This window comes from Enterobacter cloacae complex sp. SHL012 (assembly GCF_049237505.1).
Classification (GTDB): Bacteria; Pseudomonadota; Gammaproteobacteria; order Enterobacterales; family Enterobacteriaceae; genus Enterobacter; species Enterobacter kobei.
Genome location: NZ_JBMKIZ010000009.1, coordinates 57,479 through 115,149, shown reverse-complemented (window position 1 = coordinate 115,149; position 57,671 = coordinate 57,479). Strand labels below are relative to the sequence as shown.

The window sequence follows — 57,671 nt, the reverse complement described above, 5'->3', positions numbered from 1 at the left end:
TCGTTCAGCAGTATGCTGACACCGTGAAATACCTGGTTGAGAAAAAGTAAGTTCTTAGAGATGAAAACGCCGGTCACTGACCGGCGTTTTTGTATGAAGATTTAATGCTGTCTATCTGCTCGTCTTTTTCTTTCCAGAGTGTATTAAGCCACTGCTGGAAACGACGTTTGAAATTTTTATCGTTAACGTAGTCGCCATGCAGTTCGGCATCGACGGGAACTAAATTCACCCGCACAACAATGTGTGTCAGCTTGCCGCTGAGCATATCGAAGAACGGGGTGTTATCGTTCTTCGGGTAGCAGAGCGTGACGTTGAGTAACTTATCGAACTGAGCACCCAGTACATTAAGCGCCATCGCAATGCCCGCCGCCTTTGGCGGCAGCAGGTTTTGATACGGGGAGCGTGTTTGCTGACGTTTCTCTTCCGTAAACCGGGAGCCTTCCACAAAGTTCACAATGGTTGTTGGATGCGCGCGAAACTTTTCGCAGGAACGGCGGGTGGTCTCTACATCCTTACCACGACGCTCCGGATGACGAAGCAAATAGCTGCGCGAATAGCGTTTCATAAACGGCATATCGAGCGCCCAGCAGGCCAGCCCAATAAAAGGTACCCAGGCAAGTTGTTGCTTGAGGAAGTATTTATTCATCGGGATGTGTTTGCGGAAAAGCACGCATAACACCACGATGTCGGCCCAGCTGTGATGATTACAAATCAGCAGATACCAGTTCTTTTTATTGAGGTTCTCCAGTCCTTCGACATCCCACTTCAGATGCGGGTTCAGACACAACAGGATCGCCAGCCCTTCACACCAACAGTACATCATGAAGTTACAAAACGCTGACACGGCTCGCCACACCGAGGGCACAGGCAGCAGCAGTTTAATGATCCCGGCGATGATGATCGGCACGGAACAGGCGATCGTCACCAGAATAGTTAAAATGATGCTTAACAGTAAGGTTATTGCAGCGAGCAATCTCGACATGATGAGTTTTTTCAGGTGGTTAGCGGTAAGAGCGCGGCCGACACGTCGGCGCTGGGCGCTGATTTTACCAGAAAAACGACAAAGTATTGGCGCTTTCACGCCGTCATTTGACCGCTTTTACCCTGACGCAGAAGATTTCTCTAATATTGCGCACTAATCAGGACTTATATCCACATAGACTAAATTGCCATCAGTAAGCTGTTTTTATGTGATGCGCTTAATTAACAATATGATATTTAATGATTTATTATCAGTCTTGATCTGCTGTGGCTGTCTGTTTTTCATTTGAAGTGAAAATATTCACAAACTTATCCACAGTTTGATTTTTGCGAGCGATCCTCACGATCGCAAAATCTTTTTCTGTATTGGGACTGAATAACTGATGTTTTCATCCTTATGTGGCATCCTTTACGCATAAATTGATTAAAGGCACGGACATTATGGTTCAGATCCCAGAAAACCCACTTATTCTCGTCGATGGCTCATCTTACCTGTATCGGGCATACCATGCGTTTCCTCCTCTGACCAATAGCGCAGGGGAACCTACCGGCGCAATGTACGGCGTGCTGAATATGCTGCGCAGCCTGATCCTTCAGTATCAGCCAACCCATGCGGCAGTCGTTTTTGATGCGAAAGGCAAAACCTTCCGCGATGAGTTGTTCGAGCATTACAAATCCCACCGTCCGCCTATGCCTGACGATCTACGTGCGCAAATTGAGCCGCTGCACGCCATGGTGAAAGCGATGGGCCTGCCGCTGCTGGCTGTCTCTGGCGTGGAAGCCGACGACGTCATCGGTACGCTGGCGCGAGAAGCAGAAAAAATGGGTCGTCCGGTACTGATCAGCACCGGTGATAAAGATATGGCACAGTTGGTGACGCCAGGCATCACCCTGATTAACACTATGACCAATACCATTCTGGGGCCAGAAGAGGTGGTCACTAAGTATGGTGTGCCGCCGGAACTGATTATCGACTTCCTTGCCTTGATGGGCGACTCCTCGGATAACATTCCTGGTGTGCCCGGCGTCGGTGAAAAAACCGCGCAGGCGTTGCTTCAGGGTCTGGGTGGGTTGGATACGCTTTACGCCGAATCAGACAAAATTGCAGGCCTCTCCTTCCGTGGCGCAAAAACCATGGCCGGCAAACTGGAAGAGAACAAAGAGGTGGCTTATCTCTCTTATAAGCTGGCAACAATTAAAACCGATGTCGAACTGGAACTGGGCTGTGAGCAGCTGGAAGTGCAACAGCCTTCTGCTGACGAATTGCTGAACCTGTTTAAGAAATACGAATTCAAGCGCTGGACCACTGACGTGGAAGCGGGTAAATGGCTGCAGGCGAAAGGGGCCAAACCTGCTGCAAAGCCAAAAGAGACGATTGTCGTTGATGCCGAAGAGCAGGCAGAAGAAGAAGCCACAGTCCTCTCCTTCGATAACTACGAAACCATTCTTGAAGAGTCGCAGCTGATCGCCTGGATCGAGAAACTGAAAAAGGCACCGGTGTTTGCCTTTGATACCGAAACTGACAGCCTCGATAATATCTCTGCCAACATGGTGGGTCTGTCCTTTGCAACAGAGCCGGGTATGGCAGCCTATGTGCCTGTGGCGCACGATTATCTGGATGCACCAGAGCAGATCTCTCGCGAACGCGTGCTTGAGCTGCTGAAGCCGATTCTGGAAGACGAAAAGGCGCTGAAGGTCGGGCAAAACCTCAAGTATGACCGCGGTATTCTGCAAAACTACGGCATTGAACTGCGCGGGATTGCCTTCGACACCATGCTCGAATCCTATATTCTGGACAGCGTCGCGGGTCGTCATGATATGGATTCCTTATCTGACCGCTGGCTCAAGCACAAAACCATCACCTTTGAAGAGATTGCCGGTAAAGGAAAAAATCAGCTCACCTTTAACCAGATAGCGCTCGAAGAAGCTGGGCGCTATGCGGCGGAAGATGCCGACGTCACGCTGCAGCTGCATCTGAAAATGTGGCCGAAACTGCAGAAGCATGAAGGTCCGCTCAACGTGTTCCAGCATATCGAAATGCCGCTGGTTCCCGTGTTGTCGCGTATTGAACGCAACGGCGTAAAAATCGACCCTACGGTGCTGCATAACCACTCCGGAGAGTTGGCACAGCGTCTGACCGAGCTTGAGCAGAAAGCCCATGAGCTTGCAGGCGAACCGTTTAACCTCTCTTCACCGAAACAGTTGCAAACCATCCTGTTTGAAAAACAGGGCATCAAGCCGCTGAAGAAAACCCCTGGCGGTGCGCCATCCACCTCTGAAGAGGTGCTGGAAGAACTGGCACTGGATTACCCGCTGCCAAAAGTGATCCTGCAGTACCGTGGTCTCGCGAAGCTGAAGTCTACTTATACCGACAAGCTCCCGCTGATGATCAACCCGAAAACGGGCCGGGTGCATACGTCATATCATCAGGCGGTTGCGGCAACTGGTCGACTCTCGTCAACCGATCCAAACCTGCAGAACATCCCGGTGCGTAATGAAGAGGGGCGTCGCATTCGCCAGGCCTTTATTGCACCTGATGACTACCTGATTGTCTCGGCTGACTACTCGCAAATTGAGTTGCGCATTATGGCGCACCTGTCCCGTGACAAAGGCCTGCTGACGGCATTTGCGGAAGGGAAAGATATTCACCGGGCGACCGCAGCGGAAGTGTTCGGTTTGCCGCTGGACAGCGTGACAAACGAGCAGCGCCGCAGCGCAAAAGCGATCAACTTCGGTCTGATCTACGGTATGAGCGCTTTCGGCCTTTCACGCCAGCTCAATATCCCGCGTAAAGAGTCGCAGAAGTATATGGATCTCTACTTCGAACGTTACCCGGGCGTGCTGGAGTACATGGAACGCACTCGCGCTCAGGCGAAAGAGAAAGGTTACGTTGAAACCCTGGATGGCCGCCGTCTTTATCTTCCGGACATCAAATCCAGCAACGCGGCGCGCCGCGCTGGCGCAGAACGTGCCGCGATCAACGCCCCGATGCAGGGAACTGCAGCAGACATCATCAAGCGTGCAATGATTGCCGTGGATGCCTGGCTGGAGAAAGAGAAGCCGCGCGTGAAAATGATCATGCAGGTACACGATGAACTGGTGTTTGAAGTGCATAAAGACGATCTCGACACCGTGTCGAAAAAGATCCACGAACTGATGGAAAGCAGCATGACGCTTGACGTGCCGTTGCTGGTGGAAGTGGGGAGTGGTGAAAACTGGGATCAGGCTCACTAACGGTTCTGTGAATAACGCGCTTTTTATGTAAGTTAGCAACATAACCACGTGCGTTTTGTGACGATCATTAGAATTCCCTATGTAAAGAATGAAAAAAAACTACAAAAAGTGCTTTTTCTGCAGCAAAAAAAGGGGTAGAGTTATAGACGTAGGGTACAGAGGTAAGATGTTCTATCTTTCAGACCTTTTACTTCACGTAATCGGATTTGGCTGAATATTTTAGCCGCCCCAGTCAGTAATGACTGGGGCGTTTTTTATTGTGGCAAAGAAAAGTTCAGGTAAAAAAAAGCGCGGGCATTGCCGCGCTCAGTATTACTCTTCTTCCGCTTCTGTCGCGGGTTCCAGCTCGTTAAACCAGCTATCAAGTTTCTGGCGCAGCTTGTCTACACCCTGTTTTTTCAGCGAAGAGAAAGGCTCCACCTGTACATCGCCATTGAAGGCCAGTACCGCTTCGCGAACCATATTCACCTGCGCTTTACGCGCACCGCTTGCCAGCTTATCGGCTTTTGTCAGCAGCACCAGCACGGCAATATCGCTTGCGACGGCCCAGTCGATCATCTGCTGATCGAGATCTTTCAGCGGATGGCGAATGTCCATCAGCACCACCAGACCTTTCAGGCACATGCGTTTTTCCAGGTATTCGCCCAGCGCACGTTGCCATTTTATCTTCATCTCTTCTGGCACCTGCGCATAACCATATCCCGGCAAGTCGACCAGGCGTTTGCCTTCAGCCACTTCAAAGAGGTTGATCAGCTGGGTACGGCCAGGCGTTTTTGAGGTGCGCGCCAGGTTCTTCTGATTGGTCAGCGTATTCAGGGCGCTGGATTTCCCCGCATTGGAGCGGCCAGCAAAAGCCACTTCAATACCGGTATCAGATGGCAGGTGGCGAATATCGGGCGCACTGGTGACAAAATGCGTCTGTTGGTAGTTCCAGGTAGTCACGTGGTCGTCTCCAAAATCGTAATCTGGGGGGGATTATACCCGAATGCCAACAAAAGGCTTTTCTCATTACACAGAGCTTGCAGGGGAAAGCCCGCACTTGTGTGAGAGATCGGCTCGTCATGCTATGGGAGATTTAAGAGAATTCGCAGGTGTCAAAAAAGTCAAACTGTTTTAAATCATAAGCTTATTTCCGGGTAATTGTCTGAAAATCTCTTTTGCACCGTTTCGTTGCTTGTTAGTTTAAGCGAACAAGGTAAAGTATGCGTCAGGGCGAGGAAGCCAACAGGAATTCGACTTAAGGATTAGGGTCAGGAGCGCCAGGAGGCGAAGACGCAGGACAGTCAGGACGACCGGCGCCTGGAGGCGTTTTAAAAGGAAAGGGAACCGTACACGGACGGTATCAGCCAAGGGATAAACAGGGTTTGTTGTTGGTAAACATGGAATGTCTGACCCGCTAAGGGTTGTGAGTCAGGAAAAAAGGCGACAGATTGCTCTGTCGCCTTTTTTCTTTGCTTGCTTTCTGCTAGATTTCGCCGCAATTCTATACTGAAGAAAACGACTTAAAGACAAAACATCATGAAAAAACCAACCTCCGCAGCGGGTGCTAAACGCCCTGCGAAAGCACGCCGCAAAACGCGCGAAGAACTGAACCAGGAAGCGCGCGATCGCAAACGCGATAAAAAACATCGTGGCCATGCTGCGGGAAGCCGTGCGAACGGCGGTGGTGCAGCGGGCGCTTCTGCAAAAGGCAAACAGCAGAAAGATCCTCGTATCGGCAGTAAAACTCCCATTCCACTGGGCGTGACAGACACCCCGGTCACTAAGCAGCACAAACCAAAGAGCGAGAAACCTATGCTTTCACCGCAGGCTGAGCTGGATTTGCTGGAGAACGATGAGCGCCTGGACGCGCTGCTGGAACGTCTTGAAGAGGGTGAAACCCTGACCGCTGAAGAGCAATCATGGGTGGATGCCAAACTGGACCGCATTGATGAGCTGATGCAGAAGCTGGGTCTGTCTTATGACGACGAAGACGACGAAGAAGAAGATGAAAAGCAGGAAGATATGATGCGTCTTCTGAAGGGTGGAAACTAACATTTGCACCCGGCAGGTACGATAGTCCTGCTTATAACCCTTCCGGTTATATGTTATCTGGTGTGGTTATTCGTTAAACTACGGCGGTTGTCGCGGCGACAGAAGTGGCTGCGCACCCGAATGATGGCCCGCAACGGGGCCAGAACGGGCCGCCGTATACGAACGCGACACCAACGGAAGGAGTGAGCATGTCAGCACCAACTATCGACTGGGATTTGGCCCTAATCCAGAAATATAACTATTCCGGGCCGCGTTATACGTCATACCCCACTGCGCTGGAGTTCTCCGATGCCTTCGGCGAGGCGGATTTTCAGCAGGCTGTTGCGCGCTATCCTGAGCGCCCGCTGTCGCTCTACGTCCATATTCCGTTCTGCCACAAGCTCTGCTACTTCTGCGGCTGCAATAAAATCGTTACCCGTCAGCAGCATAAAGCCGATCAGTATCTCGATGCGCTCGAACAGGAAATTCTTCACCGCGCACCGCTGTTTAAAGGGCGTCACGTCAGCCAGCTTCACTGGGGCGGCGGCACGCCAACCTACCTGAATAAAGCGCAAATCACGCGTTTGATGACGCTTTTACGCAGCCACTTTAATTTTAACGACGATGCTGAAATCTCGATCGAGGTTGATCCGCGTGAAATTGAGCTGGATGTCCTGGATCACTTACGCGCGGAAGGCTTCAACCGTCTGAGCATGGGCGTGCAGGATTTCAACAAAGAGGTCCAGCGTCTGGTGAACCGCGAGCAGGACGAAGAGTTTATCTTTGCCTTGCTCAATCATGCGCGTGAAATCGGCTTTACGTCGACCAATATTGACCTGATTTACGGCCTGCCAAAACAGACGCCAGAGAGCTTCGCCTTCACGCTGAAGCGTGTGGCCGAGCTTAACCCGGACCGCCTGAGCGTCTTTAACTATGCGCACCTGCCGACGTTGTTTGCCGCCCAGCGTAAAATCAAAGATGCGGATCTCCCTTCTGCTCAGCAGAAACTGGATATCCTGCAGGAAACCATTACTTCGCTGACCGAGACCGGCTATCAGTTTATCGGTATGGATCACTTTGCTCGTCCGGATGACGAACTGGCGATCGCCCAGCGAGAAGGGGTGCTGCACCGCAACTTCCAGGGATACACCACGCAGGGTGATACCGATCTGCTCGGTCTGGGCGTCTCCGCGATAAGCATGATGGGCGACTGCTACGCGCAGAACCAGAAAGAGCTGAAGCTGTATTATCAGCAGGTGGATGAAACCGGCAACGCCCTGTGGCGCGGCATTGCGTTAACCCGTGATGACTGTATCCGTCGCGATGTGATCAAGGCGCTTATCTGCAACTTCCGTCTCGAATTCAGCGATGTTGAGGCGCAGTGGGATCTGCACTTCAGGGATTACTTCGCGGAAGATCTGAAGCTTCTGGCACCGCTGGCGAAAGATGGGCTGGTGGAGGTGTCGGAGAGTGCCGTTGAGGTCACGCCGAAGGGGCGTCTGTTGATTCGTAACATCTGTATGTGCTTTGACGCGTATCTGCGCCAGAAGGCGCGCATGCAGCAGTTCTCGCGGGTAATTTAAGCGGCAATGCCGGGTGTCGCTTCGCTTACCCGGCCTACATTTCGCGCTTTTGTAGGCCGGGTAAGGCGAAGCCGCCACCCGGCTTTTCATTGACAGCTCGTTAGCTAAACAGCCCCACCAGCGCCGCACACAAAACAGCCGCAACGGCGGTTTGTGGCGTGTGGCTTTCAACGGCTCCGCTAGAGAGCATATTTACCAAAGTTTCCAGCATGATCGACACCCTCAATTTCCGGGCACGATCATACAAAACTCATCAGAACAGTAAAGCGCAAAATAACGGCAATTTGCGCTCAATTAATAACCTTTACACTTCGGGTAAGATTACTCCATTCCCAGCTCTTTAAGCTTGCGCGTCAGGGTATTACGCCCCCATCCCAACAGGCGGGCGGCTTCCTGCTTATGGCCTTGCGTATGACGAAGCGCGGTGGTCAACAACGTACGTTCCATCTCTGGCTGGGCTTCAGACAACAAGTTTTGATGACCGGAACGCAGCGCGCGGTCGGCCCATTGTGCCAGCAGCGTCGCCCAGCTGTCCGGCAACGCGTGACCGGTGCTGCTCTCAGGCGCGGTCGCTTCAAACAGTTCGGCCGGTAAATCCTGAATTAACACTTCCTGCCCGGCAGCCATCACGGTTAACCAGCGACAGGTATTCTCCAGCTGACGCACGTTGCCTGGCCACGCCAGACGCGTCAGGGCGGCATCGGTTTCCGGGTGAAGCTGCTTGGCTTCCACACCCAGCTCGCGGGCGGCCACCTGCAGGAAATGTCGCGCCAGGCGGGGAATATCTTCCCGGCGCTCACGCAGCGGCGGCAGATGAACGCGAATCACGTTCAGGCGATGGAATAAATCCTCACGGAATTTGCCTTCCTGTACGCGTTGCTCCAGGTTCTGGTGCGTCGCGGCGATAATGCGCACGTCCACCTTCACCGGCGCGTAGCCGCCCACGCGATAAAACTGCCCGTCGGCCAGCACGCGCAACAGGCGGGTCTGAACATCCAGCGGCATATCGCCGATCTCGTCCAGGAAAAGCGTCCCACCATCAGCCTGTTCGAAGCGCCCCTGGCGAATGGTATTCGCGCCGGTAAACGCCCCCTTCTCGTGGCCGAACAGCTCGGACTCAATCAAATCTTTTGGGATCGCGGCCATATTCAGGGCGATAAACGGCGCTTTTGCTCGCGGGCTGTGGCGATGCAAGGCATGCGCCACAAGCTCTTTACCGGTTCCCGACTCACCGTTAATCAGCACGCTGATGGATGAACGCGACAGACGGCCAATAATGCGAAACACATCCTGCATCGCTGGCGCTTCGCCGATGATGTCGGTGGTAGGCCCAAAATCGGGCGCGTGACGCGGCTGTTGCTGCTCCTGGTAATGGCTAATCGCACGCTCAACCAGTGCCACCGCCTCATCGATATCAAACGGTTTGGGCAGATAATCGAACGCCCCTTGCTGATAGGCACTCACAGCGGCATCCAGATCGGAGTGTGCCGTCATTATGATGACCGGAAGCATAGGGTGGCGTTGTTTAATCTGCTTTAAAAGCGTCAGCCCGTCCATGCCCGGCATGCGAATATCCGAAAGCAGAACGTCTGGCGTTTTGGTGGTGAGTGCATCGAGCACGTCGCTGCCGCTCTCAAACGTCGTGCAGCTTAATCCTGCCCCTGTGAGCGCGCGTTCAAGCACCCAACGGATGGAGCTATCGTCATCGACTACCCAGACTATCCCTCGTTGCATAAACGTCACCTTTATTTTTTAATCGGCAGGAAAACCGAAAACTCGGTATGTCCCGGCCAACTGGTAAATTCAATTTTTCCGGAGTGCTGATCGATCAAGCTGCGGGCGATAGATAAGCCCAGGCCGGTCCCGCCTTCGCGACCGCTGACCATCGGATAAAACAGAGTGTCCTGAAGATGGGAGGGAATACCGGGCCCGTTATCCTCGACGTCGATGCGCGCCGCCAGCCGATAGCGCACGCCGTGTAAGGTGAGCTGGAAGGCGGTACGGGTACGTAAAATAATCTCGCCCCCTTCCGGTCCCAGCGCCTGCAGGGCATTACGCACGATATTCAACAGGACCTGCTCAATTTGATCCGGGTCATGCGCCAGTTCCGGCAGGCTGGGGTCGTAATCACGCACCAGCGTGACGTTCTCCGGCAGTTCCATCGAGACGAGTTTCACGACGCGTTCAGCCACCTTATGAATGCTTTCGGTAACATGCATTCCCGGCTGTTGCGGCCCCAGAAGACGGTCAACCAGATTACGCAGACGGTCCGCCTGCTCAATGATGACGTTGGTGTACTCCGCCAGCGCAGGATCGGGTAACGCCTTGGTCAGAAGCTGCGCCGCACCGCGTAACCCACCCAGCGGGTTTTTGATTTCATGAGCCAGACCACGCACCAGGTCACGGGCGGCAATTTGCTGCGCATGCTGGAGCTGCTCCTGGCTCAGGCGACGCTGATTATCCATCGGCGCCATTTCAAGCAGGATCATCCCTTCAGGAAGTCGTTGCGCAGTCAGCGACAGAATATGCGAGCGCCCGTCGATCACCAGCGTCACTTCGTTATCGGTAAACCCCTGGCCGGCCTGCAAACTTTCCTGCATCAGGCCAATATTCAGCGAAAAATAGCTCAGGAGTTCCGGAAGCGGGGTACCAAACAGTTTCCGCGCGCTTTGGGCCAGCAGCTGCTGCGCCGCCGGGTTGGCGTAATGAACGGCCAGCTCGTCGTCGACCAGCAAGATACTGTTAATTAAAGAATTGAGGATCTGCCCAGCATCGGGCAGCGTGCCAGTTGCCATTCAGCAGTCTCCTGGAGTCGTTGCACTGTTTTAGTGCAGTATAGCTTTTTCGGCGTAAAAAGCGCGTGAGATCAGGTTGTTGGTGGAGAAAAAAGCCCATCCGGAGATGGGCTAAAAGTTTCCACGGCAACTACTCCCGGCGCTTGTCACGCCGGGTAAAACAACTTAATTAAACGCTGTAGTACAGTTCGAACTCAACCGGGTGCGGCGTCATGCGCACGCGGTCGTTCTCTTCGGTACGCAGGGCGATGTAAGCATCGATAGCGTCGTCAGTGAACACGCCGCCCGCCGTCAGGAACTCACGGTCTGCGTCCAGCGCCTGCAGGGCTTCTTCCAGAGAGCCAGCAACCTGTGGGATCTCTTTCGCTTCTTCTGGCGGCAGGTCGTACAGGTTTTTGTCCATCGCTTCGCCTGGGTGGATCTTGTTCTTGATACCGTCCAGACCGGCCATCAGCAGTGCTGCGAAGCACAGGTATGGGTTAGCCGCTGGGTCCGGGAAGCGAACTTCGATACGACGCGCTTTAGGAGACGCCACCACCGGGATACGGATAGAAGCAGAACGGTTACGCGCAGAGTAAGCCAGCATGACTGGTGCTTCGTAGCCCGGGACCAGACGCTTGTAGGAGTTCGTGGTTGGGTTCGCCAGGGCGTTGATCGCTTTAGCGTGTTTGATAACGCCGCCAATGTAGTACAGCGCCTGCTCAGACAGACCAGCATATTTGTCGCCAGAGAACAGGTTGGTGCCGTTCTTGGACAGAGACATGTGGCAGTGCATACCGGAACCGTTATCGCCAAACATCGGTTTTGGCATGAAGGTCGCGGTTTTACCGAAACGGTGCGCAACGTTATGCACAACGTATTTGTAGATCTGAATTTCGTCCGCTTTTTTGGTCATGGTGTTGAAGCGGGTAGCCACTTCGTTCTGACCCGCAGTCGCGACTTCGTGGTGGTGAGCTTCAACCACCAGGCCCATTTCTTCCATCACCAGACACATGGTGGAACGGATGTCCTGTGCAGAGTCGACCGGTGGAACCGGGAAGTAACCGCCTTTCACGCCTGGACGGTGACCTTTGTTACCACCTTCGTATTTGGTGGAGGAGTTCCATGCACCTTCGATGTCGTCGATTGCTACGTGGGAGCCAGAAATAGAGGCACCGAAACGGATGTCATCGAACAGGAAGAACTCTGGCTCTGGCCCGAACAGCACGGTGTCCGCGATGCCGGTAGAACGCAGGTACTCTTCAGCGCGTTTAGCGATAGAACGTGGGTCGCGGTCGTAGCCCTGCAGCGTGCCTGGCTCGAGGATGTCGCAACGGATGATCAGGGTTGGTTCTTCGAAGAACGGATCAATGACCGCAGTGGTCGCATCTGGCATCAGAACCATGTCGGATTCGTTAATGCCTTTCCAGCCACCAATGGAGGAGCCGTCAAACATTTTGCCTTCTTCAAAGAATTCGGCGTTCACCTGATGAGCAGGGATTGTGACGTGCTGTTCTTTACCTTTGGTATCAGTGAAGCGCAGATCAACAAACTTCACTTCATGTTCGTTCAGCATCGTCAAAACGTGTTCAGCGGACATACTTAACTCTCCAGATTGGTCATTGTCGTCGTGGTAACGAGGTCTTCAATTTCTGTTTGTACTGGCCGTGTGCCATGTATTTTTATAAAGCGAAATCTGTGCCAACTTTTAAAACACCCCAAAAAGGCGTTATCATGCGCACCATAGTGCAAAAGGGCTGCACCACAATGGATTTGTTGCACCAGTATAGTGCTTCAATGTGAACATTGAGCACCATATTGGTGCAATTTACGTTAAAGTGCCCTTTTACCGCTCCGTGAAAGCGATCACAAAGCATCTCTGCAATACTTGTTTGCGGGGGATGTTTGTGATCCTGTTTTGTAGTGCGATTAATCCGTGTACAATAACGCGCTATTTCTAAATGCCTGAGGCAAAGTTGTGATCGAAAATTTGCGTAACATCGCCATCATCGCGCACGTAGACCATGGTAAAACTACCCTGGTTGACAAGCTGCTGCAGCAATCCGGTACGTTTGATGCGCGTGCCGAAACCCAAGAACGCGTGATGGACTCCAACGATTTGGAGAAAGAGCGTGGGATTACCATCCTCGCGAAAAACACCGCGATTAAATGGAATGACTACCGTATCAACATCGTTGATACCCCAGGGCACGCCGACTTCGGTGGTGAAGTTGAACGTGTAATGTCCATGGTAGACTCCGTTCTGCTGGTCGTTGACGCAATGGATGGCCCAATGCCACAGACGCGCTTCGTGACCAAAAAAGCTTTTGCCCATGGTCTGAAGCCAATCGTTGTTATCAACAAAGTTGACCGTCCTGGCGCGCGTCCTGACTGGGTTGTTGACCAGGTCTTCGACCTGTTCGTTAACCTCGACGCGACCGACGAGCAGCTGGACTTCCCTATCGTTTACGCGTCTGCGCTGAACGGTATCGCTGGTCTGGACCATGAAGACATGGCTGAAGACATGACCCCGCTGTATCAGGCGATTGTTGACCGTGTTCCTGCGCCAAACGTTGACCTGGACGGCACCCTGCAGATGCAGATCTCCCAGCTCGACTACAACAACTATGTTGGCGTCATCGGCATTGGTCGTATCAAGCGCGGTAAAGTGAAGCCTAACCAGCAGGTCACTATCATCGATAGCGAAGGCAAAACCCGTAACGGTAAAGTCGGTAAAGTCCTGACTCACCTGGGTCTTGAGCGTATCGAGAGCGACATCGCGGAAGCGGGCGACATCATCGCGATCACCGGTCTGGGCGAGCTGAACATCTCCGACACCATCTGCGATCCGCAGAACGTCGAAGCGCTGCCTGCTCTGTCCGTTGATGAACCAACCGTATCCATGTTCTTCAACGTCAACACCTCTCCGTTCTGTGGCAAAGAAGGTAAATTCGTTACCTCTCGTCAGATCCTTGACCGCCTGAACAAAGAGCTGGTGCACAACGTTGCGCTGCGCGTTGAAGAAACTGAAGACGCTGATGCATTCCGCGTTTCGGGTCGTGGTGAGCTTCACCTGTCTGTTCTGATCGAAAACATGCGTCGTGAAGGTTTCGAGATGGCGGTTTCCCGTCCGAAAGTTATCTTCCGCGAAATCGACGGCCGTAAACAAGAGCCGTTTGAGAACGTAACGCTGGACGTTGAAGAGCAGCACCAGGGTTCTGTCATGCAGGCACTGGGCGAGCGTAAAGGCGACCTGAAAAACATGAATCCAGATGGCAAAGGCCGCGTACGTCTCGACTACGTGATCCCAAGCCGTGGCCTGATCGGCTTCCGTTCTGAGTTCATGACCATGACCTCCGGTACCGGTCTGCTGTACTCCACCTTCAGCCACTACGACGACGTGCGTCCGGGCGAAGTGGGCCAGCGTAACAACGGCGTGCTGATCTCCAACGGTCAGGGTAAAGCGGTTGCGTTCGCGCTGTTCGGTCTGCAGGATCGCGGTAAGCTGTTCCTGGGTCACGGTGCAGAAGTTTACGAAGGCCAGATCATCGGTATTCACAGTCGTTCTAACGACCTGACCGTAAACTGCCTGACCGGTAAGAAACTGACCAACATGCGTGCGTCCGGTACTGACGAAGCAACGGTTCTGGTTCCACCGATCAAGATGACTCTGGAGCAGGCTCTGGAATTCATCGATGATGACGAACTGGTCGAAGTGACTCCACAGTCAATTCGTATCCGTAAACGTCACCTGACCGAGAACGATCGTAAACGTGCTATGCGCGGTGCGAAAGAAGACTAATACGGTCAATCCGTAGTAAAAAAGCCGCTGAGAAATCAGCGGCTTTTTTGTTAGAACGAGTACCGTAACCCCAGGCGAATTCGGTACTGCTCGCGGTTGTAATCATTCCATCTGTCCAGCCACTGAAGTTCGAGGTACGGCAGCCAGTTTCTGTCGATCTTATAGCTGAATTTATTGGTGATTTCCCAGTGATGGTCTTTGCCATTTTTGCTGTGATAATCATTCACCCGCTGGAAAAAGTGCGGTTCAAACGTGTAGAAAAACGCATCCGTTACTTTGAAATTCCAGTAGTTGGCAAACTCGTGCGTGTCGTTCTTATCCATCTGACCGTTATAGTCCGGCGTATCGTAATTGTTATGGTTATAGCGATAGCGGAAGGTCAGGTTAAACCAGTCGATGAATTTATAGTTGGTGTCCAGATAGACCGCACCACCCGAACCGGCGCTGCTGTCATTAATCAATCCGCCGGGCTGGAAGGTGAGTTTGTCGGTGGGTTTAAAGAGCGGATACCATCCCTCTATTTCGTTATAGCTGTGCTTCAGCTCATCCCATTTCCCCACGTTATAGGCATTGGTGAACATCAGCCCCGCGCCCATATCAAAGTTATATCCCGCACGCAGGATCACCTCGTGTAGTTCAGAGGCCGTATTGTAAGCTTCGCGGGTTTCGACATAGGCCCCGGCAAATACCGGGCAGGACACAGACGACACGATCAGTACAGTGATGATTCTTTTCATAATTTGTCCATGTATCAGGTACAGAAAGGCCTCCCTCCTGATTAACAGGAAGGACATATTGGCCGGATTTATTGTTATAAAGTGACTGCTGACGCTTTATTGTTGGTGGTTATCTCAGGGGTATTCGCTGATTGTTTTTTCCGTTTTCCAATCTCCTCGATAATAAAGGCGAAGCGCGCTTCGTTGAGTTTATAAAACAGCCCCATGGTCACAGCGGCGATGATTGCCAGACCGCATGGCCAGAGGAAAATAAGCTGACGCAATCCCAGCAGCGTGCCCGCGCTTTGAACGGCATGGGGAACGTAGCCAATCTGGGTCAGCATGATGCCGGGCAGGAAGCCAGCGAGGGCGGCGGATATTTTGCGCGAGAAGGTATAACCGGTGTAAACCGACCCTTCGGCGCGGATGCCGGTTTTCCATTCGCCATAGTCGACGGTATCCGGCACCAGCGCCCAGTTCAGGCTGTTCACAAACGCCGTGCCGAAGAAGGCCATGCAGGAAAACAGCACAAACAGCAGGGAGCTGGTCCCCCAGAAGAAGTTCAGCACGTCACCCACTGCCCACAGTGCCAGCCCACCCAGATACACCGGCTTCTTGCCAAAGCGCTTCACCGCGCCGGGCACCAGAAACACGCCAATCAGAATGCAGCCCATGCTGAAAAAACCCATCCACGACAGCAGATGAAGATCGTTCAGCACGTACTGGGTGTAATAGACCTGAATCGCCAGCTTGATGTTAAACGCGGCGAGGGTACACAGGTTGGCGATGCACAGTACCAGCAGCGGCGGGTTGCGGAAAATCGCGCAGAACGATTTCAGAATGCCGGGCTTATGGTGATCGGGCGTGAGCTCCACGTAGCGTTCTTTCACACCGCTGTAGCACCACCACATGCAGAACAGGCCACCCGTCACAAACACCAGCGCGGCCACCAGATAACCGAGTGAGGGCTGGTGGACGAACAGTGCCTGAATGGGCATAAAGCCCACGGTGCAGAGCAACAGCCCCACCGTCGCGCCGCCCTGACGCCAGGCGGCCAGCTGCGCACGCTCGTTCGGGTTTTTGGTTATGGCCGGAACCATCGCGCCGTAGGAGCAATTCATCAGGCTGTAGCACAGGCCAAACAGCATAAAGAGCACCGTGGCGAGCGCCGTTTTCACCGTCAGGCTAAAGTCGTTGGCCATAAACTGCGCCGTCGCGACCAGCGCCACCGGGACGGAGGCGTAGAGAATGAACGGCCGGAATTTCCCCTTCTTACCGATATTCCGCCGGGAGTCCAGCAGCACGCCGGTCAGCATGTCGGTAAACGCGGTGAAGAATTTCGCCACCAGGAAAATAATGCCGCCATAAAACGCGGGCATGCCCAGTTCATCGGTGTAAAACTTCAGCAAATACAGCGTGCCAATACACAGCATCAGGTTCGAGCCAAAATCGCCCATCCCGTAGGCGCACTTCTCACGCAGGCTCAATTTCAGGGTTAACGGATCAGTATTATCTCTCATGGTCGATCCTCAGAGCGCCCCGCAGGGCGCTCTATCACGTCATTTATGCCGTACGCTTGCGCAGTTCGATCTCTTCGACGATGCGCACATACATCTTCTCGTTGAGGTTGTAGAAGCAGCCCATCGCCACGATGGTGATGACCGCCAGCAGGCTTGGATAGATAAATATCAGCTGCCGCAGCCCTTCAACCGTACCGGCGGATTGCACTACGTTGGGCACATAGCCGATCTGCGTGAGCATGATCCCCGGGAAGAAGCCCGCCAGCGCCTGAGATACCTTGCGGAAGAAGGTAAAGCCGGTATAGACCGTTCCCTCGGAGCGCACGCCGGTGCGCCACTCGCCGTACTCCACGGTGTCGGAGACCAGCGCCCAGTTCAGGCTGTTCACAAACGCGGAACCGAAGAACGCGAGGCAGGAGAACGCCACAAAGCTCACCGAGCCGCCGCCGAAGAAGTAGTTGAGCAGATCGCCGGCCACCCAAATCATCAGCCCGCTGATGTAGACCTTTTTCTTACCGAAGCGCCGCACCGCGCCGGGCATCATAAAGACGCCGATAAAAATACAGCCCATGCTGAAGAAGCCCATATACGACAGCAGAATCGGGTCGTTCAGCACGTACTGCGTGTAGTAGACCTGGATGGCGAGCTTGACGTTAAAGGCACCCAGCGTGCACAGGTTTGCAATGCACAGGATAAACAGCGGACGGTTCCCGGCGATGGCGCGAAAAGACTGTAACAGCCCCGGCTTTTGCGCCGGATTGGCAGGCTGCATCTCGACGTAACGCTCGGTCACGCCCTTATAGCACCACCACATAAAGAACAGCCCGAACAGCGAGAAGAGGGTGGCGGCAAAGATATAGCCCAGCTGATCGTTGCCTTCAATCAGGTTCATCACCGGGACAAAGCCCACGGTACAGAGCAGCAGGCCGAGCGTGGCACCGCCCTGACGCCATGCGGCCAGCGAGGCGCGCTCGTCCGGGTTTTTGGTAATGGCGGGCACCATCGCGCCGTAAGAACAGTTCATCATGCTGAAGAACAGGCCGTACAGCATAAACAGCACGGTTGCCATCACCGTTTTACCGGTCACCTCAAACGGCGTGCCCACGAAGTTGGCAATCGCCAGCAGCGTCACCGGGAAGGCGGCGTATAGCACGAACGGGCGGAATTTACCTTTCGGGCCAATCTTGCGCCGGGAGTCGAGCATGATCCCGGTGCCCATATCGGTGAAGGCGGTAAAGAACTTCGCAATCAGGAAGATGATCCCGCCGTAGGTGCCCGGCAGCCCCAGCACGTCGGTGTAAAACTTCAGCAGATACAGCGTGCCGATATCCAGCAGGATGTTAGAGCCGAGATCGCCCATCCCGTAGGCGAGTTTCTCTTTAAACGGCAGGCGCAGGGTTGCCGGATCAGAAGTATGTTGACTCATTATTGTTCTCCGTCTGCCCGCAGGTTTCCCTGCGGGCGAGCCTTATCAGATATGACGTAAGGTGCTAAACAGATCTGCCCATTCACTGTGCTGGCGATAGAAGACCGGTGGCTTGCCGAGTGGGGCATCAACGGTCACGTCACCGCCCTGGCAGCATTCCCCGGTCCACGCATTCACCCAGTTGTCCTGCGGCAGATAGAGCGTCCAGTCCGTGCGCCCCTCTTCGTGAACGGGCGCCACCAGCAGATCGCGGCCAAACAGATACTGGTATTTCAGCGTGTAGGCGCGTGCGTCGTCCTCGTAGTGCAGGAACAGCGGGCGCATCACCGGCAGGCCGCTTTTCGCGTTCTGCGCGACGGCGGCTTTGATATACGGCTTCAGGGTGGTGAAAACGGTGGTCATGCGCGCGAAGTGCGCGATGGTTTCCGCATCGCCGTCGAACTGCCAGTTATCGCCAGGACGGTTACCTTCGTGGGTGCGCATCATCGGCGTGAAGGCGTTAAAATCGCACCAGCGCAGCAGCAACTCTTTACTGCGCTTCATCTCGAACAGGGTGGTATAGCCGCCGATGTCGCTGTGGTGCAGGCCGTGCCCGGTCATCGCCAGAGACAGCGCCGCAGGCACCACGGACGCTAGACCGTCGTCCAGGCTCCAGTCGACGTTCTGATCTCCCGCCCACATCATCACCGAGTGCTTCTGGCTGCCGGTATAGCCTGCGCGCATAAAGAACAGGATCTCGCCAAGTTTGCCGGTCTCCTCCAGCGCCTCGTAGTTACATTTGGCCCACAGGGCTGGCCACGCGTTGTGCATGATCTCTGCGCTAACGCCGTTGTGCAGGAACGTGTCAGTCGGAAGATATTCCCCGAAATCGGCCATCCAGCCGCCGCAGCCCAGTTCGATCAGGTTCTTTTTGATGACCTCTTTGTACCAGTCGTAGGCTTCAGGATTGGTCAGGTCGATGACGCCCGCATAGAACTCGCCAAACTCGACGTGGTAGTCCTTGCCGTCGGCATTTTTAGTCAGATAGCCGCGTTTCGCTGCTTCTTCGCAGAGATCTTTATCGCTGGCGACGTACGGGTTGATGTAGGAGAGGAACTGCACGCCTTCCTGTTTCCATTGTGGAATACGCTCGTCAAGCTTTGGGTACAGCTCGCTGTTCCACTTCCAGTTCCACATCACGCGTTTGCCGAAGGAGGTCATGCGAATGCCGGACCAGTCCTGCGCCCAGATGCCGTTCACCTTCACGCCCCCTTTGCGCATGACGTCGAGCTTCTGCTGACAGACCTCGGTGCCGCCCTGAATACCCAGCGTCACGCCGTCGTAAACCCAGTCTGGCAGTTCAGGCTGACGCCCCAGCAGTCCGGTGAGTTTTTCCAGCAGACCGACGTAGGTTTCCGCACAGTCGAAGCGCAACGTGGCGGTATCTTCCCAGAACGCCAGTTCGTGGAAGTCCGGCGCGCTGAAGTCAAAATTCATGTAGCAGCTGTTGTCCACGTGGCAGTAGTACTTCTGGGTGCTCACGAAGGTAGGCTGTGGGAAGAAGGTCCAGTAGTAATCGCCGCCTGCGTTCTCTTTGCAGTCGGCCTGCCAGGTCACGTAGGTTTGCTTGTTACGGCCCACGCCTTGTTCGCTGGTCCACAGCGGGAACGGCTTGCCGCGCAGATCGAAATAAGAGAACTGCTCGCCGCAGCCGTAAATGTGATCTTCTGGCTGAGCCGCCAGCCGCAGCCAGATGCGGTTATGGCGGGTGGCATCGTTTTTAAGCTTCATCTCCAGGCGGCCTTCGCCATCCACGCCCACTAGCAGCGTCGCGCTGACCGCATCGCCACGGGTAAAGCGGATCGCCCAGCCCGCGCTTTGCTGCGTGACGGTTGCGTCCGTCAGCGCGATCTTTTCGTTCAGTTTGTCCTTGATGCTGAAATTGCCGCGAAACATCTCAATATCGGCGACGCCTTCACCGATCCACAGGCAGGGCGCATCCGCGGTATGGGACAAAATCAGGCGGTTTTCCCAGTGCAGGGTGAAACCCCTTTCGTTATTTTTCAGGTCAATATTGTGTAGGGTACGCATAAAAACTCCGTCTTTTATTATTTGGCCAGGCAGTCCAGCAAACCGGCGGCCGTTGCCGGGGCTAAGCCCGGTGCCAGCGGCAAACGTGGGATCACCAGGCAGTGCAGCAGATGGTAAATATCCTGCTTGCCGTCCCAGACTTTGGTTGTCACTTCGTTATGGGTATCCAGCTCCTGCCACCAGGAACCGTTCTCGTAATCCATCAGGTACTTAATGCAGTAATCCCACCACTTCTGATACCAGGCTTCATACTGTGCTTCGCCGGTTACGGTGTAGAGTGCGTAAGCCGTGCCCATCGCCTCGACGATAGGCCAGCGCACGCGTTCACGGACAATAGGCTTACCATCCCAGCCTACGGAGTAGACGAAACCATCGGCCCCGTCCGGTGCCCAGGCGTCGCGGATGGTGGCATGGAACAGTCCTTTCGCATCTTCCAGCAGCCACTCCGGCGGGGTTTCAAAACGGGCTTCCAGCGCGGCGCGCAGGTGCAACATCAGGCGGCCCCACTCGATCCAGTGGCCCGGGGTGCCGCCGTAGGCGCGGAAACGGTGGGCAGGATTGTCGATGTTGTAATCGCGGATCGGGTTCCAGTCGGTGTCGAAATGCTCGTTAACGCGGTAATCACCCTTGCGCGCCACGTCGTGAATAATCACCGAGGCGATGCGCAGGGCGCGGTCGAGCCACTTGCGGTCGTGCGTGACGTCATAGACGATCAGGAACGCTTCAACGGCATGCATGTTGGCGTTGCCGCCGCGATAATCCTCGGTTTTGCTAAAGGCCTCGTCCCAGGATTCGAGGCACATTTGTTCTTCCTCGCTCCAGAAATAGCGCTCGATCACCTCAATCGCATCGTCCAGCAGTCTGCGCGCCTGCGGATGGCCGGTGGTCACGGCGCTCGCCGCGCCCAGCAGCACGAAGAAATGCTGATAGCCCTGCTTGGAGGCGTCGATCACGCCTTCATCGTTCACACAGGCGTACCAGCCGCCGTGCTGTTTGTCGCGCAGCGGGCCGTTGAGGGCATTAATGCCGTGCTCAACCAGGGCATACGCCCCGGGACGCCCCATATTGGCGGCCACCGCATACACGTGCAGCATGCGGGCGGTGATCCACAGATGCGTACCCATATCGCTACGCACCTGGCCGTTATTGCCCAGCCAGCCAAAGCCGGTCGGCACGGCGGCGTTTTTACCGAAATCGAAAATACGGTCGGTCTCTTGTTCGAGCCAGCGGTTATGGCTCAGGGTGTTAAACCATTTCATGTTCGGGTCCTTTCTTAGCGGCGAGCTATCATTTCGTCGACGATCTCACCCAAACGCTGCAGTTTTGGCACAGAGACGTCGCGTAGCATCATTTCAGTATCCGGCAGCCCCACCACGGAGGACCACACGGCGCGACCGGCTAAAAAGCCTGAAGCCCCCGCCTGCATGGCAACCTGCACCGCGCGCGGGAAGAGCTTGTCATCCACGCCGGAAGAGAGGATCACCCACGGCATATTGATTTCCGCGTTCAGCTTTTGCGAGGCGGCCAGCAGTTCCTGCTGCGTACCTTTACCGAACAGCGGCATCTCCACTTTGTAGAGGTCGGCACCGCTATCGCCCAGCTCTCTGGCGGCGTCGATAATCGCCTGCTCGCGGTTGAACGCGGCACCGCGACGCGGCGGACGCACCACCGGTTCGATAATGCTAAGCAGTCCGTTGCTATGGCACAGCGTATTGAACGCCTTCACCATCTCCAGACGTTGCTGCGGATCTTCATCGCTGCGCCACAGCACCAGCAGCTTCAGCGCCTTGCCGCCATCGCGTTTTACTGCCTGCGCGTCGATGTTTTTGTCGATCACCACGCTATCGACCGGAATACCGTTGCCCGGTATAAACTCGTCCGCTGCCACAATCATCGCGCAGCTTTTGGCGACGGCCTGCTGCTCGACGATCTGGCGATAGCAGAACTGCTGGTCAACCAGAATAGCGGAGGCATACGGCGACAGGATTTTGGCCGCGTTAACCTTAAAATCCGTGAGGTGCTGGTCGGTTACCGGCACCGGCGCGCCTGCCGCAGCAAACATCAGGCGCATCGCTTCGCGCTGGTCCACGGCCAGCATGGCAAAACCGCCGGAAGGTCGGGTGATATCTTTCAGGGTGTACATCGTCATTCCTCAGTCCTTTTCGTATCAGTGTGATTTTTTCAGCCCGGCAGATGCGCGAACCTGTTCAAGAATGGCCGTCCAGTCTTCGCGCCCGCGCCCGGCGGCGCGAGCCTGGTTGTAAACTTCACGGGAAGCCGCGCCGAGCGGCATGGGAACGTGGAGCTGGTTGGCCACGTCCAGGGCGATCCCCAGATCTTTATGCGCAAGGTCGATCATGAAGGCGGGTGAAAGATCCCCTTTCAGCACCTTGTTCGGCCATGAGGTCGTGAAGTGGCCTTTGCCTGCCGGCGTGCCGCTCATGACCTTGAGCGCCACGTCGAAGGAGAGGCCGAGCGCTTCGCACAGTACGGCCGCCTCTGCTGAAAGCGCGTTCAGGGCGATGCTCATGTAGTTATTGATAAGCTTCACGCGGATGCCCATGCCCGGCCCGCCAGCGTTGATCAGCTCATTGCCCATCGCCATTAATACCGGCGTGGCGCGCTCAACCTGCTGCGCCGTGCCGCCTGCCAGCAGAAGTAACGTACCGGCGATGGCATGGTCAGACGTTCGTCCGACGGGGACGTCCATCAGGCTGAAGCCGCGCTCCGCCATGTCACGGATCAGCGCGTCAGTTTGCAGTGGATGAATGGTGGACATATCGATCACCAGCGCGTCGCGGGATAACCCTTCGCAAACGCCGTGCTCACCAAACAGTACGCTGCGCACCAGGTCGCCGTTGGGCAGCATGGTAATGACGAATTCGGCATCCGCAGCGGCCTGCGCTGGCGTCGCCACTGCCTGTGCGCCACTCTCCACCAGCGTCTGAACGGCCTGCGGGTTCACATCAAAGACCTGAAGCCGGTGACCTTGTTTCAGCAGATTCTTCGCCATTGGCGCGCCCATCTGCCCTAAACCGATAAATGCGATTGCTGACATGCCTTTCTCCTGTCACATCGTGTCAATTTTTGCGCGTTTGTGTTGTCTGTTTTTGATCGTATTTGTAATTTATAGTCAAAAAATTGACAGGGGTCACTTTTTAAACATTTGATGAAATTAAAATGGCAGCATCAGAAATCGCACAAGGAATCACCATGACTCGCATCGTTTGTATCGGCATTACCGTGCTGGATCGCATCTGGTATCTCGATGATTTACCAAGAGAAGGTGGGAAATATGTCGCAAAAGATTATACGGAAGTGGGCGGTGGCCCGGCGGCAACTGCGGCGGTGGCAGCAGCGAAACTGGGGGCTGAGGTGGACTTTATTGGCCGCGTGGGTGACGACGAGACCGGAAGACGCCTGCTCGCGGAGCTGGAATCCCTGGGGGTGAATACCCGCTACACGCGCGTGTTTAAAGGGGCCCGATCGTCACAATCCGCAGTGCTGGTGGACGCCAGCGGGGAGCGCGTGATTGCGAACTACCCCAGCCCCGCTCTTCCCGCTGAGGCTGACTGGCTGCAAGACGTCGACTTCTCACAATGGGATATCGTATTAGCAGACGTGCGCTGGCATGACGGGGCAAAACAGGCGTTTATCCGTGCTCGCCAGCAGGGCGTACCCACCTTACTTGATGCGGATGTCACTCCGCAGGACATCGCGGAACTGATCGCCCTAAGCGATCATGCCGCCTTCTCCGCGCCGGGACTGCGGCGTTTAACGCAGCTGGATGAAGCTGAAGACGCGCTGAAAAAAGCACAAATGCTCACAAATGGACATGTGTACGTTACGCAGGGGCGAGACGGTTGCTTCTGGCTGGAAAGCGGCAGGTTATGTCATCAGCCTGGCTTTGAGGTCGAGGTGGTTGATACCACGGGGGCGGGCGACGTTTTCCACGGTGCGCTGGCGGTCAGTCTGGCGCAGCAAGCGTCCGCCGTTGACGCCGTACGTTTTGCCAGCGCCGTCGCCGCCCTGAAATGCACCAGGCCCGGCGGGCGTGCGGGTATACCCGACTGTGATCAAACCCGCTCTTTTTTGTCACTTTTTGTATAAAATGCGGGGCGTGATGGTTTTCAGAGGACAGCCCATGAGTCTTACCGAACTGACCGGCAACCCGCGTCACGATCAGCTGCTGACGCTGATTGCCGATCGCGGCTATATGAATATTGATGAACTGGCGCAGCTGCTGGATGTGTCCACACAAACGGTACGACGGGATATCCGTAAGCTCAGCGAGCAGGGACTCATAACGCGTCATCATGGCGGTGCGGGCAGGGCGTCCAGCGTGGTGAACACGGCGTTCGAGCAGCGTGAAGTTTCGCTCACCGAAGAGAAGCGGGCGATTGCCGAGGCGATTGCGGACTACATTCCCGATGGCTCAACCATCTTTATCACCATCGGGACGACGGTGGAGCATGTTGCCCGGGCGCTGCTCAATCACAACCATTTGCGCATTATCACCAACAGCCTGCGGGTGGCGCACATTCTCTATAAAAACCCGCGCTTTGAAGTGATGGTCCCCGGCGGCACGCTGCGCCCGCATAACGGCGGCATTATCGGCCCGGCGGCGACGGCGTTTGTGTCCGGCTTCCGGGCGGACTATCTTGTGACCAGCGTAGGGGCGATTGAGCACGACGGTGCGATGATGGAGTTTGACGTCAATGAAGCCAGCGTGGTGAAAACCATGATGGCTCACTCGCGCCATATTTTACTGGCAGCCGATCATACAAAATACAGCGCTTCCGCCGCCGTAGAAATTGGCAACGTGGCGCAGGCCACGGCGCTTTTCACGGATGAGCTTCCCGGCTCGGCGCTGCAAAATCTCCTCAAATCCAGCAAAGTGGAAGTGGTCGAAGTCAGTTCAGGAGAAGAACAGCAGGCTGGCTGACCTTTTTATGGCCCGATATCTCTCTTCGGGCCATTCCTTTCTTTAAGCTGAATCTCGCACATAGCCAAACCTTCTCTTTCCCGCTACAGTTATTTTTCCACGGCGAGCAGGAGATAAACATGCTTTATATCTTTGATTTAGGAAATGTAATCGTCGATATCGATTTTAATCGCGTGCTGGGTGCATGGAGCGACTTTAGCCGTGTTCCGCTGGCGACGTTAAAGCAGAATTTTGCGATGGGCGAAACTTTCCATCAGCATGAGCGCGGTGAAATAAGTGACGAGGAATTCGCAGAGCATTTCTGCCAGGATATGGGGCTGTCGTTAAGCTATGAGCAGTTTTCGCACGGCTGGCAGGCGGTATTTGTCGCCATCCGCCCGGAAGTGATCGACATCATGCACAAACTGCGTGAGCAGGGGCACCGTGTGGTTGTCCTGTCGAATACTAACCGCCTGCACACCACGTTCTGGCCTGAAGAATACCCTGAAGTTAAGGCAGCGGCAGATAAAATCTATCTCTCGCAGGAGATGGGTATGCGCAAGCCCGAAGCGCGGATATATCAGGCCGTTTTGCAGGCAGAAGGTTTCACTGCCGCCGATGCCGTCTTTTTCGACGATAATGCCGATAATATAGAGGGAGCTAACCAGTTAGGTATCACGTCAATTCTGGTGACCGGAAAAGAGACGATACCCAACTACTTTGCGAAGCAGTTATGTTAAAAACCGTTCATCAAAAAGCCACGCATCATACGCGCCCGCTGAGAGCCTGGCTAAAACTGCTCTGGCACCGCATTGATGAGGACAACATGACCACGCTGGCGGGAAACCTCGCGTACGTGTCGTTGCTCTCATTAGTGCCGCTGGTGGCGGTGATCTTTGCGCTATTTTCCGCCTTTCCGATGTTTGCGGACGTCAGCCTGCAGCTTCGCCATTTCGTGTTTGCGAATTTCATTCCTGCCACCGGGGATGTTATCCAGAACTACATCGAGCAGTTCGTTGCCAACTCCAACAAGATGACGGCGGTGGGGGCGTGCGGGCTGATTGTCACTGCGCTGCTGCTGATGTATGCCATTGATAGCGCACTGAACACAATCTGGCGGAGTAAAAAAGCGCGGCCAAAAGTCTACTCTTTTGCCGTGTACTGGATGATCCTCACGCTCGGCCCGCTGCTGGCCGGGGCGAGCCTTGCCATCAGCTCTTACCTTCTGTCATTGCGCTGGGCGAGTGATTTAAACGGCGTTATTGATAATGTGCTTCGCATCTTTCCGCTGATCCTGTCATGGCTTTCGTTCTGGCTGCTCTATAGCGTCGTACCGACCACGCGCGTACCAAACCGCGATGCGGTAGTGGGGGCGCTGGTGGCGGCCGTGCTTTTTGAGCTGGGTAAAAAAGGGTTTGCCCTCTACATCACCATGTTTCCGTCCTATCAGCTGATTTACGGCGTGCTGGCGGTGATCCCCATTTTGTTTGTCTGGGTCTACTGGACCTGGTGTATCGTCTTGCTTGGTGCCGAAATAACTGTCACTCTCGGCGTATACCGCGAACTTAAAAAAGCAGCAGCAGCTGAAAAACAACAAGAAGCAGACCAACCATGATTGCATTGATACAGCGCGTAACCCGTGCCAGCGTCACCGTGGAGGGAGAGGTGACGGGTGAAATTGGCCCAGGACTTTTGGTGTTGTTAGGTGTCGAAAAGGATGATGACGAACAAAAAGCTAACCGCTTATGCGAGCGGGTGCTGGGTTACCGCATTTTCAGCGATGCGGAAGGCAAGATGAACCTGAACGTCCAGCAGGCGGGCGGCAGCGTGCTGGTGGTGTCCCAGTTTACGCTGGCAGCGGATACCGAGCGCGGCATGCGCCCGAGTTTCTCGAAAGGCGCCGCGCCCGATCGTGCAGAAGCACTTTACGAATACTTTGTTGAGCGTTGTCGCCAGCAGGAAATGCATACGCAAACCGGACGATTCGCTGCAGATATGCAGGTTTCGCTGGTGAACGATGGCCCCGTCACATTCTGGCTCCAGGTATGAGCCAACTGGCGGCGTGGCCGCGGGTAACAAGAGAGAGTACAGCTATGTATCACCTTCGAGTACCGCAAACGGAAGAAGAGTTAGAAGCCTATTACCAGTTCCGCTGGGAAATGCTGCGCAAGCCATTACATCAACCGAAAGGCTCTGAGCGCGACGCCTGGGACGCAATGGCCCATCACCAGATGGTGATGGACGAGGAGGGCAATCTCGTCGCCGTCGGGCGTCTGTATATCAATGCCGATAACGAAGCATCTATTCGCTTTATGGCGGTTCACCCTTCCGTACAGGACAAAGGGCTGGGGACGCTAATGGCAATGACCCTGGAGTCCGTCGCCCGCCAGGAAGGCGTTAAGCGCGTCACCTGTAGCGCCCGCGAAGATGCCGTGGAGTTTTTTGCCAAACTCGGTTTTGTAAATCAGGGGGAAATCACCGCCCCGCAAACCACGCCGATTCGTCATTTTTTGATGATCAAACCCATTGCCACTCTGGACGACATTCTGCATCGCGCAGACTGGTGCGGTCAGTTACAGCAAGCCTGGTATGAACATATCCCTCTGAGTGAAAAGATGGGCGTGCGCATCCAGCAGTACACCGGGCAAAAATTCATTACCACCATGCCGGAAATCGGCAACCAGAACCCTCACCACACCCTGTTTGCTGGCAGCCTGTTTTCTCTGGCAACGCTCACCGGCTGGGGGCTGATCTGGCTGATGCTGCGCGAGCGCCATCTTGGCGGCACCATCATTCTGGCCGATGCCCATATTCGTTACAGCGCGCCAATCAGCGGCAAACCGAGCGCGGTGGCTGACCTTGGCGCACTGGGCGGCGACCTTGATCGTCTGGCGCGTGGCCGCAAAGCGCGTGTACAGATGCAGGTTGAGCTGTTTGGCGATGAAACCCCGGGCGCGGTTTTTGAAGGAACTTACATCGTTCTCCCTGCGAAGCCGTATGGCGCGTATGAAGAGGGGGGAAATGAAGAGGAGTAGCGCAGTTAAAAGAGAGTTATCTTTTTAGAAGATAACTCTCATGTTGTATTAAAAATAAATCTATTGATGGCGTAATTGCCATCCAGATCGGCGTTCGAACCTTCATAGACGAGCGTATAGTTAATCCTTGTTGTCGTAATAAAAGATGTGTTGTCAATTGCATTTTTAATTCTCTACTTTTCAAATAAAACCCAAATTGTAATTAAGGAAAGCTAAATGGTGTTTAGCTATTGCATCAATTATTATTGCAACATTTATGTACTAATGACTCGTTATGAATTTGTAATAAAATGAATAAATACTACAGCTTTGAACGAAACAAATCCGGGCTCGTAATTATATTATTATTGAGTTTTTTGCTTTTGGGTTGTTTTCTTGCCTATATCATTTGGGTGAGCATGATTTCAATGAGAACTGTTCTAATGAACTCTGTTCCAGAATGGTTAACGTATATAACGATAGGCTCTATTTTTGGTCTCATATTCTCCGGGAGAGCTACCTATTATAGACCTATTGGTAAAACATCAAATTATGTCATTGAACGTTTTTGGGTGGGGTTTAGTTGTGGCTTTATTCTTTCATTAGGGATTTATGATGTTTTCGTGTTTATGTCGAAGGGAAACGTTATTACATACGAAGCGGCTTATGAAATAACATATCCTGGCCCAAGAAAGGGGCGGTTTGGTCATTGTGAAGCAGGGTTGTGGTTTAAGGACTATAACACAAAGCGTTGGATTCAATTGTGTACAAATAAAAAAGCACTTCAAGCAGCGGGTGAACCAGGAGCAGATGCTGTAAGGGTTAGTGCTCATTCAAATGAAATAGGGTCTTATATAATTGATTACAACTTCATAAAATCCAAGAGTTAATTAAGAAACCACAACTCCATATATTCACTCTGAAATAATAAATCCACGTTAAATTAAAGGAGAGAAAAACATCTCTCAACGGGAAATGGTTGTCGAATGCAGTTTTATTGATTGTATGCTGGTTAAAATCCGCGTGATGAAGGATTGTATCATGATCACGCCACAGCATACACGCGAACTATGGGGTTGCCTGGATGGTATGAGCGTAGTGAATATAAATAAACAAAAAGTGACTAACTGGCTGAAGACGTTTCCCGGAGTGCTGAATGATTTGGGGGATGTGCCGGTGATCAGACGGGATAAGTGACAGTTAAAAGAGAGAGCCCGGCGCGGTGGCCGTGATTTTTTATTACTTTTTTTCTTGGCGGTAATAAATCCACCAACAACCACATCCAAAAATGAATCCACCAAAGGATGTACCTTTAATTAGTTTCATAAAACCAGGTAGATAAACATCAATAGGAATGTCTTGAGTAATTAAAAGGTAAATTCTTGCAGAAAAATAGGTTAGTAAAGCAACAATATTAGCTGTCACAACAAATGCGAACGTGAGGAAAAACCATAGTAAAAACCACTTCTTCGATGTCATTTTATTCTTTCCTTAATCCTTATTATAATGAGGTATTACAGCCTGTTGTATTATTTTCTCGAGTCGCTTCGCATTTATTAAACGTTTCCCATAATGCAGTGCTGTATCTTTATCCATAGCGGTATAATGGCCGCAGGAAAAGTCAGTGATACAGGCTGTGAATAATATGTAATGAACGTGAAACGGTAAGAGCGCGGTATAAAGGTGCGCCAACACCTTTATACCGCTGACCACAAACAACTAAGCAGGAGTTGATTATGGCTGCGAAGAATTCTATGCCAGAGCGGGCTGTTGCCCAAACAGAAGTTGCAGTATCTGAGAATAATGTAGAAATTCGCGAGCAGGTGCACAAAAAGAACCCGTGTGCGCTTCACGGGGAACGCACCGGGTCTGAACGTGTTTACGCCAGAGGGGGATCAGGCTCTGCCTGCTGCGAACTTTATACCCGAATGGATCGCAATTATTTGCCGCTGGCGGGCGAGCGGCTGTCCCGCGTCGGATTTCGTAGCGGGATGGCGGTAAAGATCCGTGTTATGCCGGACTGTATTGTGATTGCGCCGCAAAATACCCGCGAGTTATGGGGGTGCCTGAAAGGGTTAAGTATCACGCATATCAATAAATTGAAGGTGAAAAAGTGGCTGAGAGAATTTCCGGGGACGCTGAACGACACTGGCGATCTGCCGGTGATTAAACGCGATCGTTATGATTGTCTGATCCGCAGCGAGTGATTGTTAAAAGATCCCGGCTCAGTGGCCGGGATCGTGGTTCAGGATTTTGGATCGGAAGGGGGGGATTTTCGGGCTTTGCGCTCGTCCAGTTTGGCGAAGAGCCATGACCTGAAAGCTGCTGCCGTTCCAGCAATAACGCTTGCAACCAAAACATGCTTGATATCTGATTGTTCAATATCTACTTCATGACTAATGATTAGTTTTACAATTATCAAAGCCAGAGAGAAAAAAATTAAACAACAAAAAACCATGTATGCAATGCTTAAGAACAGTAAAGCTACGGTAGTGTTATTTTTTCTTTTCATTAATTTCATCCTTAACTACATTACTAATAAATTCACCTCCCACGGTACCGATAATATCACCTACAGGGGCTGCGCTCGGACCTAATACAGGGGAAAATACTGGTGGTGCAATAATATTAACTGCCGTACCAAACGCCCAACCTGCGCCCGTGCCAGTTAATGCACCTTTATCCAGCCCATCAGTGAATAGTGAACCACCCAGTGCGATCCCGGCATTAGCCCAAATCCCACGACCCGGAGCTAGTGCACCAGTTGCTCCCGCTGAAATACTTCCCTTATAATCCCAGTTCTTGTTCTCGTTACCTGGACGGCTCAGGTCAAACCACTGGTAGCTTCCATTAGCAATTTCTCCTATTATTGCGCCACTAACAACGTTACCTACTGACGCCGCTGGTCCCAGATACCAGGCTCCCGCAATCATCACACCATCCTGATATCCTTCCACAATTGCTTTAGCGATATTCGCGCCTTCCGGTAAATCACCGTTTGCCAGTTTTTCCAGTCCGGCCTGCTTCTCCTTCGGAGACAGACCATTCTCTTCTGCATACTGGTTCCACGACTGTGCTGCCAGGCCGTAATCCATCATACCCTGTCCGAAACTGCTCGGATTAAGCGCATTATTCTCAACCACCGTCTTCCCGGACTGCGCCCCGGCGATGGCGCTTGCCGTACCGTCTCCCGCAACGCCGCCTGCTATCCCTGCGGCAAGAGTCGCCAGCGCGCTGATGGTCTGCTTTTCACTTTCACTCAGCGCAGCAACATCCTTCCCGTACATCTCCAGCGCAATACCACCCGCCAGCTCCCCGACCGCTGCTCCAGCCGCACCCGCCAGCGCGTCTTTCCCCTGCATCGCGGCCAGCACCGCATTCGCCACCGCGTGGGCGGCGGCTTTTTCCATCGTATCGTCCAGCCCGGAACGGTGGCCGATAATCTCCGCCACGTACGGTGCCGCCGCTCCGGCCAGCGCGGCGGTCATGTCGCCGCCCGCCAGACCCTGAGCGGCAGCGGTAGCCGCCTGGATGGCGCGCTGCATGTCGCTGCCCGTGCCGTACTGTTCAATTGCCGTGCGTCCGGCCTGGTCGGCTATCTCCTGAGGGGTAGGGTTGCTCTTGCCCTCAGCCCTCAGCTTCTCCTCTGCGGCGCGGAGCGCTGCCGGGTCGTTCATGGCCTCCTGTTTCGCGATTTCACCCTGCGTGCGGGCGATATCCGCCACCTGGCTGCCGATTTCCCCGATAAGCTGCGCCTCCTCCATCCTGCGCTGCTCTTTCTCCTTATCGAAAATGGTGTCGATGCTGCCGTTGGCATTCGCCGTGTCGCGGCTCAGGTCCGCCACGTCCTGCGTCTGATGCTCCTTATCGCGAACCACCACCGTGCCGTTTTCAATGGCCGCACGCGTGGTGCCCTCCGCGCTGCCGCTGCTGTCCGCCCCGACCAGCAGGTTGCTCGCCATATTCCCGGTGAACTGCCCCGCGATGCTGCCGCCGGTGCTGATGCCCGCGCTCTGGTGCTCCACGTCGTATTCAGTGGTATTGTGGATATCCCGCCAGCCGAGCGTCCCGGTGTCGAGGCGGTTGTTATCCGCCGTGGCGGTGGAGGCGATAACCGCGCCGTCGAGCTGCGTGTGGCCGCCGACGTTGATGTCGAACCCGCCGGAGCCTGCGAAGATACCGCTCTGCTCCTTCACGGAGACGTAGTCGCTGTTCATGCTGTCGCGGCTGTAGTTAACGCTGGCCGAGCCGCTCATGGTGCCGAAGGTAAAGCTGCCGCCCGCGCTGGCGTTTTGCTGTTTGCTGTCGTAACGGTCGGTGTCCTGTTCACTGGTAATGGTCAGGTTACGCCCGATATCGGCCAGGACGCTCTCCCCGCTGACCTGTGCCCCGGTGAGATTCGTATCGCGCCCGCTGACGATTGTGAGCGTATCCCCTGCGTTAACCGTGGTTTCGGTGCGGGTGGTGCCGTTGCCGCGCTCGGTTCCTTTGCCGCTGTTCACGCTGGCGGAGACGGAGATGCCCGCGCCACCGGAGCCGTAGCCGATACCGACGCCCGCGCTGCCGCCGTGGCTCTCGTTTTGGCCGTCGAGCGTGGAGGTGTTCAGTGCGGAAATCAGGTTCACGTCCCGGCTGGCCTGTAGCCACAGGTCGTTCTGCGCATCAAGCTGGCTGCCGTGAACCAGCAGGTCGCCGTCGGTTGCCACCACGGTGAGGTTATTCCCGGCGGTGAGGCTGCTGCCTTTTGCGGTGGCCTGCGTGCTGGTCCGGGTGGATTTTGACGACTGGCTGCCGTAAGAGAGGCTGATGCCGACGGTGTTGTCGTTGCCCTTCTGGTTGCCGGTGGCCTGGTCGAGCATGACGGACTGCGCGCCCTGTCCGAGGGTCAGGGCGCCTTTCACCGCCTGCAGGGCGGCGAGGCGGTCGTTATCGGTCTCCCTGGCCTGCTTCAGGGTGCTCACGCTGCTGTCGAGAGCACCACCCGCCGCGCCGGAGAGCGCAAGGGTCAGACCGGAAGATTTTTGCTCCACGGTGTGGGTCTGCGTGCCGCTCTCCGTGGCGGCGGTGATGCTGACGTTTTTCCCGGCGAGCGTCATATCCTGCGCGGCAATCAGGTCCGAGCCGTGGACGCTCAGGTCATTGCCCGCGCTCAGCGTGACGCTGCCGTTCACGGAGCCAATGGTGCTGCCGCGATGGGTGGTGTCCTGTGCGGTGTCGGTGACCTTCAGGCTCTGGCTGCCGTAGCTGACACCGATGCCGCCCGTGCCGGAGAAGCCGGATTTTTTCTCCTGCCGCTGATGACTCTCCTGGCTGTGCTCCTCCGCCGTGGTCACGGTCAGGCTGTTGCCTGCCGCCAGCCGGACATCGTTATCGCCCACGATATCGCTGCCCTGCACCCGCAGGTTATTGCCCGCCTGCAGGGTGACGCTGTCGCCGCTGAACAGGGCTCCCTGTGCGGTCTCACTGTTCACCACATCGTGCGTGGTCACGGTTTTTTTCGACAGCGCGCCGCTGCTGCCGGTGGACTGATGGTGCGACTCAAACATGCTGCTGTCAGTGGCGGCGGTGACGGCGATGTCGCGCCCCGCGCTGACGGCGAGGCTGCTGTCCGCCTCCACTGTTGCGGCCTGCGCATTCACGTCGCGTCCGGCCATCATCAGGATATCGCCTCCGCTGGCCACCTCACTGCCAACCTGTTGAGTGGTGGACTGCTTCAGCCAGTTATTTTTATCCCACGTCAGGTTATCGCTGGCGGAGGTGGTGACGGTGGTGAGGTTCAGATCCCGCCCGGCACTGAGCACCGTCTGGCTGCCACTGCCGTTGTTAACGACCTGCGCGCCGGTCAGGGTGAGATCGCGCCCGGCGTTCAGCACCAGCTTACCGTCATCGCCCTGGACGTATATCCCCGCCACGCGCTCTACGGTGGTGCGCTCAAAACTGTTTTTCCCGCCGCTGCTCTGTGCGCTGCGGGTGGTGGTGGTGAGGCTGATGTCGCGCCCGGCCGTGGCCAGTACGGCATTTTTGCCCGAGATCGTGCCGCCGGTGTTGTTGATGTCCGTGCGGGCGAACAGGCTGACGTCAGCCCCCTGTATCGTTCCTGCTTTGTTGATGATGTTGTCGGCGCTGAGCTGCACCGCGTCACGCCCGTGCAGGGTGCCGCTGTTGACCAGGTCGCGGTTCAGGTTCATCACCAGATTCTGGCCCCCCATTAGCGCGCCGGAGCCGTCGATGTCGCCAGGCTGTACGCGAACATACACCTGCGGCACCATCACCGTCTGCCAGCTGCCGTCGGCAAGCTGAACGCGGGTGTTGACCAGCCAGACCATGTCCTCCGTCAGCAGGCTCATCTGTTCGGCGGTGAGCGCCACGCCAGGGACAAGCTGATGCGTCTGCCCGAAAGCAATGCCCGCATCCATCAATGCCCTGAACTGGGTCTCATCGTCGCGGTAGTCGCCCAGGTAGCGGCCGCCGGTGAGGGCGATGATCTGCTCGCGTACCAGGCGCTGCTCGTAATAGCCGTCGCCAAGGCGCTTGTGCACGTTATCCGGATCTGTCGTGAACGCATTCTGCATATAATCACTGCCGAGCCACGTCTTGTTGTTGGTAAAGCGTGGATCGGTTTCGATCAGGTAATGCGCATCCGGATCCGGCAGGGTGTTAAACAGGCTGCTGTCCGGCAGACGGATGTCCGGCCCTGCGGCACGTACCACCACGCCCTGCGCATCGCTGGCGGGCGTTTCAATCCATTTGCCAGGCGCATTGCCGGAGGGCAGGGCAGGGGAACCCGGTGAGGTGGTGTCCACACCTACCGCCAGGCTACCCGTCCCGCTGAGCGTGGCATCTGTTTTGTGGGCGCTGGCGGGGGAAAGGGTCATGCCGCTGCCATCGGCCTGGCTGTTGCCTTCCATTTTGCCCGGCGACAGGGTGATCGACTGGATAACCACAGGCGGGGCGTAGTCCGAGGTGCTTTTTCCCTGCGAGTCGCCACCCTTTCTGGATTTACGGCTGTAGTGTGTGACCGAGCCTGCATCGGTGATCCATCGGCTGCCTTCCGGCATCACGTTATCCACCGAATCGGCGAAGATCCCGAGCGTTCCCCCCGCCACAATCTGGCTTTTATCGTTCAGAACCTGATTTGCCGTAATCAGCATATTGCCGCCGACGAGGATTTTGCCCGGGTCACTTTCGGCAATCACCTCTTCTTCAATGGTACGGGTGTAGGTGTACTCGTAAAAGTTGTCGTTGTTGGCCCCGGTATCGTCCGGGGTGTTGAGGTTAAGCAGGTGGTCGGCCGAGTTGTGGTCGACGAACACGCCGTCAGCATCCGCATCCCAGCGGGTGGGCGATCCCTTTTGCTGGTACTCGTGGATCTGCTCCGTGGAGATGAGCGCCACTTCGGTGCTGAAATGGTCGTTGATGTTGTTGAGCTGGCCGATGGAGAGCGCCATGTCGCCCGCGGACTCAATGGTCGCGCTGTGGTTGTTGAGGGTTTGCGCCTGCCCGATGGCGAAGCCGTTGTCGTCCACGCGCCCGCCGATGGCCATCGCCCCGTCGCTGTAGATCAGCGCGTGGTCGCGGTTGTTGATTGTCTGTGCCCCGATGTCCACGCGCTGGCGTCCGGCGAGGGTCGCTGCCGTTCCGTCCTGGGCGAGGTTATTGAGCGTTATCGCCTGAATCGACAGATGATCGCCGTAGATGCGGCCGGTACCCGCGTTCGTTAAGGTTTCGGCACGCAGCCACGTCTGGCTGCCGTCGATAAGACCGTAATTACTCAGACTTGAGGAGAGGGTCAACCAGGTCGCGCCGGCGGCAATCTCGCCGGACGCGGCATTGAACAGACTGGCGGCGCTGAGATCCAGTTTTGCGCCCGCCAGCAGGTTACCGCTGTTGGTCACGCTGCCCGGCGTGGTGAAGGTCATGCTGCCGTTGGCAATCACATCACCCGCGTTGTTAAAACTCTGCTGCGTGTGAATCGTCATATCGCCGAGCGACAGAAGCTGACCGTCTCCGGTTAGCGCGTCGGCTTCAAGCGTGACGTTCTCCCCGCCAATAACGACCCCGTCAGCGTTGAGAAGCCGCAAAGCCGCGCCGCTCAGCGACAGCGCCCCCTCGGCGGACAGCTCACCCTGCGTGTTATCCAGGGTTCCGGAATTGGCGATCGATAACGTATTGCCTGCCCGCGTTGTTCCCAGAGTGTTATCGAACTGCTGGCTGTTGATTTTCACATCCAGCCCTTCAATACCCTTATCTTCAGCCTGCGTATTGCGATTGATCAGCGAGGCCGCGTTGAGCGTCACCGTTGCGCCACTGCGTATCAGGCCCAGCGTGTTGTCGATCGCCCCCGTTACGGCGTTCACCGCCAGTTCACCGAGAGACTGGATCTGCCCGTCCTGGTTATCAAGACGATTGAGGTTGAGGGTCATCTGCTGCTCACCCACCAGACGCCCGCCGGAACGGTTATCCAGCGAGGTGGCCCGCAGCGTGAACTCCCCTTTTGCGCCCAGCGTGCCGTTCTGGTTGTTCAGCGCGGCGGTGGCGAGCTGCATGTCCGCCAGGCTGTAAATCGTCCCCTCGCGGTTATCCAGCTGCCAGCCGTGCGTATCAAGAACGAGCCCGCTTCCCTGAATGACCCCCTGACGGTTGTCGGTATCGCTGCGCGTGGCAAGCGTCAGCGTATCCAGGGCATACAGCGTCCCGGCGATGTTGCTAAAGCGCGCGGCGTCCAGCGTGGCCCGTTTTTCGGCGAGAAGTACGCCCGCATCATTTTGCAGATCGGTCGTGGTTATGCTCAGGTTTCCCTGGCTAACGATGCCGCCCGTGTCCCCGCTGTTGCGGTTGCTGATACCGTCAACGGCCAGCGTGAGATCCCCTCCGCTCTGGACCAGCCCGCTGCTGTCGTTGTCCAGACGCTGTGCCGTGACGGCAAGATTGCCCTGGGCGACAATCATCCCTTTCTGGTTGGCGATCCGGGAGGCGTCTATCCGCGCATCTTCACCGGATACCAGTGTGCCTTGCGTATTTTCCAGCGACCCCACATGCAGATTCAGCGAACCTGTGGCGCTCAGGGTACCGTTGCGGTTGTCCACGTCCGCGGCCGTTACGACGGTTTCTTTCGCGCTGGCCAGCATGCCGTGCTGATTGCTGATGCTGCCGGCGTTGACGTTCAGGGTGCCAAAGCTGACGATGCCGCCGGTCGTCAGGGTCGTGTTGTTTGACAGGCGGTTCCCGTGAGTGTCGACGATCATGTCCGCCCCGGACTGAATTAACCCTTCGTCGTTGTTCAACCCGGCGCTGTCGAGCGTCAGGTTATCGTGGGCGGCAATTGTCCCGCCGACGTTAGCCAGCGCGTTGCGGCTGGTTAGCGCGACGCGGCCGTGTTCCGCGCTGATAAAGCCGCTGCTGTTGTTGAGAGTGTCGGCGCTCATGCTGATGCTGCCTGCTGCTGCCAGTTCACCCTCGCGGTTGTCCGTCAGGCCAGCCGTTTTTATCGTCAGGGCGCTGCCGGTATCGGCGGCAACGATCTGGCCTTTACGGTTATCCAGCGACGCGGCGTTGACGCTTACCGTGGCGTTGGCGGCAATCATGCCTTCGCGGTTATCAATGCCGTCCTGATGGTTCAGCGTCAGACCCCGCGTGCCGCTCTGGCTTATCTGGCCTTTCTGATTTTGCAGGCGTTTTGCCGTGAGCGTGAGCTGGTCGGCGGCGAGCAGGCCGCTGCTGTTATCCAGCGTGCCGGTTGCCGTGGCGCTGAGTGTGTCATTCGCGATGACTTCCGCACCGGCGGTGCTGAGGTCGCCTTGTCCGGCGTTAAGGGTAATGGCGTTGGCCTGCGTCACGCTGCCTGATGCATCCAACCCCTGTCCCGTGGACCTGATGTTGCCACCCGCCACATTCAGTCCATGCATCTCAAGTTTGCCGCTGGCGTTGAGCGTCAGATCGCCGTCGCGGCCTGTGGTGCCATCGGGCTGCACGCCTGCCGCCAGCGTGCCGGTGCTGGCAATCGTTTTGCCCGTCAGGCTGACGTTGCGCTGTGCAGCGAGGGAGCCGCTGTTTTGTATGGCGTCGGTGCCAGAAAGGGCGACGTCAGCGGAAGACCAGACCGTGCCGCTATTCTCAATACGCCCGTCGGCGGAGAGGGTGACCGTCCCTGCTTCCGCGCCGATATTGCCCGCGTTGCGCACGCCGACGCCTTTTTCCGTCCCGATCAGACGGATTTTCCCGGCGTACATGCCGCCGACCTGGGAGACATCCAGCGCCATGACGGGTTTTGCCGCACCGTTATCCGCAAGGGCGGTCACCTTTTCATGCGCCGCATCCACCGTGTTGCGCCCGGTAGTGACGCGTAAATCCTGCGCGTGAATCGCCGCATTCACCTGAACCGCCCGGGCGATGATATCGGTGTGCGCCTGCCCGGAGGTATCCAGCCCGTTGCCGTTCACGGTAATCTCACCGCGCTCCACCTGATACCCGGTTATCCGGCCATCCTGCATCTGCGCGGTACCGGTCGTCAGCGTGGCGCGCCCGGCGTTGATAAAGCCGCAGCCGTCACAGGTAATGCCCGACGGGCTGGCAATGATCACGTCGGCCTTTTGTCCAGCCACCTCAATGTAGCCGTTGAGCTGGCTCGGGTTGCGTGCGTTCACCTCGTTGAGGATGACTTTAGCCTCGCCTTTCGCCAGCCACGGGTTGGCGGTCACCATTCCGCCGAGTTCGGTTGAGGTATTTTTATGGGCGTTATTGAGGATGGCCCCGTCCCGGCCAACGTCGAACTGACTGTAGGTGTTGCGGGACACGCCGCCTGCAGACGGGGTCTGGATATTCACCTGCGTCGTGCCGTTAGCGGTGCTGATCACGGTGGGCTGCTGTTTACCGGGCGCGGAGGCGTCCGCCACAATCCCGGCGGCCTGCACCGTGACGGCACCAGAGGCCAGCCACAGCGCAAGGCTGAGTGCGCCGACGCGACAGACAAGACGCTGAAGCGCGTGCCCGATCCCGGAGGAAGACGATCCGCCCGAACAGCCGCGCGCCAGCTCGGAAACGACCATCAGCATGCCGCGGGCTTTATTAAAGACGATACGGTACAGACGTTTATTCATGGTGAAATCCTTTTTATTTTTGTCCGTGCAGCGGGTGCGTGTGTTTCCAGTTCAGCAGCGCTTCGCGCGTGACCTGCCTGCCATAAAACGTTTTGATACGACGGCCTTTCTCATTGCCGCGATGCCACAGAAAGCGCGCAACGTGATGCGGAAAAATCTCCTCGCGTACCAGGCGAAACAGGGCTTCCGCGTGCCCAAAGGGGGCAATAAAATCGCGAAACCACATCCGATCGCCGTTACACCAGTCTTCTTCCGGCAGGACGACCGTCTCCTGGGTGAGATAGCGGCGTTCGGCTTCTTCGCTCATCCATGCCCAGCTCAGGAAAAAGATCGGGCGTCCTTTCTCCTCTATCAGCACGTACTGCTGGCGTTTAATGATGGGCAAGAGCACCACGGGCAGGACGTGCAGCGGCGCGTCACGGTGGTTGAGGGAATGCATCCAGAGCCAGACCGACGCGCCCAGCACTTCGGCTTCACTTAGCGCGACGTCCTCGAGCTGCGGACAATGAACCGTCAATTCGCCATAGCGCATACTCAGAAATCCATGTTGAGGTTGAAGCCGAAGGTTGCCGGGCTGGTTTTAAAACCGTCCGGGTGGGAGAACGGCACGCCCGCGAAGGCGTCGTATCCCACTTTCCAGAGCGCACCGCGCAAGCCCGCCGCGCCACCCGCAAGATGGTTGCCCGCCAGGTATTCCGTACCGTTGCCAGCGACCTCGCCATAGTCGGCAGCCAGATAGAGCTCGGTTCCGGCAAGCGGGGTCTGCCAGGAGAGATCGTTTCGAACCAGCCAGCCGCGATCGGCGTTGAGCGTGCGTTCGCCGTCGAAGCCGCGCACCGTCCAGCGCCCGCCGATGGCGAACTGATCCTGTGAAGTGAGCGGCGTGTTGCTGGTCTGACGCTGCCAGGCTACGTCGTAACGCAAGTGCTGCGTGCTGAGTGCGAACGGCAGGCTCAGGCGTGCGTTGGTGCGAAGAATTCGGCCCAGCGCGGTGGCTTCATCGAACGTTTCTTCGGGGGCTGGCTGGGCGCCAAACCATCGCGTGCCGCGCTGGTAGCTGATGCCAGCATCAACCGTGGCGGGGCCGATATAGTGGCGATGCTGAAGCCCGGCCTTCCATGAAGAGACGTGGCGGCGCTGAACTTCCACTTCCGTGTCGTTGATGTAGTTTTTCGTTGTCCGGCTCTCCACGTCCCAGGTGAACGTGGTTTTTTGGGCGCTGCTGCGATGCAGAACCCGGCTGGCCTGCGCCACCAGACTCTGGCTTTTGCCGCTGTACCGAATGTCGCCGTTTAGCCCCGCCACGGTCTGGTGATAGTGGTAATCGCTGCCGGTAACGGAAAATGCCCACCAGCCCACGGGAACAGACCAGTGGGCGCTGAGGTTTTGGTTGCCTTTTTCCGGCCCGGTTTGAAGGTCATGGTTAATGGAAAACCAGAAGAGATCGCTCAGCGCCAGCGGGTTATCCAGCGACAGCGTTAGCCCACCCTGATAGCGGCCCGTTGACGACGAGCCAGAATCATCAAGCGACAGGCCAAGCCGCCAGAATTTGCTCTGCTGGCGGGTAATCACGATATCGCTCTCACCCGGCTGTTCAGCCGGAACGATATCCATCTCAACCTGGACGGTGGGCAGACGCTGAAGGTTCTCCAGACCCTGCTCGATATCCCGCAGGTCGAGCAGATTACCGTCATGTGCCGGGAAGGCGCTGTAAAGCCATAACCCGCGACGGCTGTTATCGGTCAATGTGACGTGGCGTATTTTCCCCGGAATAACGGCCAGTGTTAAATGGCCGCTTTTTAAATCCTGAGCGGGAGCCAGCACGCGTGCGGTTGTCCAGCCGTGGGCGATCAGCCGGTTTTGCAGCAGGCTCATCACGTGGTTGATACCCCGTGCGCCGAGGCACTTCCCGACGGACTGATTCGCGATGCGCTGCAGCGGTACCCAGTGCGGGAGGGCGTTATGCCCCGTCAGCGTCACGTCATGGATGGTGAAGCAGGGCGTTTCGGCGGCAAATTCGCCGCTTTCGTTACGTGTTGCCGGAGATTGCAGCCGAACGTCAGGCGCCTGGGGCGTCAGTTGGGTTTCCAGCGCCTGCTGACGCTGCTGTTGCAGGATAAACGGTTCATCACCCGGTGCGGCGCTGGCACCCGATGAAAGGCTGAGAACGGCACAGATAAAAAAGCCGGTGCGCTTCGTTGCGACTGGTCGAAATTCCCTTTTCAACATTTTCCCTTACAAAATGTAATGTTTTCTTGCAAGGGATCGTGACGAAGTCACAGCGACTTTTCTACGCGTAGCGGCTAAATAAAATCTGAAAGTGGGGGAAAGTACGGAAGCGGATTAAAGCGGGTATGACTGGCCGGGCAAGCTTGCGCCGCCCGGCACGGTTACGGGAGATTACTCCCCTTCACCCGGGAACAGGAACGGGTTGATTGAGCTGCGGGCGAAGCCCTCCTGCTCCATTTTGGCGTCCAGAATCAGCGAGGCGAGATCGTCGGCTACCGCTTCGACTTTCGGGTCTTTTTCCTGATACAGAATCTTCAGGTAGGTCCCACAGTCGCCGCAGCTTTCGGCTTTCACTGCCGCTTCTTCATTTTCCAGCGACCAGTAGTTGAGATCGCGGGTCTGCTCGCAGTTGCTGCACTTCACGCGCACGACGTGCCATTCGGTTTCGCACAGGTTGCAGTGCAGGTAGCGCAGCCCCTGGGTGGTGCCAATCTGTACCATGCTGGAGACCGGCATGGAACCGCACACCGGGCAGAACTGGCGCGCTTCGCCGTACTCGGCGCGGGCTTTGCCGGGGATCAGGCTTGCCATCTGCGCCCAGTAGAGCGACAGTGCCGCCCAGATAAACGGCGCTTTATCACTGCTGACCAGCGAGAAGTCGGAAGCAAACAGCGCACTCGCCATCTCTTCCAGCTCCTGTTCGGACGCTTTTTCCAGGTTCTCAATGACCGCAAGCGCAGTACCGCTCATTTCGGGCTTCAGCTCGGCAATCAGCGAATGCAGCAGCTTGTGCCAGTGCTTGTCGCGCGGCAGGACGTGAATATCCAGCGGCGGCTTGCCCTGCTCATTGGCTTCTTTGATGCGCGCAGTCAGGTCCATTTGCAGTGGGTGGTCGTACAGCACCACTTCCTGCGCGTGGGCGACAAGCGCAGCAAAACGCAGAAAATCGCCCAGCGGGTTGTTCTCTGCCAGCTCGCGCAGACGCTCTGCGCGGCGGTTGTAGAGGTTCTTGAGTCTGGGGAATAACAACGGCGGAATATACTCCGCCGTACGTTTCTCGCTCGACCCCAGCTCATCTTGCGGGATTATGCGAATACTCATTCAGATGACTTTTCCTGTTTCTGGCGGACTTCACGGTACCAGCGCGGGTGATGTTTCTTCGCCCACGTACTGGTTACCCAGCCTTCCACCATCGCGGTAATGGTGCCTTTCACCCAGAGGGCGGCGTAAATATGCACCATGATAACCACAATTAGCGCCACTGCGGCAAATGAATGCAGCATCAGCGCGAATCGGATCACCGGGATTGAGAAAGCAGGCGCAAAATACGGACGCCAGATGATCACGCCGCTGACCAGCAACAGGACCAGGAAGATAATCGCCGCCCAGAATACGCATTTCTGACCGAAGTTATAACGCCCGGTATCACCTACTTCCTCGTTGACGACGATCTTACGAATATTCTTCGCCCAAAAGATATCATCCCGATTGATTAGGTTATGGTGCCAGTAGCGGAAAAACATGATGATGAACGACGCGAACATGATGACGCCAACAAACGGGTGCAGTATACGCGCCAGTTGTGGTGTCCCCATGATCTGCATCAGCCAGTTGAAGGAGGGGAAGAAGAACCCCAGCCCGCTTATCGCCGCCAGCATGAAGCAGAAGGCGGTGACCCAGTGGTTGATGCGTTCCGGCGCGGTGTAGCGCACGATGGTGTCACGTTTTCTCATTTGCGCACCTCGTCTTTCTCTTCATGCAGGTTGTCGTCTTCCTCTTCCGCACGGTTCGGACCGACGCCGACGTAGTGGAAGATGCTCGCTGCGAAGGTGGCAGCAAAACCTACCGCGGCCAGCGGTTTCCAGATGCCTTTCCAGAACTTCACGGTGGCGCTGATTTCCGGGTTCTCCGGCAGGCCGTGATACAGATTCGGCTTGTCGGCATGGTGCAGCACATACATCACATGCGTACCACCAACACCGGCCGGATCGTACAGGCCCGCATTGTCGTAACCACGGGTTTTCAGCTCGTCCACGCGCTCTGCCGCCAGCGTTTTCATATCCTCTTTAGAGCCAAAGTGGATAGCGCCGGTTGGGCAGGTCTTCACGCACGCGGGCTCCTGGCCGACAGTGACGCGGTCAACGCACAGCGTGCATTTGTAGACGCGGTTGTCTTCCGGGTTCAGGCGCGGTACGTCGAACGGACAGCCCGCAATGCAGTAGCCGCAGCCGATGCACTGCTCGGACTGGAAGTCGACGATGCCGTTGGCATACTGAATGATAGCCCCTTCTGACGGGCATGCCTTCAGGCAGCCCGGATCCGCGCAGTGCATACAGCCATCTTTGCGGATAAGCCATTCCAGTTTGTCGTTCTGCTCCACTTCCGAGAAACGCATCACCGTCCAGGACTTGGCGGTCAGGTCCGCAGGGTTGTCGTACACCCCAACGTTGTGACCCACTTCGTCACGCAGATCGTTCCACTCAGAGCAGGCCACCTGACAGGCTTTACAGCCGATACAGGTGGTCACGTCGATAAGTTTCGCCACTTCCTGCTGGTGGTCCCGCGCCTGAGGCGCGGGCGTGAAACCGTTAGTCGCGGAACGACGGATAATGTCTTGAGATTGATAAGCCATAAGTCGTCTCCGTTACACCTTTTCCACGTTCACGAGGAAGGCCTTAAACTCCGGCGTCTGCGTGTTCGCATCACCGACGAACGGCGTCAGGGTATTCGCAATGAACCCTTTCTTCGCCACGCCCTCATAACCCCAGTGAATTGGGATACCGATGGTATCCACCTGCTGACCATGAACGTTCAGCGTGCGAATACGCTTGGTCACCACCGCCTTGGCTTTAATGTAGCCGCGGTTAGAGGAGACCTTCACGGTATCGCCATGAGCGATGCCGAGCTTGTTCGCCAGCTTCTCGCCGATCTCCACAAACTGCTCCGGCTGCGCGATGGCGTTAAGCAGCGCGTGCTTGGTCCAGTAGTGGAAGTGCTCGGTCAGACGATAGGTGGTGCCCACGTACGGGAACTTGTCTTTTTTACCCAGCGCTTCAAAGTCGCCCTTGAAGATACGCGCTGCCGGGTTAGAGACCACGTTCGGGTGCAGCGGGTTAGTGCCCAGCGGCGTCTCAAACGGCTCGTAGTGTTCCGGGAACGGCCCTTCTGCCATCTTATCAATGGCAAACAGACGTCCCATCCCTTCAGGCTGCATGATAAACGGTCCGACATCGCTGCCTGGTGCGGCAGTGCTGTAGTCCGGAATATCTACGCCGCCCCATTTCGCGCCGTCCCACTTCAGAAGCTGACGCTTCGGATCCCACGGGTTGCCCTGCGGGTCAGCGGAGGCACGGTTATAGAGGATGCGACGGTTAAGCGGCCACGCCCACGCCCAGCCCAGCGTATTGCCGAGGCCCGACGGGTCGGCGTTGTCGCGGTTGGCCATCTGGTTGCCTTTCGGCGTCCAGCTACCAGCGAAGATCCAACAGCCGCTTGACGTTGTACCGTCATCGCGCAGATGGGCGAAGGTACTGAGCTGATCGCCTTTCTTCGCCAGCACGGTGCCGGTGGCCGGGTCGATAACATCCGCCAGTGCCTTGCCGTTGCTCTCCATCGCCACTTCTTCCGGCGCAGGATTTTCAGGCGTCGAGTAGTTCCAGGTCATGTTCAACACCGGTTCCGGGTTCGCGCCACCTTCAGCCGCGTACATCTTGCGCAGGCGTAAGAAAATACCGGCCAGGATCTCGCCGTCGTTCATGGCGATGCCCGGGGCGTCCGCACCTTTCCAGTGCCACTGCAGCCAGCGGCCGGAGTTGACAATAGACCCGTTCTCTTCCGCGAAGCAGGTGGATGGCAGACGGAACACTTCGGTCTGAATCTTCGACGGATCGACGTCGTTCGATTCGCCGTGGTTCTGCCAGAAGGTCGAGGTTTCAGTATTGAGCGGGTCAATCGTCACCAGGAACTTCAGTTTCGACAGGGACTCAACAACCTTGTTCTTGTTCGGGAACGAGGCCACCGGGTTAAAGCCCTGGCAGATATAGCCGTTGACCTGGCCCTGATGCATCATCTCGAAGTACTGAAGCACGTCGTAGCCTTTGTCCCACTTCGGCAGCCAGTCAAAGCCCCAGCTGTTTTCCGCCGTCGCCTTGTCGCCGTAGAAGGCTTTCATCAGCGAGACGAAGAACTTCGGATAGTTGCCCCAGTAGTTCACCTGGCCTTCGAGCAGCGGTTTTGGCGTGCTGGCCGTCAGGTAGGTTTGCAGGTCGGTTTGTTTCTCGCTTGGCAGGTTCATATAACCTGTCAGGCTTTGAGACAGCAGGCCGAGGTCGGTCAGACCCTGAATGTTGGAGTGACCGCGCAGGGCGTTCACGCCGCCGCCTGCCATGCCCATGTTGCCGAGCAGGAGCTGAACCATCGCCATGGTACGGATGTTCTGCGCACCGATGGAGTGTTGCGTCCAGCCGAGGGCGTAGAGGAACGACGCGGTTTTATCTTTCGCGCTGGTTTCGGCGATCAGCTCGCAGACCTTCAGGAAGTCCGCCTTCGGCGTACCACAGATGTTTTCGACCACCTCCGGCGTGTAGCGGGAGACGTGCTCTTTCAGCAGGTTCCACACGCAGCGCGGGTGTTGCAGGGTGGTATCGCGTTTCGCAAAGCCTTTCTCATCCAGCTCGTAGTTCCAGCTGGTTTTGTCGTACTTGCGTTTTTCGGCGTCGTAACCGCTGAACAGGCCATCTTCGAAGTGGTAATCCTCACGCACGATCAGGCTGGCGTTGGTATAGGCTTCGGTGTATTCGCGGTTGTATTTTTCGTTGGTCATCAGGTACAGCAATACGCCTGACAGGAAAGTGATGTCAGTACCTGAACGAATAGGGGTGTAGAAATCCGCCACTGACGCTGTACGCGTGAAGCGGGGATCGATCACAATCAGTTTCGCACCGTTGTGGATTTTGGCTTCCATCGCCCAGCGGAACCCGACAGGGTGCGCTTCAGCGGCGTTACCGCCCATCACCACAATAAGGTTGGCGTTCTTGATGTCGACCCAGTGGTTGGTCATCGCACCGCGACCAAATGTTGGAGCAAGACTTGCTACCGTTGGTCCGTGTCAGACACGCGCCTGGTTGTCGACCGCGAGCATACCGAGTGCGCGCGTAAATTTCTGGGTTAAATAGCCGGTTTCATTACTGGACGCTGAAGCACACAGCATCCCGGTGGAGAGCCAGCGGTTGACCGTCACGCCGTCGGCGTTCTTCTCAATGAAGTTCGCATCACGGTCTTCTTTAATATGTTTAGCGATGCGGTCAAACGCCTCTTCCCAGCTGATTTGCTGCCATTTGTCGGAGCCAGGCGCACGATATTCAGGGAACTTCAGGCGGCTTTCAGAGTGGATAAAGTCCACCAGACCGGCCCCTTTCGGACACAGCGCGCCGCGGTTGACCGGGTGATCCGGGTCACCTTCGATATGGAAAATAGACGCTTTGGCGTTTTTAGCACCGTCGCCGAGGCTATACATTAACAGCCCGCAACCGACAGAGCAGTACGTACAGGTATTACGGGTTTCACGGGTGCGCAGCAGTTTATACTGCCGCGTTTCCGCCAGCGCGACGCCGGGCGCAAAGCCCAGTGCTGCTGCCGTTGTGCCTGCCATACCGCCAGCGCAGATCTTAAAGAACTGCCTTCTGCTGACCTGCATGGGTCACTCCTTGTTTCGACATTGCTTACATATGTAGTTTTGACTTCGCGGTTGAAGAATGACCGCAAAGGAAAAAATTTGCGTTAATCCCTCATTTCTCCGAGGGATATCATCAGAATACCACAATGTCGGTACACCTGTTCTAATGGCGTTAATACAAAGTGAACGTATTATCACCATGTTGATTATAAAGTGTGATACAGATCACGCTATTGCTTCTGCATGTTAAAGCGGTGTAGCGCTGGCCGGGTTGCACCCCTTCTAAATGAGTAGGAGAATGATTGTCGAAAAGTTGATCCATACTATGCGTAAGGCCTGTTGTTTATGCTGCAATAGCAGGCTCACCTCCGTGGTTGTTCAGGAATACCGCTGTGTCTAAACAAAACCGTGCTACCCACTCGTCGCCACTGCCTGCAGGCATTGTGGAACTGTCGGTACGCAGACCGCCCCACATTACCCACGCCACGCCCGATTTGCTGGCGGAAGAAGTGCCTGTTGCGCTTGTTTACAACGGTATTTCGCATGTGGTGATGATGGCTTCGCCGAAAGATCTCGACCTGTTCGCCATTGGCTTTTCTCTCTCGGAAGGCATTATTGCGCATCCGCAGGAGATCTACGGGATGGACGTGGTGAAGGCGTGTAACGGTCTTGAAGTGCAAATCGAACTCTCCAGCCGTCGCTTTATGGGGTTGAAAGAGCGCCGCCGCGCGCTGGCCGGACGCACCGGCTGCGGCGTGTGTGGCGTTGAGCAGCTCAATGATATCGGCAAGCCCGTTGCGCCATTGCCGTTTACCCAGACCTTCAATCTGGCACACCTTGATCATGCGCTTGAGCATCTCAACGACGTACAGCCCATCGGCCAGTTGAGCGGTTGTACGCATGCGGCGGCGTGGGTGTTGCCGTCGGGCGATATTGCCGGAGGGCATGAAGACGTGGGCCGCCATGTCGCGCTGGATAAGCTGCTGGGACGCCGGGCGCGAGAAAGCGAGGTCTGGCAACAGGGCGCGGCGCTTGTTTCCAGCCGTGCAAGTTATGAGATGGTGCAAAAGTCCGCAATGTGCGGTGTGGAAATCCTGTTTGCGGTATCGGCGGCCACAACGCTGGCGGTGGAAGTGGCGGAGCGCTGCAACCTGACGCTGGTCGGCTTCTGCAAGCCGGGAAGGGCAACAATCTATACCCATCCACAGCGATTAATAGTTGATCAATAATTTTGAATGTTTCAGGCAAAACCTTCCGCTTTTAGTTGTTCGGGATGAGGTCTAGTATTTATCTCATCAAGGCACGGTGCCTTACCAAAACAACTTAACGAAAGGGTTTATATCATGAAAAGCATCAAAACTTTTGTCGCTGTAATCGCTCTGGCTGCTTCTTTCGGTTCTTTCGCTGCACAGACTGTGACCGCAACCGCCTCTACCATCGACGGTGCAGAAGCTAAAATCGCGGCACATGCTCAGGAAGCGGGTGCATCATCCTACAAAATTACCCAGGCATTCACGGGTAACCGCGTACACATGACTGCTGAACTGAATAAATAAGCCAGTCACACCGTCGAAAGAGCGCCCCCGGGGCGCTTTTTTATTTTTTCTCTTTTTTAACAATATCTTTTCTATCCTGAACCTCTACCAGGGAATAAAAAGGCGCGACGTTTTTACAGGTCAGACGCCAGATCCCGTAATCCCGCTTTTTTGGCGTAAACACGCGATAATTACCTTCACCTACCATCATAAAGCGCGCATTGGGATAGTCGTTGAGAATTCGATATTCATTGTTACAGTAAAACGTATCCCGAGTGTCGTAATCGATTGTCACATTGAGGACGTATTCAAGCACCCGGCTGGTATTGACGTTATAGGCAATAAAGAAGATATAGCCAGCGCAGAAAAGGGGGGCAGAAATCGCCATGACGTTAAACTGGACCGATGAATTCTGCAACAAGGGAAGCGCCATCGTGAATAGCAGAAATACCATGGAAAAGAATAAGGTGCAGAAGATTAAAAAGAACCCAAACGACGTAATTTTATTGAAAGTCGCCTCGTAGGTGACATCCGTGACGTCCATAAAGACCTTTCGCGCCAGTATGTAGCAGATGAAGGAAATTAACAGCCATACACCACGTGTAAGGGTGAAAGCCTTTTTCGCAATTTTCTTTCTGTCATCATCCACGGCGTCCAGATAGAGGGTGATGGAATAGTAGATACATCCCACCGTCCCGATCGCGAGCGTGACGGGTAGCTCCAGGCCATTTCCGGCGAAATATTTAAATGCCACGCACGATGTTAAAAACAGCAGAGAAGACATCAGCGTCGAGCCCGCTATTTTTTTGTATTCACCCCATTCCATTTGGGACAGCTGCAACAGCGTGAGGGGTTTTATGCGTGAGGAAATGATGATAGCGCAGGCTATCAGCATGGCCATCCAGACGAAGACGGGCATCGCTTTACTGTTAAAGGGCGTTATGACAAAAATGGCGCCCGCATAAGCGATAAAATGGACGGCAGTACTATGTCTGATGAGGAATGAGGGTTGTTTTCTGCTTTGCATTGGCGTTTTTCTCCCTGAAAAAGGCTGACGTTCAGGACATCAGGAAACAGAAATCAGCGCAATGAATAATGTTTTTTTAAGTTCAGTAATTTTGAATGATAATAGCAAATCCTTCCGCTTTTAGTTGTTCGAGATGAGGTCTAGTATTTATCTCATCAAGGCACGGTGCCTTACCAAAACAACTTAACGAAAGGGTTTATATCATGAAAAGCATCAAAACTTTTGTCGCTGTAATCGCTCTGGCTGCTTCTTTCGGTTCTTTCGCTGCACAGACTGTGACCGCAACCGCCTCTACCATCGACGGTGCAGAAGCTAAAATCGCGGCGCAGGCTCAGGAAGCGGGTGCATCATCCTACAAAATTACCCAGGCATTCACGGGTAACCGCGTACACATGACTGCTGAACTGAATAAATAAGCCAGTCACACCGTCGAAAGAGCGCCCCCGGGGCGCTTTTTTAGTTTATGCCCGCCACGCGCAGTAGCGCCGTCACTACTGCCGCCGCGATGATCACCACAATCAATGGCATTTTTCGCCACGCCAGAAATACCGCAAACGCCACGCCCAGCACGCGCGCCATCCCGGCGAAATGTTCCCCTTCATAAAATGTGGTCGCCAGTGCCACAGAAAACAGCAACACCGTTGCCGCATCTGACAGCAGCGCCTGAGATCGTTCAGAGAGTGCCAGTCGGTTGCCGAGTTTTGCTCCGCCGAGACGCATCAAATAGGTTCCCGCAGACAAAATGGCGATGCCGAGAATAAAAATCGTCATATTTTCCATTATTTCTTCCTCGCAGCGAGACCGAGTAAAGAGAGCAGCACCGGTAATCCCACCGGGGCAAACGGTACGGCAGCCAGGGATAGCACGGCACCGCTACAGGCGCGGATTAACGTGGTACGGTTTTTAAACGCGGGAACCACTAACGCCAGCAGAATGGCCGGAAAGACCGCATCCAGCCCGATGGTTTCCGGGGCCGGGAGCAGCTTACCGACCATGGCGCCCAGCAAGGCGCCCACCGGCCAGATAATTGCCACGCCTAAACCACATAACCAGTACGCCGCCTTACGCTGCTCGGGCGTTTTTTGCGACAGGCCAAACACCACGCTTTCGTCATTCATAATGTGGCAGCCCAACAGGCTCAGGCCGCGCTTGCCTACCAGTTCACGCACCGTCACGCCAAACGGCACATGGCGTGCGTTGACCAGCAAACCGGCTGCCGCCGCCGCCAGAGGGTTACCGCCGCTGGCCACAATGCCGATAAACATAAATTCCGATGCGCCCGCGAGGACGGTGAGCGAGAGAACAAACGGCACCCAAAGCGGGAAACCGTAGGCCATCGCCAGTGAGCCGTAAGACATCCCGACCACGCCGACCGCGAGGCAAACCAGGATGATTGCTTTTATCGTGTCGCCTTTCAGGCAGGAGAGATGATGCTTCATACAATTTTAGCCATATCGAACGTGTATCCATTATAATGAACGCAACAGAACTGTTTTTCAAGACGAACGATTCGTTCGATTTATAGAACAAAAGGGCCGTTATATGACGCAGCCAATTAGCGTAATCGCCAAAAGCCTGGTGCGAGAACGCCTGCGAACCGGGCTTTCACTGGCGGAAATTGCCCGCCGTGCCGGGATCGCTAAATCCACGCTTTCCCAGCTGGAATCCGGCAACGGCAACCCCAGCCTGGAGACGCTGTGGTCGCTCTGCGTGGCGCTGGATATTCCCTTCGCCCGTTTGCTGGAGCCACAGTTGCCGAGCACGCAGGTGATCCGCCGTGGTGAAGGAACGAAAGTGGTTGCCGGACAGGCAAACTATGAAGCCATACTGCTGGCTGCGTGCCCGCCAGGCGCGCGACGGGATGTCTATCTCCTGATGACCCAGCCGGGTGCAGACCGCATTTCTCAGCCGCATTCGCCTGGCTCGGTAGAACATATTATCGTCATGCAGGGAAGGGCCCTGGTCGGCCTGCTGGATGCGGCAGAGGAGCTCGCCGCCGGGGATTACATCTGTTACCCCGCCGACCAGCCGCACATTTTTAAGGCGCTGGAGCCAGACACGCATGCGTTGCTGGTGGCGGAACAAAATTAACGTAGATACGGAAAATCATGTCGCTTAAAGCCATTGCCAAAGAGCTGGGACTCTCCATTACGACCGTCAGCCGCGCCCTCAACGGCTATGACGACGTCTCTGCTGAGACGCGCGCCCGCGTGGAAGCCGAGGCTCAGCGCCGTGGTTACCGACCTAACACCTTCGCCCGTCGCCTGAAGATGGGCAAAATTGACGCGGTCGGGCTGGTGTTTCCCGTACATCCTGTTCCGCTCAATAACAGCGTATTTATGGACATGGTCGGCGAAATTAGCCACGAACTGGCGCGACATGAGATCGACTTACTGCTCATTGCCGATGACGATCTGGCGGATAAGCACAGCTATATGCGCATGGTACAGAGCCGGCGCGTCGACGCGCTGATTGTGGCGCATACGCTGGATCGCGATCCGCGGCTTGAGCAGCTGCAGGCCGCCGGGTTCCCTTTCCTGGCGCTTGGGCGCAGCCAGCTGCCGCAGCCTTACGCGTGGTTTGATTTCGATAACTATGCCGGTACGTACAATGCTACCCGCTGGCTGATTGAGAAAGGCCATCAGCGTATTGCGCTGCTCGGCGAAAGCAATAATCAGGCATTTATCACCCAGCGCCGTCAGGGCTATCTGGACGCTCTGCGGGAAGCCGGGCTTTCCAGCGAATGGCTGCGCGCCATGCCGCCGTCGCGCCGCGTGGGATATGCCACCACGAAAGAACTGCTTGCCCTGCCGCAACCGCCCACGGCGATCATTACTGACTGCAACACCCACGGCGACGGGGCGGCGATGGCGCTCGAACAGCTGGGGCGTTTATCCGGCGACAACGCCGTGTCGCTGGTGGTCTACGACGGACTGCCGCAGGACAGTATCGTCGATACCGACGTGGCGTCGGTGATCCAGTCCACCCGTCAGGGTGTCGGAAAACAGATTGCCGACATGGTCCGCCGGCTAATTAACGGCGACGATATTGCGCAGCTTCAGGTGCTCTGGCAACCGGAATTCTCCCCCGGCCAGACGGCCTGAATATCTCCATTTTCTAAACCCGATCACAAAACCGAAACGTTTTGGTTTGTATCCGAAACGTTTCGGATAAAAACTCAAGGCATCCCATGATAGGAGATGTCTGATGCAAGATTCTATTTTACGACTTGAAAGCGCGACGGTAGATGTGGTGATAAAAACGCGCCCGTTCGCCGAAATTATTTACTGGGGGCCGCATCTTCAGTACTTTTCGCCACAAAATGCTGAAACCCTTTCCCGGCCCGTTGCTAACGGCAGGCTGGATGTCGATTCTCCGGTTACGCTGATGGCTGAACTCGGGCATGGCCTGTTTGGCTCGCCGGGTATTGAGGGGCACCGACAGGGGCTGGACGGTTCCCCGGTATTCAGAACTACGCGGGTACAGCAGGAATTAAACACCCTGACGATTACCGCTGAAGATGACTATGCGGGCCTGCGTCTGACCAGCGAGCTGGCGCTGGACGACAGCGGCGTGCTGGTGGTTCGTCACGGTTTAACGAACCTGAAAGCACGTCCCTGGCAGGTTGACCGCTTTGCCGTCACGCTGCCGGTGGCCGAGCGCGCCCGGGAGGTGATGGCCTTCCACGGACGCTGGATCAGAGAGTTCCAGCCGCACCGCGTAAACCTTGAGCACGACAGCGTTGTGATTGAAAACCGCCGGGGTAAAACCTCCCACGAACACTTTCCTGCACTGATAGCCGGTACGCCATCGTTCAGCGAAATGCAGGGTGACGTCTGGGGCGTGCATCTGGGCTGGAGCGGGAACCATCGCCTGCGCGCGGAAGCGAAAACCGACGGTCGCCGTTATATTCAGGCCGAAGCGCTCTACCTGTCGGGGGAAATGGCGATAGAAGAGGGCGATACGCTCTGGACACCGCGCCTGTATGCCAGCTACTCCCCGCGGGGCCTGAACGGCATGAGCCAGTCTTTCCATCGCTACCTGCGCGACAACGTCATCCGCTTCCCGGAAAATAAACCGCGTCCGGTACACCTCAATACCTGGGAGGGGATCTACTTCAACCACGATCCGGATTACATCATGCGCATGGCCGACGAGGCCGCCACGCTGGGCGTGGAGCGCTTTATTATTGACGACGGCTGGTTCAAAGGCCGCAATGACGACCACGCCGCGCTGGGCGACTGGTATCTGGATGAGAAAAAATATCCGAATGGCCTGACGCCGGTGATTGACCACGTCAAACGGCTCGGCATGGAGTTTGGTATCTGGGTTGAGCCGGAGATGATCAACCCGGACTCCGATCTGTATCGCGCGCATCCTGACTGGGTGCTGGCGCTGCCGGGCTATGCCCAGGCGACCGGGCGTCATCAGCTGGTGCTCAACCTCAACATTCCGCAGGCTTTTGATTATCTTGTGGAACGCATGAGCTGGCTGCTGGGCGAGCATGCGATCGACTACGTGAAATGGGACATGAACCGCGAGCTGGTGCAGCCGGGACACAACGGTAAAGCCGCCGCCGACGCCCAGACCCGTCAGTTTTACCGGCTGCTGGACGTGCTGGGCGAGCGCTTCCCGCATATTGAATTCGAATCCTGCTCTTCCGGCGGCGGGCGCATTGATTACGAAGTGCTGAGCCGGAGCCATCGCTTCTGGGCGTCCGACAACAACGACGCGCTGGAGCGCAGCACCATCCAGCGTGGCATGAGCTATTTTTTCCCGCCGGAGGTGATGGGGGCGCATATCGGTCATCATAAATGCCACGCCACCTTCCGCCAGCACAGCATTGAATTCCGCGGCCTGACGGCGATGTTTGGCCATATGGGGCTGGAGCTGGATCCGCTCACCGTGGACGCGCAGGAGCGCGAGGGGTATCGACATTACGCCGCGCTGCACAAGCAGTGGCGAGAGGTGATCCACCACGGCACCCAATGGCGGATTGATATGCCGGACGCCACCACGCTGGCGCAGGGGATTGTGAGCGAAGACAAGGCGCAGGGGCTATTTATGGTCAGCCAGCTCGCGATGCCGGATTACAGCCTGATGATGCCGCTGCGCATGCCGGGGCTGGAGGCCAGCGCGCAGTACCGCGTCGCGCTGCTCGATCATCCGAATATTCAAATTACGGGCGAAGGCGGGCACACCATGCGCAAGCTGCCGGAGTGGATGGAAACACCGCAAACGGTGAGCGGTGAGTGGCTGATGCAGGCGGGCATTGCGCTGCCGATTCTCGATCCGGAAACCGCCATTCTGATTGGCGTGGAACGCGTGTAAAGGTGATGGGCCGGGAAACTGGCCCTCCGTTGAGGATAAAAATAATGAATACAACAACCTGTACCCACAAAGACAACCCCAATTTCTGGATCTTCGGGCTGTTCTTCTTTCTCTACTTCTTCATCATGGCCACCTGCTTTCCGTTCCTGCCGATCTGGCTGTCGGATATCATCGGCCTGAATAAAACCCATACCGGGATTGTTTTCTCCTGCATCTCGCTGTCGGCCATTGCGTTCCAGCCGGTGCTGGGGGTGATTTCGGACAAGCTGGGGCTGAAAAAACACCTGCTGTGGATAATCTCGGTGCTGTTATTCCTGTTCGCACCGTTCTTCCTGTACGTCTTCGCGCCCCTGCTGAAAACCAGTATCTGGCTGGGGGCGTTGAGCGGCGGGTTATATATCGGTTTTGTCTTCTCGGCGGGATCGGGCGCAATCGAGGCCTACATCGAACGCGTGAGCCGCAACAGTTTCTTCGAATACGGCAAGGCGCGCATGTTCGGCTGTCTCGGCTGGGGGCTATGCGCGTCTACGGGCGGCATCCTGTTCGGCATCGATCCGTCGTATGTATTCTGGATGGGATCAGGGGCCGCATTGCTGTTGATGCTGCTGCTGGTGGTCGCGAAGCCGAAGCCCAACCAGACGGCGCAGGTGATGAACGCCCTGGGAGCCAACCAGCCGCAGATCACTGCCAGAACCGTCTTTAAGCTGTTCCGCCAGCGCAGAATGTGGATGTTCATTCTGTACGTGATTGGCGTTGCCTGCGTGTATGACGTTTTCGATCAGCAGTTTGCCACCTTCTTTAAAACCTTCTTCGCCACGCCGCAGGAAGGCACTCGCGCCTTTGGCTTTGCCACCACGGCGGGGGAAATCTGTAACGCCATCATCATGTTCTGCTCGCCGTGGATCATTAACCGTATCGGCGCGAAAAATACGCTGCTGATCGCCGGGGTGATAATGGCGACGCGTATTATCGGCTCGTCGTTCGCTACCACCGCCGTGGAGGTGATTGCCCTGAAGATGCTGCACGCGCTGGAAGTCCCGTTCCTGCTGGTGGGCGCCTTTAAGTACATCACCGGGGTGTTTGATACCCGACTGTCGGCGACTATCTATCTGATCGGCTTCCAGTTTGCCAAACAGTCGGCGGCGATTTTCCTTTCTGCCTTTGCCGGAAATATGTATGACCGGATCGGTTTCCAGGAGACGTATTTGATGCTGGGCTGTTTCGTGCTGGCAATTACGGTGGTGTCGGCGTTTACGTTGAGCAGCAGGCAGGAGATTGCTGCCGCCTCGGGGGCAGCAGCGTTAACACATCAGTCCAGGTAAAACACTTCGGTAAGCTCGGTACTCACCGGGCTGTTATCCGGGTTTGACGGCATAACGTCGCCCATATGCTCCCACCAGCGCTGGCAAACGTCGGTATTCGCTACCGCGCGCCAGCGCTCCTCCGATTCAATCTCCACGGTCGCAAACAGCAGGTTGCGTGCTTTGTCGAGATAAATGGCGTAGCGGTGCGCGCCGTGGTCTTTCAGCACCGCTTCAAGCTCGGGCCATATGGGGTTATGGCGACGCGCATACTCCTCGTGCGCGTCCGGGTTTACCTGCATCACAAACGCTTTGCGGATCATCATGCCTCCAGTCGCTTTCGCGGACGGCTATGGGTACAAATCCAGTGCCGACTGCATCGGCGTAACGCCAAAGCGTTTACCGAGTGCAATCAGCTCTTCCCGGGTAATGGTCTGCTTCATACCGCCCATGGAATAGACCTTCACCAGCACTTCAGCTGATTTTTCAGCGGTATCGATCAGGCCGAAAGTTTCATCCAGCGTCGGGCCGCTGCCGAAAACGCCGTGGAACGGCCACAGCACCAGAGAATGCTTTTGCATCTCTTTGGCGGTTGCCTGGCCGATCTCGTCGGTACCGGGCACCATCCACGGCAGAATGCCGACGCCGTCCGGGAAGACCACCAGGCACTCGGTGCTGCCTTCCCACAGCTTGCGGGTGATGAGATCGGCGTTGTTTTCCACCACGTAGGTCAGGGCAATCAGATTGGTGGCGTGGCAGTGCATGATGACGCGGTCTTTACCGTGGGTCGCCTTGATGCGCTGGCAGTGCGAGAGGAAGTGCGCTGGCAGTTCAGAGGTGGGCACTGCCTCGTCCGTGAGCCCCCAAAGAATGTGGTAGCCCGCGCCGTCGCTGTCCACCCTCACGACGCCGAGACTGGCCTGCGGGTCGAGCTGGACGTTGCGAAAGAACTTGCCGGATCCGGTGACGATAAACGGCGTGTTAGCGAGCAGCGGCATCGGCTGGCTCAGGGCGATATAGCGCGGTTTTTGATGGAAATCAGCGGCGTACGGCTCGATGTCGGCATCGTCCAGGCGCAGCGTCAGGTTGCCGCCGTTACGCTCATCCCACCCTTTCAACCAGGCGTCAGAGGTGGCTTTAATCATGCCCTGGACGAACCAGGAATGGGTGATGGTCTGCATACTGTGGTTCCTTTGAAAATGCCGAGTGGCGCTATGCTTACCCGGCCTACTTATACTGCGGGGAGGGTTGAATCACCCGCGTGTGCTCAACACGTCTTTCTCATACGCCCGCACGTTCTCCAGCCACTGACTGCCTGTTGGTACGTCGTTGCGCTGACAGTACATTTCCCACACGGCCTGCCACGGCAGCGATTTCTGCTCTTCCAGCAGCGCCAGGCGGGCCGTGTAGTCACCTTCCTG

At 55.9% G+C, this 57,671-nt stretch carries 48 protein-coding genes and 1 pseudogene (2 of these 49 running past the window's edge); 21 read left to right on the top strand and 28 right to left on the bottom strand.

Going from position 1 to position 57,671, the window contains the following annotated elements:
• A protein-coding gene (dsbA, locus tag ACOTY9_RS20840) for a thiol:disulfide interchange protein DsbA (protein WP_014885768.1) crosses the window boundary here: on the top strand, nucleotides 1–50 show its end. The gene continues 574 nt to the left of window position 1, outside the view; 50 of the gene's 624 nt are visible here — the last part of the coding sequence; its start codon lies beyond the left edge, outside the window; it ends in the stop codon at nucleotides 48–50.
• Nucleotides 51–73: 23 nt separating this feature from the next.
• On the opposite strand, the gene ACOTY9_RS20835 is transcribed toward dsbA, so the two are convergent.
• Nucleotides 74–982, bottom strand: coding sequence for an acyltransferase (locus ACOTY9_RS20835; protein ID WP_014885767.1), 909 nt, complete (start codon nucleotides 980–982; stop codon nucleotides 74–76).
• A 440-nt stretch (nucleotides 983–1,422) separates the two neighbouring features.
• Between ACOTY9_RS20835 and polA the strand changes: the two genes are divergently transcribed.
• Nucleotides 1,423–4,215 (top strand): DNA polymerase I, encoded by a 2,793-nt coding sequence (gene polA / locus ACOTY9_RS20830; protein WP_014885765.1) that lies wholly within the window; start codon nucleotides 1,423–1,425, stop codon nucleotides 4,213–4,215.
• Between the two features lie 312 nt (nucleotides 4,216–4,527).
• On the opposite strand, the gene yihA is transcribed toward polA, so the two are convergent.
• Nucleotides 4,528–5,157, bottom strand: a complete 630-nt coding sequence (gene yihA, locus ACOTY9_RS20825) for a ribosome biogenesis GTP-binding protein YihA/YsxC (protein ID WP_014885764.1) — start codon at nucleotides 5,155–5,157, stop codon at nucleotides 4,528–4,530.
• A 576-nt stretch (nucleotides 5,158–5,733) separates the two neighbouring features.
• Here yihA and yihI point away from each other — a divergent pair.
• Together yihI and hemN are read left to right on the top strand one after the other, a co-directional pair.
• Entirely contained in the window at nucleotides 5,734–6,249 is a 516-nt protein-coding gene (yihI, locus tag ACOTY9_RS20820; protein WP_014885763.1) for a Der GTPase-activating protein YihI, read from the top strand.
• Between the two features lie 188 nt (nucleotides 6,250–6,437).
• Nucleotides 6,438–7,811: an oxygen-independent coproporphyrinogen III oxidase gene (hemN, locus tag ACOTY9_RS20815; protein WP_047624616.1), complete on the top strand. Its 1,374-nt coding sequence runs from the start codon at nucleotides 6,438–6,440 to the stop codon at nucleotides 7,809–7,811.
• A 100-nt stretch (nucleotides 7,812–7,911) separates the two neighbouring features.
• Here the strand turns inward: hemN and ACOTY9_RS20810 are convergent, their stop codons facing one another.
• The 4 genes from ACOTY9_RS20810 to glnA form a co-directional block, all read right to left on the bottom strand.
• Nucleotides 7,912–8,022, bottom strand: coding sequence for a YshB family small membrane protein (locus tag ACOTY9_RS20810; protein WP_023331639.1), 111 nt, complete (start codon nucleotides 8,020–8,022; stop codon nucleotides 7,912–7,914).
• Between the two features lie 110 nt (nucleotides 8,023–8,132).
• On the bottom strand, nucleotides 8,133–9,545 hold the full coding sequence (gene glnG / locus ACOTY9_RS20805) for a nitrogen regulation protein NR(I) (RefSeq protein ID WP_087529289.1): 1,413 nt from the start codon (nucleotides 9,543–9,545) through the stop codon (nucleotides 8,133–8,135).
• An 11-nt stretch (nucleotides 9,546–9,556) separates the two neighbouring features.
• Entirely contained in the window at nucleotides 9,557–10,606 is a 1,050-nt protein-coding gene (gene glnL, locus ACOTY9_RS20800; protein WP_014885760.1) for a nitrogen regulation protein NR(II), read from the bottom strand.
• Nucleotides 10,607–10,775: 169 nt separating this feature from the next.
• Entirely contained in the window at nucleotides 10,776–12,185 is a 1,410-nt protein-coding gene (gene glnA / locus ACOTY9_RS20795) for a glutamate--ammonia ligase (protein WP_008501856.1), read from the bottom strand.
• 378 nt (nucleotides 12,186–12,563) lie between these two features.
• Here glnA and typA point away from each other — a divergent pair, with 378 nt between their 5' ends.
• Nucleotides 12,564–14,387: a ribosome-dependent GTPase TypA gene (gene typA / locus ACOTY9_RS20790; protein ID WP_023331638.1), complete on the top strand. Its 1,824-nt coding sequence runs from the start codon at nucleotides 12,564–12,566 to the stop codon at nucleotides 14,385–14,387.
• 50 nt (nucleotides 14,388–14,437) lie between these two features.
• Here the strand turns inward: typA and ompL are convergent, their stop codons facing one another.
• From ompL to yihU, 7 genes are all read right to left on the bottom strand, one after another.
• The gene (gene ompL, locus ACOTY9_RS20785) at nucleotides 14,438–15,124 is read right to left on the bottom strand and encodes a porin OmpL (protein ID WP_014885758.1); all 687 of its coding nucleotides are present in this window, start codon (nucleotides 15,122–15,124) and stop codon (nucleotides 14,438–14,440) included.
• Between the two features lie 74 nt (nucleotides 15,125–15,198).
• The gene (locus tag ACOTY9_RS20780) at nucleotides 15,199–16,623 is read right to left on the bottom strand and encodes an MFS transporter (RefSeq protein WP_047361302.1); all 1,425 of its coding nucleotides are present in this window, start codon (nucleotides 16,621–16,623) and stop codon (nucleotides 15,199–15,201) included.
• 43 nt (nucleotides 16,624–16,666) lie between these two features.
• Nucleotides 16,667–18,049, bottom strand: coding sequence for an MFS transporter (locus ACOTY9_RS20775; RefSeq protein WP_014885756.1), 1,383 nt, complete (start codon nucleotides 18,047–18,049; stop codon nucleotides 16,667–16,669).
• A gap of 45 nt (nucleotides 18,050–18,094) precedes the next feature.
• The gene (locus ACOTY9_RS20770) at nucleotides 18,095–20,119 is read right to left on the bottom strand and encodes an alpha-glucosidase (protein ID WP_348566082.1); all 2,025 of its coding nucleotides are present in this window, start codon (nucleotides 20,117–20,119) and stop codon (nucleotides 18,095–18,097) included.
• A 17-nt stretch (nucleotides 20,120–20,136) separates the two neighbouring features.
• Nucleotides 20,137–21,378: a sulfoquinovose isomerase gene (gene yihS / locus ACOTY9_RS20765; RefSeq protein WP_045281573.1), complete on the bottom strand. Its 1,242-nt coding sequence runs from the start codon at nucleotides 21,376–21,378 to the stop codon at nucleotides 20,137–20,139.
• 14 nt (nucleotides 21,379–21,392) lie between these two features.
• The gene (gene yihT, locus ACOTY9_RS20760; protein ID WP_023331633.1) at nucleotides 21,393–22,268 is read right to left on the bottom strand and encodes a sulfofructosephosphate aldolase; all 876 of its coding nucleotides are present in this window, start codon (nucleotides 22,266–22,268) and stop codon (nucleotides 21,393–21,395) included.
• 18 nt (nucleotides 22,269–22,286) lie between these two features.
• Nucleotides 22,287–23,177 carry a sulfolactaldehyde 3-reductase gene (gene yihU / locus ACOTY9_RS20755; protein WP_023331632.1) on the bottom strand — a complete coding sequence of 297 codons (891 nt, stop codon included), beginning with the start codon at nucleotides 23,175–23,177 and terminating at the stop codon, nucleotides 22,287–22,289.
• A 155-nt stretch (nucleotides 23,178–23,332) separates the two neighbouring features.
• On the opposite strand from yihU, the gene ACOTY9_RS20750 reads away from it, so the two are divergent.
• The 8 genes and pseudogenes from ACOTY9_RS20750 to ACOTY9_RS20715 form a co-directional block, all read left to right on the top strand.
• Entirely contained in the window at nucleotides 23,333–24,229 is an 897-nt protein-coding gene (locus ACOTY9_RS20750) for a sugar kinase (RefSeq protein WP_421637398.1), read from the top strand.
• A gap of 34 nt (nucleotides 24,230–24,263) precedes the next feature.
• Nucleotides 24,264–25,064 (top strand): DeoR/GlpR family DNA-binding transcription regulator, encoded by an 801-nt coding sequence (locus ACOTY9_RS20745; RefSeq protein WP_014885750.1) that lies wholly within the window; start codon nucleotides 24,264–24,266, stop codon nucleotides 25,062–25,064.
• A 119-nt stretch (nucleotides 25,065–25,183) separates the two neighbouring features.
• Nucleotides 25,184–25,783 carry a glucose-1-phosphatase gene (gene yihX, locus ACOTY9_RS20740; protein ID WP_023336484.1) on the top strand — a complete coding sequence of 200 codons (600 nt, stop codon included), beginning with the start codon at nucleotides 25,184–25,186 and terminating at the stop codon, nucleotides 25,781–25,783.
• Complete coding sequence (locus ACOTY9_RS20735; protein WP_014885748.1) at nucleotides 25,777–26,658, top strand: virulence factor BrkB family protein; 882 nt, start codon at nucleotides 25,777–25,779, stop codon at nucleotides 26,656–26,658. The genes yihX and ACOTY9_RS20735 overlap by 7 nt, the downstream gene beginning before the upstream one ends.
• Nucleotides 26,655–27,092, top strand: coding sequence for a D-aminoacyl-tRNA deacylase (dtd, locus tag ACOTY9_RS20730; protein WP_014885747.1), 438 nt, complete (start codon nucleotides 26,655–26,657; stop codon nucleotides 27,090–27,092). Before ACOTY9_RS20735 ends, dtd begins: the two co-directional genes overlap by 4 nt.
• Before the next feature lie 44 nt (nucleotides 27,093–27,136).
• Nucleotides 27,137–28,078 carry a fatty acid biosynthesis protein FabY gene (gene fabY, locus ACOTY9_RS20725; RefSeq protein ID WP_023331628.1) on the top strand — a complete coding sequence of 314 codons (942 nt, stop codon included), beginning with the start codon at nucleotides 27,137–27,139 and terminating at the stop codon, nucleotides 28,076–28,078.
• A gap of 422 nt (nucleotides 28,079–28,500) precedes the next feature.
• The gene (locus tag ACOTY9_RS20720; protein WP_196480535.1) at nucleotides 28,501–28,947 is read left to right on the top strand and encodes a hypothetical protein; all 447 of its coding nucleotides are present in this window, start codon (nucleotides 28,501–28,503) and stop codon (nucleotides 28,945–28,947) included.
• 74 nt (nucleotides 28,948–29,021) lie between these two features.
• Nucleotides 29,022–29,254, top strand: a pseudogene (locus tag ACOTY9_RS20715) (hypothetical protein); the annotation flags it as partial.
• Between the two features lie 42 nt (nucleotides 29,255–29,296).
• Here the strand turns inward: ACOTY9_RS20715 and ACOTY9_RS20710 are convergent.
• Entirely contained in the window at nucleotides 29,297–29,536 is a 240-nt protein-coding gene (locus ACOTY9_RS20710; protein ID WP_023331625.1) for a hypothetical protein, read from the bottom strand.
• A gap of 257 nt (nucleotides 29,537–29,793) precedes the next feature.
• On the opposite strand from ACOTY9_RS20710, the gene ACOTY9_RS20705 reads away from it, so the two are divergent.
• Entirely contained in the window at nucleotides 29,794–30,264 is a 471-nt protein-coding gene (locus tag ACOTY9_RS20705) for a hypothetical protein (RefSeq protein ID WP_348566083.1), read from the top strand.
• A 38-nt stretch (nucleotides 30,265–30,302) separates the two neighbouring features.
• Here ACOTY9_RS20705 and ACOTY9_RS20700 read toward each other — a convergent pair whose 3' ends face one another.
• The 8 genes from ACOTY9_RS20700 to fdnG form a co-directional block, all read right to left on the bottom strand.
• Nucleotides 30,303–30,569, bottom strand: a complete 267-nt coding sequence (locus ACOTY9_RS20700) for a hypothetical protein (RefSeq protein ID WP_023331623.1) — start codon at nucleotides 30,567–30,569, stop codon at nucleotides 30,303–30,305.
• On the bottom strand, nucleotides 30,553–39,153 hold the full coding sequence (locus tag ACOTY9_RS20695) for a hemagglutinin repeat-containing protein (RefSeq protein ID WP_348566084.1): 8,601 nt from the start codon (nucleotides 39,151–39,153) through the stop codon (nucleotides 30,553–30,555). The genes ACOTY9_RS20700 and ACOTY9_RS20695 overlap by 17 nt, the downstream gene beginning before the upstream one ends.
• Nucleotides 39,154–39,166: 13 nt before the next feature.
• A complete protein-coding gene (locus ACOTY9_RS20690) occupies nucleotides 39,167–39,685 on the bottom strand; it encodes a toxin-activating lysine-acyltransferase (protein WP_023331620.1) in 519 nt (172 codons plus the stop codon).
• A 2-nt stretch (nucleotides 39,686–39,687) separates the two neighbouring features.
• Nucleotides 39,688–41,382 carry a ShlB/FhaC/HecB family hemolysin secretion/activation protein gene (locus ACOTY9_RS20685; protein ID WP_045134861.1) on the bottom strand — a complete coding sequence of 565 codons (1,695 nt, stop codon included), beginning with the start codon at nucleotides 41,380–41,382 and terminating at the stop codon, nucleotides 39,688–39,690.
• Nucleotides 41,383–41,553: 171 nt separating this feature from the next.
• Nucleotides 41,554–42,483: a formate dehydrogenase accessory protein FdhE gene (gene fdhE, locus ACOTY9_RS20680; protein ID WP_014885738.1), complete on the bottom strand. Its 930-nt coding sequence runs from the start codon at nucleotides 42,481–42,483 to the stop codon at nucleotides 41,554–41,556.
• Nucleotides 42,480–43,115: a formate dehydrogenase cytochrome b556 subunit gene (fdoI, locus tag ACOTY9_RS20675; protein ID WP_008501832.1), complete on the bottom strand. Its 636-nt coding sequence runs from the start codon at nucleotides 43,113–43,115 to the stop codon at nucleotides 42,480–42,482. Before fdoI ends, fdhE begins: the two co-directional genes overlap by 4 nt.
• Nucleotides 43,112–44,014 (bottom strand): formate dehydrogenase subunit beta, encoded by a 903-nt coding sequence (gene fdxH / locus ACOTY9_RS20670; RefSeq protein WP_045134862.1) that lies wholly within the window; start codon nucleotides 44,012–44,014, stop codon nucleotides 43,112–43,114. The genes fdoI and fdxH overlap by 4 nt, the downstream gene beginning before the upstream one ends.
• A gap of 12 nt (nucleotides 44,015–44,026) precedes the next feature.
• Nucleotides 44,027–47,077: a formate dehydrogenase-N subunit alpha gene (gene fdnG, locus ACOTY9_RS20665; RefSeq protein ID WP_108444113.1), complete on the bottom strand. Its 3,051-nt coding sequence runs from the start codon at nucleotides 47,075–47,077 to the stop codon at nucleotides 44,027–44,029.
• 371 nt (nucleotides 47,078–47,448) lie between these two features.
• Between fdnG and fdhD the strand changes: the two genes are divergently transcribed.
• Nucleotides 47,449–48,285, top strand: a complete 837-nt coding sequence (gene fdhD, locus ACOTY9_RS20660) for a formate dehydrogenase accessory sulfurtransferase FdhD (protein ID WP_014885735.1) — start codon at nucleotides 47,449–47,451, stop codon at nucleotides 48,283–48,285.
• Between the two features lie 114 nt (nucleotides 48,286–48,399).
• Complete coding sequence (locus ACOTY9_RS20655) at nucleotides 48,400–48,612, top strand: DUF1471 domain-containing protein (RefSeq protein ID WP_348566085.1); 213 nt, start codon at nucleotides 48,400–48,402, stop codon at nucleotides 48,610–48,612.
• Nucleotides 48,613–48,652: 40 nt separating this feature from the next.
• On the opposite strand, the gene ACOTY9_RS20650 is transcribed toward ACOTY9_RS20655, so the two are convergent.
• Nucleotides 48,653–49,618 carry a hypothetical protein gene (locus ACOTY9_RS20650; RefSeq protein WP_226856251.1) on the bottom strand — a complete coding sequence of 322 codons (966 nt, stop codon included), beginning with the start codon at nucleotides 49,616–49,618 and terminating at the stop codon, nucleotides 48,653–48,655.
• A 203-nt stretch (nucleotides 49,619–49,821) separates the two neighbouring features.
• On the opposite strand from ACOTY9_RS20650, the gene ACOTY9_RS20645 reads away from it, so the two are divergent.
• On the top strand, nucleotides 49,822–50,034 hold the full coding sequence (locus tag ACOTY9_RS20645; protein ID WP_014885733.1) for a DUF1471 domain-containing protein: 213 nt from the start codon (nucleotides 49,822–49,824) through the stop codon (nucleotides 50,032–50,034).
• Nucleotides 50,035–50,074: 40 nt separating this feature from the next.
• Here the strand turns inward: ACOTY9_RS20645 and ACOTY9_RS20640 are convergent, their stop codons facing one another.
• Together ACOTY9_RS20640 and ACOTY9_RS20635 are read right to left on the bottom strand one after the other, a co-directional pair.
• Nucleotides 50,075–50,398: an AzlD domain-containing protein gene (locus ACOTY9_RS20640; RefSeq protein WP_014885732.1), complete on the bottom strand. Its 324-nt coding sequence runs from the start codon at nucleotides 50,396–50,398 to the stop codon at nucleotides 50,075–50,077.
• Nucleotides 50,398–51,057, bottom strand: a complete 660-nt coding sequence (locus ACOTY9_RS20635) for an AzlC family ABC transporter permease (RefSeq protein WP_014885731.1) — start codon at nucleotides 51,055–51,057, stop codon at nucleotides 50,398–50,400. Before ACOTY9_RS20635 ends, ACOTY9_RS20640 begins: the two co-directional genes overlap by 1 nt.
• A 103-nt stretch (nucleotides 51,058–51,160) precedes the next feature.
• On the opposite strand from ACOTY9_RS20635, the gene ACOTY9_RS20630 reads away from it, so the two are divergent.
• From ACOTY9_RS20630 to ACOTY9_RS20615, 4 genes are all read left to right on the top strand, one after another.
• Complete coding sequence (locus tag ACOTY9_RS20630) at nucleotides 51,161–51,709, top strand: helix-turn-helix domain-containing protein (RefSeq protein ID WP_014885730.1); 549 nt, start codon at nucleotides 51,161–51,163, stop codon at nucleotides 51,707–51,709.
• Nucleotides 51,710–51,726: 17 nt separating this feature from the next.
• Nucleotides 51,727–52,722, top strand: a complete 996-nt coding sequence (locus ACOTY9_RS20625; protein WP_014885729.1) for a LacI family DNA-binding transcriptional regulator — start codon at nucleotides 51,727–51,729, stop codon at nucleotides 52,720–52,722.
• A 103-nt stretch (nucleotides 52,723–52,825) separates the two neighbouring features.
• Complete coding sequence (locus ACOTY9_RS20620) at nucleotides 52,826–54,949, top strand: alpha-galactosidase (RefSeq protein ID WP_333110127.1); 2,124 nt, start codon at nucleotides 52,826–52,828, stop codon at nucleotides 54,947–54,949.
• A gap of 44 nt (nucleotides 54,950–54,993) precedes the next feature.
• A complete protein-coding gene (locus tag ACOTY9_RS20615) occupies nucleotides 54,994–56,271 on the top strand; it encodes an MFS transporter (RefSeq protein WP_014885727.1) in 1,278 nt (425 codons plus the stop codon).
• Here the strand turns inward: ACOTY9_RS20615 and rhaM are convergent.
• From rhaM to rhaA, 3 genes are all read right to left on the bottom strand, one after another.
• Nucleotides 56,259–56,573, bottom strand: coding sequence for an L-rhamnose mutarotase (gene rhaM, locus ACOTY9_RS20610; protein WP_045134867.1), 315 nt, complete (start codon nucleotides 56,571–56,573; stop codon nucleotides 56,259–56,261). The genes ACOTY9_RS20615 and rhaM overlap by 13 nt on opposite strands.
• A 27-nt stretch (nucleotides 56,574–56,600) precedes the next feature.
• Nucleotides 56,601–57,431, bottom strand: a complete 831-nt coding sequence (rhaD, locus tag ACOTY9_RS20605; protein WP_179121279.1) for a rhamnulose-1-phosphate aldolase — start codon at nucleotides 57,429–57,431, stop codon at nucleotides 56,601–56,603.
• Between the two features lie 72 nt (nucleotides 57,432–57,503).
• Nucleotides 57,504–57,671 carry the 3' portion of an L-rhamnose isomerase gene (rhaA, locus tag ACOTY9_RS20600; RefSeq protein ID WP_063614521.1) on the bottom strand. The gene runs 1,092 nt beyond the window's last position, so only the last 168 of its 1,260 coding nucleotides appear in the window; its start codon lies beyond the right edge, outside the window; the stop codon is at nucleotides 57,504–57,506.

Bases quoted from the DNA above. Each gene is read 5' to 3' on its own strand.
- ACOTY9_RS20835 (WP_014885767.1), bottom strand. From the start codon at position 982: ATGTCGAGATTGCTCGCTGCAATAACCTTACTGTTAAGCATCATTTTA.
- polA (WP_014885765.1), top strand. From the start codon at position 1,423: ATGGTTCAGATCCCAGAAAACCCACTTATTCTCGTCGATGGCTCATCT.
- yihI (WP_014885763.1), top strand. From the start codon at position 5,734: ATGAAAAAACCAACCTCCGCAGCGGGTGCTAAACGCCCTGCGAAAGCA.
- hemN (WP_047624616.1), top strand. From the start codon at position 6,438: ATGTCAGCACCAACTATCGACTGGGATTTGGCCCTAATCCAGAAATAT.
- ACOTY9_RS20810 (WP_023331639.1), bottom strand. From the start codon at position 8,022: ATGCTGGAAACTTTGGTAAATATGCTCTCTAGCGGAGCCGTTGAAAGC.
- glnG (WP_087529289.1), bottom strand. From the start codon at position 9,545: ATGCAACGAGGGATAGTCTGGGTAGTCGATGACGATAGCTCCATCCGT.
- glnL (WP_014885760.1), bottom strand. From the start codon at position 10,606: ATGGCAACTGGCACGCTGCCCGATGCTGGGCAGATCCTCAATTCTTTA.
- glnA (WP_008501856.1), bottom strand. From the start codon at position 12,185: ATGTCCGCTGAACACGTTTTGACGATGCTGAACGAACATGAAGTGAAG.
- ompL (WP_014885758.1), bottom strand. From the start codon at position 15,124: ATGAAAAGAATCATCACTGTACTGATCGTGTCGTCTGTGTCCTGCCCG.
- ACOTY9_RS20780 (WP_047361302.1), bottom strand. From the start codon at position 16,623: ATGAGAGATAATACTGATCCGTTAACCCTGAAATTGAGCCTGCGTGAG.
- ACOTY9_RS20775 (WP_014885756.1), bottom strand. From the start codon at position 18,049: ATGAGTCAACATACTTCTGATCCGGCAACCCTGCGCCTGCCGTTTAAA.
- ACOTY9_RS20770 (WP_348566082.1), bottom strand. From the start codon at position 20,119: ATGCGTACCCTACACAATATTGACCTGAAAAATAACGAAAGGGGTTTC.
- yihS (WP_045281573.1), bottom strand. From the start codon at position 21,378: ATGAAATGGTTTAACACCCTGAGCCATAACCGCTGGCTCGAACAAGAG.
- yihT (WP_023331633.1), bottom strand. From the start codon at position 22,268: ATGACGATGTACACCCTGAAAGATATCACCCGACCTTCCGGCGGTTTT.
- yihU (WP_023331632.1), bottom strand. From the start codon at position 23,177: ATGTCAGCAATCGCATTTATCGGTTTAGGGCAGATGGGCGCGCCAATG.
- ACOTY9_RS20750 (WP_421637398.1), top strand. From the start codon at position 23,333: ATGACTCGCATCGTTTGTATCGGCATTACCGTGCTGGATCGCATCTGG.
- ACOTY9_RS20745 (WP_014885750.1), top strand. From the start codon at position 24,264: ATGAGTCTTACCGAACTGACCGGCAACCCGCGTCACGATCAGCTGCTG.
- yihX (WP_023336484.1), top strand. From the start codon at position 25,184: ATGCTTTATATCTTTGATTTAGGAAATGTAATCGTCGATATCGATTTT.
- ACOTY9_RS20735 (WP_014885748.1), top strand. From the start codon at position 25,777: ATGTTAAAAACCGTTCATCAAAAAGCCACGCATCATACGCGCCCGCTG.
- dtd (WP_014885747.1), top strand. From the start codon at position 26,655: ATGATTGCATTGATACAGCGCGTAACCCGTGCCAGCGTCACCGTGGAG.
- fabY (WP_023331628.1), top strand. From the start codon at position 27,137: ATGTATCACCTTCGAGTACCGCAAACGGAAGAAGAGTTAGAAGCCTAT.
- ACOTY9_RS20720 (WP_196480535.1), top strand. From the start codon at position 28,501: ATGAACTCTGTTCCAGAATGGTTAACGTATATAACGATAGGCTCTATT.
- ACOTY9_RS20710 (WP_023331625.1), bottom strand. From the start codon at position 29,536: ATGACATCGAAGAAGTGGTTTTTACTATGGTTTTTCCTCACGTTCGCA.
- ACOTY9_RS20705 (WP_348566083.1), top strand. From the start codon at position 29,794: ATGGCTGCGAAGAATTCTATGCCAGAGCGGGCTGTTGCCCAAACAGAA.
- ACOTY9_RS20700 (WP_023331623.1), bottom strand. From the start codon at position 30,569: ATGAAAAGAAAAAATAACACTACCGTAGCTTTACTGTTCTTAAGCATT.
- ACOTY9_RS20695 (WP_348566084.1), bottom strand. From the start codon at position 39,153: ATGAATAAACGTCTGTACCGTATCGTCTTTAATAAAGCCCGCGGCATG.
- ACOTY9_RS20690 (WP_023331620.1), bottom strand. From the start codon at position 39,685: ATGCGCTATGGCGAATTGACGGTTCATTGTCCGCAGCTCGAGGACGTC.
- ACOTY9_RS20685 (WP_045134861.1), bottom strand. From the start codon at position 41,382: ATGTTGAAAAGGGAATTTCGACCAGTCGCAACGAAGCGCACCGGCTTT.
- fdhE (WP_014885738.1), bottom strand. From the start codon at position 42,483: ATGAGTATTCGCATAATCCCGCAAGATGAGCTGGGGTCGAGCGAGAAA.
- fdoI (WP_008501832.1), bottom strand. From the start codon at position 43,115: ATGAGAAAACGTGACACCATCGTGCGCTACACCGCGCCGGAACGCATC.
- fdxH (WP_045134862.1), bottom strand. From the start codon at position 44,014: ATGGCTTATCAATCTCAAGACATTATCCGTCGTTCCGCGACTAACGGT.
- ACOTY9_RS20655 (WP_348566085.1), top strand. From the start codon at position 48,400: ATGAAAAGCATCAAAACTTTTGTCGCTGTAATCGCTCTGGCTGCTTCT.
- ACOTY9_RS20650 (WP_226856251.1), bottom strand. From the start codon at position 49,618: ATGCAAAGCAGAAAACAACCCTCATTCCTCATCAGACATAGTACTGCC.
- ACOTY9_RS20645 (WP_014885733.1), top strand. From the start codon at position 49,822: ATGAAAAGCATCAAAACTTTTGTCGCTGTAATCGCTCTGGCTGCTTCT.
- ACOTY9_RS20640 (WP_014885732.1), bottom strand. From the start codon at position 50,398: ATGGAAAATATGACGATTTTTATTCTCGGCATCGCCATTTTGTCTGCG.
- ACOTY9_RS20635 (WP_014885731.1), bottom strand. From the start codon at position 51,057: ATGAAGCATCATCTCTCCTGCCTGAAAGGCGACACGATAAAAGCAATC.
- ACOTY9_RS20630 (WP_014885730.1), top strand. From the start codon at position 51,161: ATGACGCAGCCAATTAGCGTAATCGCCAAAAGCCTGGTGCGAGAACGC.
- ACOTY9_RS20625 (WP_014885729.1), top strand. From the start codon at position 51,727: ATGTCGCTTAAAGCCATTGCCAAAGAGCTGGGACTCTCCATTACGACC.
- ACOTY9_RS20620 (WP_333110127.1), top strand. From the start codon at position 52,826: ATGCAAGATTCTATTTTACGACTTGAAAGCGCGACGGTAGATGTGGTG.
- ACOTY9_RS20615 (WP_014885727.1), top strand. From the start codon at position 54,994: ATGAATACAACAACCTGTACCCACAAAGACAACCCCAATTTCTGGATC.
- rhaM (WP_045134867.1), bottom strand. From the start codon at position 56,573: ATGATCCGCAAAGCGTTTGTGATGCAGGTAAACCCGGACGCGCACGAG.
- rhaD (WP_179121279.1), bottom strand. From the start codon at position 57,431: ATGCAGACCATCACCCATTCCTGGTTCGTCCAGGGCATGATTAAAGCC.